General features: G+C 49.3%; 60 protein-coding genes (1 of these 60 running past the window's edge). 26 read left to right on the top strand and 34 right to left on the bottom strand.

What is annotated here, in order from left to right; all coding sequences use genetic code 11:
• Positions 1 to 410, top strand: partial view of a D-xylose utilization transcriptional activator XylR gene (xylR, locus tag CLR69_RS20410; protein ID WP_129709253.1) — the final stretch only. Its footprint begins 769 nt before the window's first position; 410 of the gene's 1179 nt are visible here — the last part of the coding sequence; its start codon lies beyond the left edge, outside the window; its stop codon occupies positions 408 to 410.
• A gap of 68 nt (positions 411 to 478) precedes the next feature.
• Here xylR and CLR69_RS20405 read toward each other — a convergent pair whose 3' ends face one another.
• Positions 479 to 1054, bottom strand: coding sequence for a DJ-1/PfpI family protein (locus CLR69_RS20405; protein WP_129713097.1), 576 nt, complete (start codon positions 1052 to 1054; stop codon positions 479 to 481).
• Positions 1055 to 1590: 536 nt separating this feature from the next.
• Here CLR69_RS20405 and argG point away from each other — a divergent pair.
• Positions 1591 to 2937 carry an argininosuccinate synthase gene (argG, locus tag CLR69_RS20400; RefSeq protein ID WP_129709247.1) on the top strand — a complete coding sequence of 449 codons (1347 nt, stop codon included), beginning with the start codon at positions 1591 to 1593 and terminating at the stop codon, positions 2935 to 2937.
• A gap of 265 nt (positions 2938 to 3202) precedes the next feature.
• Positions 3203 to 3856, top strand: a complete 654-nt coding sequence (locus CLR69_RS20395) for an acyl-homoserine-lactone synthase (RefSeq protein ID WP_129709244.1) — start codon at positions 3203 to 3205, stop codon at positions 3854 to 3856.
• Here the strand turns inward: CLR69_RS20395 and CLR69_RS20390 are convergent.
• The 3 genes from CLR69_RS20390 to CLR69_RS20380 all read right to left on the bottom strand — a co-directional run bounded on the left by CLR69_RS20390 (position 3834) and on the right by CLR69_RS20380 (position 6534).
• Complete coding sequence (locus tag CLR69_RS20390; RefSeq protein ID WP_129709240.1) at positions 3834 to 4571, bottom strand: helix-turn-helix transcriptional regulator; 738 nt, start codon at positions 4569 to 4571, stop codon at positions 3834 to 3836. The genes CLR69_RS20395 and CLR69_RS20390 overlap by 23 nt on opposite strands.
• A gap of 389 nt (positions 4572 to 4960) precedes the next feature.
• Positions 4961 to 6163 carry a pectinesterase PemB gene (pemB, locus tag CLR69_RS20385; RefSeq protein WP_129713098.1) on the bottom strand — a complete coding sequence of 401 codons (1203 nt, stop codon included), beginning with the start codon at positions 6161 to 6163 and terminating at the stop codon, positions 4961 to 4963.
• A gap of 29 nt (positions 6164 to 6192) precedes the next feature.
• The gene (locus CLR69_RS20380) at positions 6193 to 6534 is read right to left on the bottom strand and encodes a GlpM family protein (RefSeq protein WP_129709235.1); all 342 of its coding nucleotides are present in this window, start codon (positions 6532 to 6534) and stop codon (positions 6193 to 6195) included.
• A gap of 209 nt (positions 6535 to 6743) precedes the next feature.
• On the opposite strand from CLR69_RS20380, the gene CLR69_RS20375 reads away from it, so the two are divergent.
• The 13 genes from CLR69_RS20375 (at position 6744) to CLR69_RS20315 (ending at position 20868) form a co-directional block, all read left to right on the top strand.
• Positions 6744 to 7751 carry a 3-oxoacyl-[acyl-carrier-protein] synthase III C-terminal domain-containing protein gene (locus CLR69_RS20375; RefSeq protein WP_165346006.1) on the top strand — a complete coding sequence of 336 codons (1008 nt, stop codon included), beginning with the start codon at positions 6744 to 6746 and terminating at the stop codon, positions 7749 to 7751.
• Positions 7748 to 8776, top strand: a complete 1029-nt coding sequence (locus CLR69_RS20370; protein WP_129713100.1) for an NAD-dependent epimerase/dehydratase family protein — start codon at positions 7748 to 7750, stop codon at positions 8774 to 8776. Before CLR69_RS20375 ends, CLR69_RS20370 begins: the two co-directional genes overlap by 4 nt.
• The gene (locus CLR69_RS20365; protein ID WP_129713101.1) at positions 8769 to 9575 is read left to right on the top strand and encodes an MBL fold metallo-hydrolase; all 807 of its coding nucleotides are present in this window, start codon (positions 8769 to 8771) and stop codon (positions 9573 to 9575) included. Before CLR69_RS20370 ends, CLR69_RS20365 begins: the two co-directional genes overlap by 8 nt.
• Positions 9572 to 10858: a F390 synthetase-related protein gene (locus tag CLR69_RS20360; RefSeq protein ID WP_129713102.1), complete on the top strand. Its 1287-nt coding sequence runs from the start codon at positions 9572 to 9574 to the stop codon at positions 10856 to 10858. Before CLR69_RS20365 ends, CLR69_RS20360 begins: the two co-directional genes overlap by 4 nt.
• Positions 10858 to 11511, top strand: a complete 654-nt coding sequence (locus CLR69_RS20355; protein ID WP_422762877.1) for a phosphatase PAP2 family protein — start codon at positions 10858 to 10860, stop codon at positions 11509 to 11511. Before CLR69_RS20360 ends, CLR69_RS20355 begins: the two co-directional genes overlap by 1 nt.
• A 4-nt stretch (positions 11512 to 11515) precedes the next feature.
• Complete coding sequence (locus CLR69_RS20350) at positions 11516 to 12640, top strand: sterol desaturase family protein (RefSeq protein ID WP_129713104.1); 1125 nt, start codon at positions 11516 to 11518, stop codon at positions 12638 to 12640.
• Positions 12633 to 13772 carry a fatty acid desaturase family protein gene (locus CLR69_RS20345; RefSeq protein ID WP_129713105.1) on the top strand — a complete coding sequence of 380 codons (1140 nt, stop codon included), beginning with the start codon at positions 12633 to 12635 and terminating at the stop codon, positions 13770 to 13772. Before CLR69_RS20350 ends, CLR69_RS20345 begins: the two co-directional genes overlap by 8 nt.
• A complete protein-coding gene (locus tag CLR69_RS20340) occupies positions 13772 to 14863 on the top strand; it encodes an acyl-CoA desaturase (RefSeq protein ID WP_129713106.1) in 1092 nt (363 codons plus the stop codon). Before CLR69_RS20345 ends, CLR69_RS20340 begins: the two co-directional genes overlap by 1 nt.
• Before the next feature lie 66 nt (positions 14864 to 14929).
• Positions 14930 to 15859: a lysozyme inhibitor LprI family protein gene (locus tag CLR69_RS20335; RefSeq protein ID WP_129713107.1), complete on the top strand. Its 930-nt coding sequence runs from the start codon at positions 14930 to 14932 to the stop codon at positions 15857 to 15859.
• Between the two features lie 288 nt (positions 15860 to 16147).
• Positions 16148 to 17587 carry an aldehyde dehydrogenase gene (aldA, locus tag CLR69_RS20330; RefSeq protein ID WP_129713108.1) on the top strand — a complete coding sequence of 480 codons (1440 nt, stop codon included), beginning with the start codon at positions 16148 to 16150 and terminating at the stop codon, positions 17585 to 17587.
• A gap of 214 nt (positions 17588 to 17801) precedes the next feature.
• Positions 17802 to 18962, top strand: coding sequence for an FMN-dependent L-lactate dehydrogenase LldD (gene lldD, locus CLR69_RS20325; RefSeq protein WP_129713109.1), 1161 nt, complete (start codon positions 17802 to 17804; stop codon positions 18960 to 18962).
• 112 nt (positions 18963 to 19074) lie between these two features.
• Positions 19075 to 19575: a GrpB family protein gene (locus tag CLR69_RS20320; protein ID WP_129713110.1), complete on the top strand. Its 501-nt coding sequence runs from the start codon at positions 19075 to 19077 to the stop codon at positions 19573 to 19575.
• Between the two features lie 93 nt (positions 19576 to 19668).
• The gene (locus tag CLR69_RS20315) at positions 19669 to 20868 is read left to right on the top strand and encodes an AI-2E family transporter (protein WP_129713111.1); all 1200 of its coding nucleotides are present in this window, start codon (positions 19669 to 19671) and stop codon (positions 20866 to 20868) included.
• 49 nt (positions 20869 to 20917) lie between these two features.
• Here the strand turns inward: CLR69_RS20315 and CLR69_RS20310 are convergent, their stop codons facing one another.
• Together CLR69_RS20310 and CLR69_RS20305 are read right to left on the bottom strand one after the other, a co-directional pair.
• The gene (locus CLR69_RS20310) at positions 20918 to 21280 is read right to left on the bottom strand and encodes a DUF596 domain-containing protein (protein ID WP_129713112.1); all 363 of its coding nucleotides are present in this window, start codon (positions 21278 to 21280) and stop codon (positions 20918 to 20920) included.
• Between the two features lie 28 nt (positions 21281 to 21308).
• Positions 21309 to 21695 carry a hypothetical protein gene (locus CLR69_RS20305; RefSeq protein WP_197730599.1) on the bottom strand — a complete coding sequence of 129 codons (387 nt, stop codon included), beginning with the start codon at positions 21693 to 21695 and terminating at the stop codon, positions 21309 to 21311.
• 113 nt (positions 21696 to 21808) lie between these two features.
• On the opposite strand from CLR69_RS20305, the gene CLR69_RS20300 reads away from it, so the two are divergent.
• Positions 21809 to 22354 (top strand): hypothetical protein, encoded by a 546-nt coding sequence (locus tag CLR69_RS20300; protein WP_197730598.1) that lies wholly within the window; start codon positions 21809 to 21811, stop codon positions 22352 to 22354.
• 77 nt (positions 22355 to 22431) lie between these two features.
• Here CLR69_RS20300 and CLR69_RS23470 read toward each other — a convergent pair whose 3' ends face one another.
• The 3 genes from CLR69_RS23470 to CLR69_RS20285 are packed head-to-tail and all read right to left on the bottom strand — an operon-like array spanning position 22432 to position 23377.
• Entirely contained in the window at positions 22432 to 22752 is a 321-nt protein-coding gene (locus CLR69_RS23470; RefSeq protein WP_349977169.1) for a type II toxin-antitoxin system VapC family toxin, read from the bottom strand.
• A 23-nt stretch (positions 22753 to 22775) separates the two neighbouring features.
• Positions 22776 to 23159 (bottom strand): type II toxin-antitoxin system death-on-curing family toxin, encoded by a 384-nt coding sequence (locus CLR69_RS20290; protein ID WP_129709186.1) that lies wholly within the window; start codon positions 23157 to 23159, stop codon positions 22776 to 22778.
• Positions 23156 to 23377 (bottom strand): type II toxin-antitoxin system Phd/YefM family antitoxin, encoded by a 222-nt coding sequence (locus CLR69_RS20285; RefSeq protein ID WP_129713114.1) that lies wholly within the window; start codon positions 23375 to 23377, stop codon positions 23156 to 23158. Before CLR69_RS20285 ends, CLR69_RS20290 begins: the two co-directional genes overlap by 4 nt.
• Positions 23378 to 23458: 81 nt before the next feature.
• On the opposite strand from CLR69_RS20285, the gene tssD reads away from it, so the two are divergent.
• Positions 23459 to 23893 carry a type VI secretion system tube protein TssD gene (tssD, locus tag CLR69_RS20280; RefSeq protein ID WP_129713115.1) on the top strand — a complete coding sequence of 145 codons (435 nt, stop codon included), beginning with the start codon at positions 23459 to 23461 and terminating at the stop codon, positions 23891 to 23893.
• Positions 23894 to 24193: 300 nt separating this feature from the next.
• Here the strand turns inward: tssD and CLR69_RS20270 are convergent, their stop codons facing one another.
• From CLR69_RS20270 to ycjG, 11 genes are all read right to left on the bottom strand, one after another.
• On the bottom strand, positions 24194 to 24793 hold the full coding sequence (locus tag CLR69_RS20270; RefSeq protein ID WP_242451666.1) for a hypothetical protein: 600 nt from the start codon (positions 24791 to 24793) through the stop codon (positions 24194 to 24196).
• Positions 24794 to 25049: 256 nt separating this feature from the next.
• The gene (locus CLR69_RS20265) at positions 25050 to 25913 is read right to left on the bottom strand and encodes a YicC/YloC family endoribonuclease (RefSeq protein ID WP_107169060.1); all 864 of its coding nucleotides are present in this window, start codon (positions 25911 to 25913) and stop codon (positions 25050 to 25052) included.
• 98 nt (positions 25914 to 26011) lie between these two features.
• A complete protein-coding gene (locus CLR69_RS20260; protein ID WP_129709174.1) occupies positions 26012 to 26920 on the bottom strand; it encodes a LysR family transcriptional regulator in 909 nt (302 codons plus the stop codon).
• 204 nt (positions 26921 to 27124) lie between these two features.
• A complete protein-coding gene (locus CLR69_RS20255; protein ID WP_129713116.1) occupies positions 27125 to 28072 on the bottom strand; it encodes an isoaspartyl peptidase/L-asparaginase family protein in 948 nt (315 codons plus the stop codon).
• A gap of 59 nt (positions 28073 to 28131) precedes the next feature.
• A complete protein-coding gene (locus CLR69_RS20250; protein ID WP_129709168.1) occupies positions 28132 to 28953 on the bottom strand; it encodes a M55 family metallopeptidase in 822 nt (273 codons plus the stop codon).
• 2 nt (positions 28954 to 28955) lie between these two features.
• The gene (locus CLR69_RS20245; RefSeq protein WP_422762876.1) at positions 28956 to 30056 is read right to left on the bottom strand and encodes a DmpA family aminopeptidase; all 1101 of its coding nucleotides are present in this window, start codon (positions 30054 to 30056) and stop codon (positions 28956 to 28958) included.
• 8 nt (positions 30057 to 30064) lie between these two features.
• Positions 30065 to 30964 (bottom strand): ABC transporter permease subunit, encoded by a 900-nt coding sequence (locus CLR69_RS20240; protein WP_129713117.1) that lies wholly within the window; start codon positions 30962 to 30964, stop codon positions 30065 to 30067.
• 8 nt (positions 30965 to 30972) lie between these two features.
• Positions 30973 to 31893 carry an ABC transporter permease gene (locus tag CLR69_RS20235; RefSeq protein ID WP_129709163.1) on the bottom strand — a complete coding sequence of 307 codons (921 nt, stop codon included), beginning with the start codon at positions 31891 to 31893 and terminating at the stop codon, positions 30973 to 30975.
• 18 nt (positions 31894 to 31911) lie between these two features.
• Positions 31912 to 33453, bottom strand: a complete 1542-nt coding sequence (locus CLR69_RS20230) for a glutathione ABC transporter substrate-binding protein (RefSeq protein WP_129713118.1) — start codon at positions 33451 to 33453, stop codon at positions 31912 to 31914.
• 89 nt (positions 33454 to 33542) lie between these two features.
• On the bottom strand, positions 33543 to 35414 hold the full coding sequence (locus tag CLR69_RS20225) for an ABC transporter ATP-binding protein (protein WP_129709157.1): 1872 nt from the start codon (positions 35412 to 35414) through the stop codon (positions 33543 to 33545).
• Between the two features lie 44 nt (positions 35415 to 35458).
• The gene (gene ycjG, locus CLR69_RS20220; protein WP_197730602.1) at positions 35459 to 36424 is read right to left on the bottom strand and encodes an L-Ala-D/L-Glu epimerase; all 966 of its coding nucleotides are present in this window, start codon (positions 36422 to 36424) and stop codon (positions 35459 to 35461) included.
• A gap of 443 nt (positions 36425 to 36867) precedes the next feature.
• Between ycjG and rph the strand changes: the two genes are divergently transcribed.
• The gene (gene rph, locus CLR69_RS20215) at positions 36868 to 37584 is read left to right on the top strand and encodes a ribonuclease PH (RefSeq protein ID WP_129709151.1); all 717 of its coding nucleotides are present in this window, start codon (positions 36868 to 36870) and stop codon (positions 37582 to 37584) included.
• Positions 37585 to 37932: 348 nt separating this feature from the next.
• Positions 37933 to 38574, top strand: a complete 642-nt coding sequence (gene pyrE, locus CLR69_RS20210) for an orotate phosphoribosyltransferase (protein ID WP_129713119.1) — start codon at positions 37933 to 37935, stop codon at positions 38572 to 38574.
• A gap of 179 nt (positions 38575 to 38753) precedes the next feature.
• Here pyrE and slmA read toward each other — a convergent pair whose 3' ends face one another.
• From slmA to coaBC, 3 genes are all read right to left on the bottom strand, one after another.
• On the bottom strand, positions 38754 to 39350 hold the full coding sequence (slmA, locus tag CLR69_RS20205) for a nucleoid occlusion factor SlmA (RefSeq protein ID WP_005967978.1): 597 nt from the start codon (positions 39348 to 39350) through the stop codon (positions 38754 to 38756).
• Positions 39351 to 39476: 126 nt separating this feature from the next.
• A complete protein-coding gene (gene dut / locus CLR69_RS20200; RefSeq protein WP_010285710.1) occupies positions 39477 to 39935 on the bottom strand; it encodes a dUTP diphosphatase in 459 nt (152 codons plus the stop codon).
• On the bottom strand, positions 39913 to 41160 hold the full coding sequence (gene coaBC, locus CLR69_RS20195; RefSeq protein WP_422762875.1) for a bifunctional phosphopantothenoylcysteine decarboxylase/phosphopantothenate--cysteine ligase CoaBC: 1248 nt from the start codon (positions 41158 to 41160) through the stop codon (positions 39913 to 39915). Before coaBC ends, dut begins: the two co-directional genes overlap by 23 nt.
• A gap of 183 nt (positions 41161 to 41343) precedes the next feature.
• On the opposite strand from coaBC, the gene radC reads away from it, so the two are divergent.
• The 6 genes from radC to CLR69_RS20165 all read left to right on the top strand — a co-directional run bounded on the left by radC (position 41344) and on the right by CLR69_RS20165 (position 45344).
• Positions 41344 to 42009, top strand: coding sequence for a RadC family protein (gene radC, locus CLR69_RS20190; RefSeq protein ID WP_129709142.1), 666 nt, complete (start codon positions 41344 to 41346; stop codon positions 42007 to 42009).
• Positions 42010 to 42246: 237 nt separating this feature from the next.
• The gene (gene rpmB / locus CLR69_RS20185) at positions 42247 to 42483 is read left to right on the top strand and encodes a 50S ribosomal protein L28 (RefSeq protein ID WP_005967968.1); all 237 of its coding nucleotides are present in this window, start codon (positions 42247 to 42249) and stop codon (positions 42481 to 42483) included.
• A gap of 11 nt (positions 42484 to 42494) precedes the next feature.
• The gene (gene rpmG, locus CLR69_RS20180; RefSeq protein WP_002208990.1) at positions 42495 to 42662 is read left to right on the top strand and encodes a 50S ribosomal protein L33; all 168 of its coding nucleotides are present in this window, start codon (positions 42495 to 42497) and stop codon (positions 42660 to 42662) included.
• A 218-nt stretch (positions 42663 to 42880) separates the two neighbouring features.
• Positions 42881 to 43690: a bifunctional DNA-formamidopyrimidine glycosylase/DNA-(apurinic or apyrimidinic site) lyase gene (gene mutM / locus CLR69_RS20175; RefSeq protein WP_129709139.1), complete on the top strand. Its 810-nt coding sequence runs from the start codon at positions 42881 to 42883 to the stop codon at positions 43688 to 43690.
• A gap of 42 nt (positions 43691 to 43732) precedes the next feature.
• Positions 43733 to 44725, top strand: coding sequence for a glycosyltransferase family 9 protein (locus CLR69_RS20170; protein WP_129713121.1), 993 nt, complete (start codon positions 43733 to 43735; stop codon positions 44723 to 44725).
• A 193-nt stretch (positions 44726 to 44918) separates the two neighbouring features.
• Complete coding sequence (locus CLR69_RS20165) at positions 44919 to 45344, top strand: hypothetical protein (protein WP_129713122.1); 426 nt, start codon at positions 44919 to 44921, stop codon at positions 45342 to 45344.
• Positions 45345 to 45365: 21 nt separating this feature from the next.
• On the opposite strand, the gene coaD is transcribed toward CLR69_RS20165, so the two are convergent.
• The 11 genes from coaD to CLR69_RS20110 form a co-directional block, all read right to left on the bottom strand.
• The gene (gene coaD, locus CLR69_RS20160) at positions 45366 to 45842 is read right to left on the bottom strand and encodes a pantetheine-phosphate adenylyltransferase (RefSeq protein WP_129709130.1); all 477 of its coding nucleotides are present in this window, start codon (positions 45840 to 45842) and stop codon (positions 45366 to 45368) included.
• A 36-nt stretch (positions 45843 to 45878) separates the two neighbouring features.
• Positions 45879 to 47156 (bottom strand): lipid IV(A) 3-deoxy-D-manno-octulosonic acid transferase, encoded by a 1278-nt coding sequence (waaA, locus tag CLR69_RS20155; protein ID WP_129713123.1) that lies wholly within the window; start codon positions 47154 to 47156, stop codon positions 45879 to 45881.
• Positions 47157 to 47343: 187 nt separating this feature from the next.
• Positions 47344 to 48237 carry a glycosyltransferase family A protein gene (locus CLR69_RS20150; protein WP_129713124.1) on the bottom strand — a complete coding sequence of 298 codons (894 nt, stop codon included), beginning with the start codon at positions 48235 to 48237 and terminating at the stop codon, positions 47344 to 47346.
• Positions 48238 to 48273: 36 nt separating this feature from the next.
• Entirely contained in the window at positions 48274 to 49044 is a 771-nt protein-coding gene (locus CLR69_RS20145) for a glycosyltransferase family 2 protein (protein WP_129713125.1), read from the bottom strand.
• Between the two features lie 29 nt (positions 49045 to 49073).
• On the bottom strand, positions 49074 to 49964 hold the full coding sequence (locus CLR69_RS20140; protein WP_129713126.1) for a glycosyltransferase family protein: 891 nt from the start codon (positions 49962 to 49964) through the stop codon (positions 49074 to 49076).
• A 45-nt stretch (positions 49965 to 50009) separates the two neighbouring features.
• The gene (locus tag CLR69_RS20135) at positions 50010 to 50909 is read right to left on the bottom strand and encodes a glycosyltransferase family 2 protein (protein ID WP_129709117.1); all 900 of its coding nucleotides are present in this window, start codon (positions 50907 to 50909) and stop codon (positions 50010 to 50012) included.
• A 117-nt stretch (positions 50910 to 51026) separates the two neighbouring features.
• Positions 51027 to 51983 carry an O-fucosyltransferase family protein gene (locus CLR69_RS20130; RefSeq protein ID WP_129709114.1) on the bottom strand — a complete coding sequence of 319 codons (957 nt, stop codon included), beginning with the start codon at positions 51981 to 51983 and terminating at the stop codon, positions 51027 to 51029.
• A gap of 39 nt (positions 51984 to 52022) precedes the next feature.
• Complete coding sequence (waaO, locus tag CLR69_RS20125) at positions 52023 to 53042, bottom strand: lipopolysaccharide 3-alpha-galactosyltransferase (RefSeq protein WP_129709110.1); 1020 nt, start codon at positions 53040 to 53042, stop codon at positions 52023 to 52025.
• A gap of 73 nt (positions 53043 to 53115) precedes the next feature.
• Complete coding sequence (locus CLR69_RS20120; protein ID WP_129713127.1) at positions 53116 to 54240, bottom strand: glycosyltransferase family 4 protein; 1125 nt, start codon at positions 54238 to 54240, stop codon at positions 53116 to 53118.
• The gene (gene rfaQ, locus CLR69_RS20115; protein ID WP_129713128.1) at positions 54237 to 55307 is read right to left on the bottom strand and encodes a lipopolysaccharide core heptosyltransferase RfaQ; all 1071 of its coding nucleotides are present in this window, start codon (positions 55305 to 55307) and stop codon (positions 54237 to 54239) included. The genes CLR69_RS20120 and rfaQ overlap by 4 nt, the downstream gene beginning before the upstream one ends.
• Positions 55308 to 55521: 214 nt before the next feature.
• A complete protein-coding gene (locus tag CLR69_RS20110; protein ID WP_242451665.1) occupies positions 55522 to 56790 on the bottom strand; it encodes an O-antigen ligase family protein in 1269 nt (422 codons plus the stop codon).
• Positions 56791 to 56803 lie beyond the last annotated feature (13 nt).

The raw sequence follows: 56803 nt of genomic DNA, 5'->3' as shown, positions 1-56803 counted from the left end.
AGGGTGATTTGTCACTGCAACGTATTCTGGTGCCGCCGGTTCGAGTGGTCGAACGTCGTTCAACGGATTATCGTTCTGTGCACGATCCCGCTGTTATTCAGGCGATGCACTTTATCCGTTATCACGCCTGTAAAGGGATTAAGGTCGAGCAGGTGCTGGATGCTGTGGGGATTTCCCGCTCTAACCTGGAAAAACGCTTCAAAGATGAAGTAGGGCAGACGATCCACGGTGTGATTCACGCGGAAAAATTAGATCGGGCGCGCAATTTGCTGATTTCGACCTCGCTCTCGATTGGTGAGATCTCACTGATGTGTGGCTACCCTTCGCTGCCCTATTTTTATGCCGTCTTTAAGAAAGGGTATGACATTACGCCGAAAGAGTACCGCGAGCGCTACGGGGAAGGTTATTAGGGATTCATACAGGCAGGTTGCGCGGGAAGGCGCGACGGTGCGCGCCTTATCATTAGGCTGGTTAACGGTTACGCTGGCACGCGCCAGTAATCGTAATCAATGTGCTCAACCTGGAAGTTGGCATCTTCTTTTTTGCCAGTCAGGCGGGTGGCGATGGTAAAGGCAAAATCAAATGACACGCCCAGCCCCTTGCCGCTGATCAGATTGCCGTCTTCCACGACTTTGTTGTTAACATAAACGCCATCGGTCACGTCCTGCCATAAATCCCCAGAGCAGACATAGCGACGGCCTTTCAGCAGCTTGTTGCCGCCCAGCACGCGTGCGGCTGCGGAGCACAGTGGGCAGATTAACTTTCCTGCGTCGTCATGACGACGGATAAACTCGACAACCATTGGGTTTGCGGCCAGATTTACCGTTCCCTGTGGGCCACCGGGAATGATCACGGCATCAAACAGCGTGTCCTGGTTTCTTTCCAGCAGGGCATCGGCAAACATACGGATATTGTGATAACTGTGCAGTTCCAGTCTGTCATAGCATGACAGCATGGTGACTTTTATCTTCATACGGTGCATTACATCAATCACCATAATCGCTTCTGCTTCTTCAAACCCAGGAGCCAGCAGAACGGCGACGTTCTTAGACATAGCATCTCCAGCAATATGCAAGGGAAGGTGTTAACCGCAAGAGAATAGCAAAGAAATATCGTATAAATGAAACGATGTTTTATTAATGTCGAGTGGGTCGCGTAAACGATTTTTGCTGCTTAGCTTGAAGAGAAGATGGCGCTATACTTGCTAACTGGTCGTGAATTAGCCACGAATTTTTTTGCATGAAAGCATGACTCTTCTCTTCCTGTCCCGTCAAAAAGATGTTTAAATTATCACTCACTTATTTTGCATAAATATGCATTTGTGAGCGTGTCGATTATTGGTCATCGACCAGCCTGTTTGATGTGGGATGTCCACAGGGCTCGAACGCTCATGAATGTATGGCGTAACATAATGGTGTGGCGGCTAAGCTGATACCCTAAATAATTCGAGTTGCAGGCAGGCGGCAATCGCCCGAGTCCCCAGGAGCTTACACCGGTAAGTGACTGGGGTGAGTAAGAGAAGCCAACGCACATGCAGCTTGCAGTATAACGGGTATATCACCATAGATCTTTCGAGCAGGGATTACATATATGACAACGATTCTCAAGCATCTTCCGGTTGGTCAGCGTATTGGTATTGCATTCTCGGGTGGTCTGGATACCAGCGCTGCACTGCTTTGGATGCGTCAAAAGGGCGCGGTTCCTTATGCGTATACCGCAAATCTGGGGCAGCCAGACGAGGATGACTATGATGAAATCCCACGTCGAGCTATGGAATATGGCGCAGAAAATGCTCGCCTTATCGATTGCCGTAAGCAATTAGTCGCTGAAGGCATCGCTGCGATTCAGTGTGGCGCATTCCACAACACGACGGCGGGAGTGACCTATTTCAACACCACGCCTCTGGGCCGTGCTGTTACGGGTACGATGCTGGTTGCGGCGATGAAAGAAGACGGCGTCAACATCTGGGGTGACGGCAGCACCTATAAAGGCAACGATATTGAGCGTTTCTATCGCTACGGCCTTCTGACCAATGCTGAACTGAAGATTTATAAACCGTGGCTGGATACTGACTTTATTGATGAGCTGGGTGGTCGTCAGGAGATGTCTGAGTTTATGTCGCAGGCAGGGTTCGGCTATAAAATGTCAGCGGAGAAAGCCTATTCCACCGATTCCAACATTCTGGGTGCGACGCATGAAGCGAAGGATCTGGAATTCCTGAATTCCAGCGTCAAAATCGTTAACCCGATTATGGGCGTGAAATTCTGGGACGAGAACGTCAAAGTTCCTGCTGAAGAAGTGACCATTCGCTTTGAACGTGGCCACCCGGTTGCGCTGAACGGTAAGACCTTTACCGATGATGTCGAACTGATGTTGGAAGCGAACCGTATCGGTGGTCGTCACGGTCTGGGCATGAGCGATCAGATCGAAAACCGTATCATCGAAGCGAAAAGCCGTGGCATCTATGAAGCGCCGGGAATGGCACTGCTGCACATTGCCTATGAGCGTCTGGTTACCGGTATTCATAACGAAGACACCATCGAGCAATACCACGCGAATGGCCGTCAACTGGGTCGTTTCCTGTATCAGGGACGCTGGTTTGATTCCCAGGCGCTGATGCTGCGTGATTCTTCTCAACGTTGGATCGCTAGTGCTATCACCGGCGAAGTGACGCTGGAGCTGCGCCGTGGCAATGATTACTCCATCATGAATACCGTGTCTGACAATCTGACCTATAAACCAGAACGTCTGACTATGGAGAAAGGCGACTCGGTATTTTCACCTGATGACCGTATTGGTCAACTGACCATGCGCAATCTAGACATCACTGACACGCGTGAAAAACTGTTTAATTATGTTGAAACAGGTTTGCTCTCCTCTTCAGCCAGCACGGGCCTACCGCAAGTTGGGCAACTGCAGGATAAAGCAGAGAAATAGTGTGAAAATTGAGTAATATAAAAATCCGGAATCGTTTTACGCTTCCGGATTTTTTTATTTTTTATCATAGGCTTGTGTTTGATTTTTAATCAATGTTTTGTGTATGTGAACTCTTGCTGACAATGCGGGTTGCATCTGTACAACCGTCGTGGAAAGCGACAGAATACAATAACAATAAGCCTGGATTTTTGTTAAAAGGCAAAAGAATCTATTGGATGGTCTATCTGTTTTTTGATGTCTGCTGCAAATTTTTAATGGAGGAAAAATGTTAGAGATATTCGATGTAAGCTACACACTACTGTCGGAAAAAAAATCGGAAGAATTGTTTACACTTAGAAAAGAAACATTCAAGGACAGGCTGAATTGGGCAGTAAAATGTATTAATGGGATGGAGTTCGATCAGTATGATGATGATAATGCGACTTATCTTTTCGGCGTAGAGGATGACCAGGTTATTTGCAGTTCTCGGCTAATTGAAACGAAATATCCTAATATGATTACTGGAACATTTTTCCCCTATTTTGAAAAAATAGACATTCCAGAGGGAAAATATATTGAGTCGAGCCGATTTTTCGTAGATAAAGCGCGGTCAAAAACTATTCTAGGAAATTCTTATCCCGTAAGTACGATGTTCTTCTTGGCAACGGTGAATTATTCAAGGAGTAAAGGGTATGATGGTGTTTACACGATTGTCAGTCACCCTATGCTCACAATATTGAAGCGTTCTGGTTGGAAAATTTCGATTGTTGAACAGGGTATGTCAGAAAAGCAGGAAAGGGTTTATCTACTTTTCTTACCTGTCGATAATGAAAGCCAGGATGTGCTAGTTCGTCGTATAAATCACAACAAAGAATTTGTTGAAAGTAAGTTACGAGAGTGGCCACTGTCTTTCGTGCCTATGACTGAACCGGTCGGATGAGTTGTAGCTCGATGCCAAGTCTGATCGCATGTTTGGCATTTAATACGCCGAGTTTTTTCACAACATTGCCGATGTGAAATTTAACAGTGCCTGTTTTAATATCTAATATTAGTGCTATCTCTTGATAGGTTTTACCCATACTGGCCCAGTAAAGAATTTCATTTTCCCGTTGAGAAAAAATATCTTTATCATTTGATCTTTCATCTTCTTTGTTTCTAATCATCTCTCTGTAAAGAGAGATGGTTTCTGCATGAATATTCATCAACATCATTTGTAACTTATCTTTATTACTCTCGATGACATCATCGATGTTATTCACATTGGATTCATCAATCATGATTGATAGCATCACCAGATTGTTACTATGGTCATGAAGAACAAAAGTGTAACCGTTGGTGATGTTATGCTCTCTGGATAAGTTAAATATCTTTGACATCTTCAGTTGTGTACTGACAAGTAAATCTTCGTCCCAAGGGAAAGGGGTGATTTTATTAAGGGCCGTAATCACCACAGGATCAATGTGTTGATAATTGTTTGCTCGGTATATCTCTCGCCACTCATCATGGTGATTGGAAATGATCAAAATTTCTGTTGGCTTCTTTTTATTTAACACCATATAGGCATATTTGATGTCGCCGTAGTGGCTTAATGCTATATCGAATTGACTTTTTATTATCCTGCTTATAGTTTCATTGTTGTAGAATAATTGCGACATCTGATAACCTCTGCCAGAAAATTCAACATCCTGTAATGGAAAAAGTATATACCCATCCCTATACGTACATCCATAGTAACCTATACAGATAGCCTTAACTATACTTTAGTATAGCTTTTATTTGGGGTGAAAAAACATACAATCTTACGACTTTGTTAAGGGCGTAAAGCAAAAGAAATAAACATCGCTCAGGATAAGCGTGATGATTGGCTGACATCAGGGAATGCTAATTAAGCGAGATTTATCAGTAATATAATAAAAAAATAATTTTCTTTTCTATGGCCTGTATTGTTTTACAGGCCTATCAGGTTTCAATGACTTTAGTTATATCTGTGTGGTACTTTCATTCGTAGCATCTGTCTGCATATTATGTCCTACGCCACCGCACATTATTCCTCATCAATATTGTTGTATTCCCACAGCCGATTGAAATATATATCGTCCAGATTGCGGTCTGAATCCGTGTTACCTGCAAAGGGTCGTGCGGTGGTTGCGGCGGCTCCCCATGGTTGTTCTCTGTCGTAACTGACGTCAATCGTGCTGTCGCGGATCACTAACTGACCGTTTGCCGTCTGTCCTGGCTGATATCCCGTCTGCCTTGCTCCCTGATCCCAGGCTCGCCCCAGCTTGGCCTTTTTTTCCCCGCTGAAGCCTTTGTCACCCGTAAAGCGACATCCCACTGCCAAGAAGCCATACGGCACCCATGGCATGCTGTCAGGTGCGAAGACATGTATATCTTTTGCCCCGCGGCTGGAAATGGTATGAAAGTGGACGCGATCGAATACCGCAGTCGCCCGTCCGAAAACGTAATCAACATCACCCTCGATGTAGCTGTCTTTAATGTAGGCGCGGCTGTAGCGGTCTGTGACGTACTCATTCTGGAGGTTGCTGGTATTGACGAAAAACGTATCCTGACGCCCGATTAGGCGAACCCTTTCAAGCTGCATTTTGTCGCCGTCGGTGCGTAGCGCCACGGCCTGATGTGCACGGCTATCTACCGAATCGAGCAATGTATTGACCACTGTCAGGTTCTTCATCTGGAAATTGTCGCTCTGCGACCAGACCACGGCGGAACAAAGAGTATCAATCGTCGCGTTCTGCTTTGATGCACAGAGATCGTACATGTACCAGGTAGGATCGCCGGGCTGATATTCACCGCGTGGGTTCACTGTTTCCCGGTAAGTTGCTGGTGAAAACATCGAATCCAGTGCCAGTTGAATCACCACGTCATTCGGTTGTTCTCCCGCCCCAAATAGCGTGAGCGGTGGTGCATCGGCGGGGATGTAGACCGTGCCAGTATAGGTGCCTGGCAGTACTTTAATATCAATACGCGTTCGATCTTGCTGCGCCCGCAGCGCGGCGTTCACCGCCTGTTGGATATGGATGTGCGTAGCGCCATCCACCCCGACTTCTGGCCCAACAATCCAGGGTGTCACCAGATCGACCTCAATCGGCACGGGCTGCCAGACGTCAACATCAGGATGGTCATCGTGCCCACGCTGCGTGAAATAGTATGGGAGCGTAAAGCGATCCGCTTCCTGCGCAGAGAGCACAGGGCGAGAAACCGTACCGGGGTATGTCGTTTTTGTCATTGCGTAATCCTAAGGTAAGAAGTCAGACACTAATTCCCTTGATACCACGTCCAGATTTTGACCAGCAATGCTGCCGACACACTCCAGCACACGACCGCTGCGAGCAGCGCCTGTGGCAATTTCATCCATGCGGTAAAGTAATAAAGTGAGATGAGATAAACCAGATAGGGAATAACGGACCAGATGCCAAATAAGATAGTGGCACGTAGTGCGTCCAGCCCGCGCTCGGTGCCAACAATGTAATGTGCGATGAGGGCAAACGTGGGGAATAGCGGCACCAGTCCGGCAATATAATAGTTTCGGCTTTTCGCCAATACGCTGATGAGCAATACGATCAGCGCACCGATAACAGATTTGATAAACAATGACATAAGTATAACTTCTGGCTTAATTAAGCATCGTGAATGAACAGAGAATAGCGAAAAAGTATCGGGATGGAACAGTACGATCGCACAGCTTAAGATTTCAATTCGCGGTGATTTCGTTATTCTTAGCAGCAGAATGAATAAATACTACGCACGATAGCCTTATCGTACGCGAGTAAAATGCTAATGAATCTGGGAAAGGATTGATATTGAAGATGCAAAGTCACGCATTCACTAAGGGATTGGTTCCACTAAAGATTATTTCTACCGGCAGCGCGCTTCCTGCGCAGCGGGTGACCTCGGCTGAATTAGATGTGCGGCTCAATAAACCCGCCGGTTATGTCGAAAGCCGTTCAGGAATTATCTATCGCCACCATGCCGATAATCATGCGAGTCAGGCCGAACTCGGTGTGGAGGCGTTAAATGACGCGCTGGCTCGAGGCGTTATTTCACCTGCGTCAATCGATCTGCTGCTGTTTGCTTCCGCGATCCCGATTCAGGCGCTGCCTTATAGCGCCAGCCATGTATTAAAAGCATCGTCCCTGCCGAAAGGGACGGCCTGTTTTGATATTAATAGCAGCTGCGTCAGCTTTATTTCCGCGCTTCAGGTGGCGGCGGGGTTGTTAAATACCGGAGCCTATCGGCGCATTGCGATTGTCTCTACCGAACTCGCGTCGCGCGGTATTGACTGGGATGATGAAGAGTCGTCGTTGATTTTTGGTGATGGTGCCGCGTGCGCGATTGTCGAACGCGGTGATGGCAGCAGCGGGATTGCAGCATGTCTGCTGGAAACGTATCCGAAGGGCAATGAACTGTGCCAGATCCGGGCAGGCGGCACCTTGCGCAACCCGCGAGCGGGTATGGAACTGCATGATTTTCTGTTCCATATGCAGGGGAAACGGTTATTCAGGCAGGCTTCTGCCTTGATTGAGGGCTATTTGCAACGGCTGCTGGATGCCAGCGGTTTTACGCTAGATCAGATGGCGGCAGTGGTTCCGCATCAGGCCAGCCACCTGTCGCTGGAGCATATGCGTAAGCGGTTGGCGATCCCGACAGAAAGATTGATTGATATTTACCGCTATCACGGTAATCAGGTGGCGGCCTCGATTCCGACAGCGCTGCATCATGCCATCGTGACGCAACGCCTGCCTGAAGGCGAACCTGCGATGCTGGTCGGTACGGCCGCCGGGTTGACGCTGGGCGGAATGGTACTGATTCCATGAAGGTCTTCGTCACGGGCGCAACCAGTGGGTTGGGGCGTAACGCGGTGGAATGGCTGCTTCAGGCTGGGCATCAGGTGCTGGCCTGCGGGCGCGATCGCACGGTGGGGCAGCAGCTTGACCTGCTGGGTGCGCAGTTTGCCTGCATTGATTTGGTCGAAACGTCGGTAGAGCAGTATCGAACGCTGATGGCGGGCTGCGATGTGGTTTGGCACTGTGCGGCGAAATCATCGCCGTGGGGTCAATATGATGACTTCTATCAGAATAATACCGAGGTGACGGCGCGCTTGGCTGAGGCCGCTGGACAGTTGGGTATCCCACGTTTTGTTCACATCTCCACGCCCGCGATTTACTTTGACTACCAGCACCACCTGAATATTGACGAAAGCTACCGCGCGGCGCGCTTTGCCAATCACTATGCGCAGACCAAATTTCTGGCGGAAGAGCGCCTTCATGCGCTGACGCCGCGCTATCCGCAAACTACCTACGTGATTCTACGACCTCGTGGCCTGTTTGGCCCGCATGACCGCGTGATTCTACCGCGTATTCTGGAGCAGATCGCGGTAGGCGGTGGCGTGCTACGGCTCCCGCGCGGCGGTGCGGCGCTGCTGGATTTGACGTTTGTCGGCAACGTAGTGGAAGCAATGGCACTTGCCAGCCAGCGAACGGGGTTAGTTTCTGGCTCGGCGTATAACATTACCAATCATGAGCCCGCACGCCTTGCAGATATGCTTGAGCAACTGCTGGTCGGGCAGTTGGGGATGCATTATCGCGTCAGAGCGGTGCCGTACCTTCTGCTGCATGCGGTGGCCGGTGGAATGGAGTTGCTCTCGTGGTTTAGCCGGAAAGAGCCACTGCTGACGCGCTACAGTGCGGGAGCGGTGAATTTTGATATGACGCTCAGCGCGGAAAAAGCGCAGCAAGAGCTGGGCTATCAGCCGCGTTTTTCCCTCCAGCAAGGCATCGAATTAACCGGTAATTGGTTCAATATCCATCTTGCACAGCGGAGTTCTAACGGACATGGCTAATATTTCGACGTTTGAAGTAGGGTACTGCCTGCATCCGGGCTGCATGGCGTTGCGCGGTGCGGGGTGGAAGGTGTGCCGTTTTCCGGCGCGGGTCTGGATGCTGGAAAGTCAGGGCAAGCGCTGGCTGTGGGACACCGGTTATGCGCAGCATTTCACCGACGCCACGCGTTCAGGATTGTTTCAACTGTACCGCAGAATGACGCCGGTGCATTTTGAGACAAAAGAGGCGCTGATTCATCAGCTACACGCGCAGGGTATCCAACCTGCCGACATCGACGGCCTGATTATTTCCCATTTTCACGGTGACCATATCGCGGGGCTGCGGGATTTCCCCGCCGTGCCGTTTATCTGTTCGGCGCTCGGCTGGCAGCAGACGCGGAATCTACGCGGTTTCGCAGCCTTGAAGCGAGCATTCGTGCCCGCGCTGATCCCTGAGAATTTTGAGCAGGCGCTCCAGTTTGTCGAAAATTTCCCGCTTACCGATCTGCCTGCCGAGCTGGCACCCTTTACGCAAGGCTATGCGCTGCCCGGTAGCGATAAGGAAATCGTACTGGTGGCGCTGCCCGGCCATGCAGCCGGACACCTCGGTGCGTTTGTGCTGACCGAAAACGGCTGGGTGTTGCTGGCAAGTGATGCTGCCTGGTTGCCGCACAGCTATCGTGAAGGACGCGGGCCGTCGCGGTTGGCGAATTTGGTGATGGACGACCCAAAGGCCTATTACCAAACGTTAGACCAACTGCACCAGTTACATTTGAATGGGCAGGTCGAGATTCGGCTGTGTCACGAGGGTGACCTATGATCCCGCTGATGACGATCTGGCACTATTTACGCGCCAGACGCCTGCGTTTTACCACCCGTCAGGCGCTTGAACGCCATCAGCAGCGTCAGCTTTCTCGTTTTGCGCGACGAGTGATGGCGCGTAGCCCCTATTTTCGACCTTACTGCCATCTCCCGATCTCATCCTGGCCGATGATGGATAAAGCGGTAATGATGGCCGAGTTTGATCGGATGAATACCGCCGGGCTCAAGCGGGACGAACTTCTCGCATGCGCACGCCGCAGTGAGGACGACCGCGACTTTACGCCGAATGTAAACGGGTTCAGCGTCGGGCTGTCGTCCGGTACCTCTGGTCAGCGTGGCCTGTTTGTCGTTAGTCCGCACGAACAGCAGGTTTGGGCCGGAGGCATGCTGGCGAAAATGCTGCCGGATGGTTTACGCGCTGGTGAACGGGTGGCGCTGTTTCTGCGAGCGGATAACAACCTCTATCACAGCGTCGATAACCGTTGGCTCAGTCTGTCGTTTTACGATTTGTTCGCGCCGTTTGCTGAACATTTTTCGCGGCTGGAGGCATGGTCACCGTCGATTATCGTCGCCCCCGCACAGGTGCTACGCGAGCTGGCGTTGGCGGTACAGAGCGGTAAGCTGCGCCTGTCGGTCAAAAAGGTCATTTCCGTGGCCGAGGTGTTGGAACCGCAGGATAAGCAACTGTTGCAGCAGGTGTTCGGGCAGGTAGGGGAAGTGTATCAGGCGACGGAAGGCTTTCTGGCATCGACCTGTGAGCATGGCACGCTACACCTTAACGAAGAATTTATTCACATCGAGCCACAATGGATCGATGACGAACGCTTTACACCCGTCATTACCGATTTCACCCGCAGCACACAGCCGATTGTGCGCTATCGGCTGGATGATGTGTTGGTGAAGCAAAAAGCGCCCTGCGCGTGTGGTCGCGTGACGATGGCGATAGCCCGCATTGAAGGGCGCAGCGATGACAGCCTGCGATTGCCGGACAACTGCGGGGAACCGCAGACCGTCTTTGCGGATCTCTGTAGTCGAGTTATTGCCAATGCGTTGCCGCTACATGCCGACTATCGGTTGGTTCAGCAGGGAGACGCGACGCTGCATTTATCCGCCGCGTGCAGCCTGCCGGAACTGGAAGCCTGCCGAGACAGTCTGGCGCAGCAGTTTACGTTGCAGGGAATTGATACATCGCGGCTACGGTGGCAGTTAATCGCCGGTGAGATCGCACCAGAATTCACGCAAAAGCGCAGACGTATTACCCGCCAGAAGGAGGACGCATGATGCGATTTCCTCAAGGAACGATGCTATTACGGCTGAAAGCGCTGCTCTTTGGCTGGGGATCGGTTGGCGTGGTGTATCAACTGAGCGCGCAGTTTCAGGGGCAGGGAACGGTGTTACCGCCCTCGATTGTCGACGAATGGATTCCCTTTAGCCCCTCGGCTATCTGGCTGTATCTCTCCTTTTTCATCATCATTCCGCTGTCTTACTTATCCTGTCCGATGACACGTTTGGCTGGATTACGTCGGGCAACGCAGCTTACAGCGTTGATTGCAGGCATAGTGTATCTGACTTTTCCGACTACGATGACTTACCCACAGGTCGTCGGAGACGATCTCTCCGCCCGTCTGTTACAGCTTTTGCAACGTATCGATTCGCCGCAAAACTGCCTGCCGTCGCTGCATATTGCGCTGACGGTTCTGGCGGTGTGGGCGATGAGCGATAGCCAGCAGAAGGTGAAGACCGGCCTGTATCTTCTATGGGGAGCGGCGATTGCTTTTTCCATCCTGCAACTGCGTCGACACCTGTTCATCGATCTGGTGACTGGTGCGATGCTCGCAGGAATGGTCGGATGGGTCTTTTTGCGTAGTCGGGAGGCGGTAACGGCCATTTCCCCACGGGTTCCGTTGCCTAACGATAAGCGCCATCAGGAATGAAATCATGATCGATTTGGCATTACCGATAGTCTTCATGCTGGTTGTGGTGATTGGTGAAGCGCTGGCTTTACAGTGGATGCAGCGTGAGAAGGTGAACTGGCATGATGTCGTGTTCAACCTCAATTCAGGGCATATCATGCTGTGGCTCTTTCGCAGCGTGGAAATTTTTTGCTATGGCTATGTCGCGGCGAATTTCAGTTTTGGCTGGGTGGAAGCCTGGCCACCGATACTGATGTGGCTGTTCGCGATACTCGCCTGGGATTTCGGTTTTTATTGGCTACACCGCTTGCACCATACTTTTGGTGTGCTGTGGGCCGTGCATGTGGTTCATCATCAGGGTGAGCATTTCAATCTGTCGCTGGGCGTGCGTAACTCCTGGTATTCCTCGCTGACCTCAATTCCGTTCTTCCTGATTCTGGCGCTGCTCGGCGTTCCGCTGTACGTGTTCGTCACCGTTTCCATCCTGCATTACAGCGTCCAACTCTTTAACCATAATGCGATGACGCCCAAGCTGGGCTGGCTGGAAAAGGTGCTGGTGACACCCGCACATCACCGCGTACACCATGTAAACGATCGCGCTTACGCGGATAAGAACTTCGGCGGCACCTTCATTTTTTGGGACAAGCTGTTCGGCAGTTTTTGTCCACAACTGCCTGACACGCCTTTCCGTTACGGTGCAGGCAAAGAAACGCCATCGAAGAATCCGTTTTTGGCCAGTAATCTACCTTTTCTGTCGTATCTGAAACTGTCGGTACGCCGTACACGTCAGGCGACGTTTCACTGTACGCCGTTGGCGTTGCTTGTTGGGGCTATGCTGCTATTTGCGCTGGTGGTGGGCTACGTCTACCTGTATGGCTACGGTTATGATTCCGCCAACCTGTCGCAGGTGGCGCTCTTTCTGTTGCTGGTGGCCGGTGCGGTCGCGCTGGGCGGCATTTCCGAGGGGCGACGGTGGGGCATCTACGTTTGGCTACTGGTGGTACTGCTATTCCCTACCGTGTTTTTTGTCTATCTGGGTTGGGAAGCGCTTTACTGGAAAATAGCTATGCTGATGTTGGCACTACACGGGCTGGCGATGGCTGTCGGCTGGGGTCAGCGTCCGATCGTTGAAGGACATGAAAATGGCTAATGTGCTACCTGAGAAGCGGTATCCGGCGAAGGGTGAACACGCTTTTCATCGTGCACTACAGCGAGAAACGTCGGCCTATCTTCGTGCTAACCACGACCATCGCTTTGCCGATAGCGGCCAGTTCGTGAAGGCCGGATTACTCTTTTTATGCTGCATCGCCTGCTATGTGCTTTGCCTAGTGCAGCAGGCGGCATGGGCGTTCTTCCTGAGCTATTTTTCTTTCATCATGCTGTCGATGTTATTGAATATCATCGTTAATCATGATGCGTCCCATAATACTTTTTTCCGCAATCGAACATTGAACCGCCTGGTCGGGCGCATCGTGACGCTGCCATTAGGCATCGATCCTGACTACTGGCGCTGGCGTCATGTGGACTTCCACCATCTTTATCCGAACGTGGAACATTACGATCTGGATACGGAAGAGAATGGGATTTTCCGTCAAACGCCTTTTCAGCGCCACCATTCCTATATGCGTTATCAGCATCTTTACTGGCCGCTGGTGGCCGCCTTCTCGCTTCCCTATATCGCTTGGATCTTTGATTGGGCCGATCGCTTGGGTAAAACGCCAGTGAATGCTCGTTCAGTGCAGTCTGGCTATAGCGGTTGGTTGATTTTTATCGGCAGTAAAATCGCCCATATATTACTGGTGCTGGTTATTCCCATCATGGTGGGAACGGCGCACGGCATTAGTCCCGGTATCGTGCTGCTAAGCTATTTGCTTGGGCAAATGTTGGCATCCCTATTGGTGGTATTTTTACTGCTGGGGACGCACTGGGCTGAGGCTGAATTTTATGCCGTTGCGGATGCAGAGAGCATGCCTCAGGGCTGGTATCAGCACAACTTTGCGACTGCGTGTGACTGGCTGCCGACGCCGCGCTGGCTTGAGCACTGGACGGGAGGGCTGAATTTACATCTGACGCATCATCTTTTCCCTGGATGGCATCATCGCCATTACCCCGCGCTCGCTGCTATTTTACGGCGTGTTGCCGCCGAACATGGTATGAACTACCGCTGCATTACCTATCGTGAGCTACTGGCTAGCCAGAGTCGGTTTTTAAAATCGATGGGCGCAGGTCACGATCGGCGTACTGTTTCACATACCGCAGAACATAAATCAGAGGAAGAGTGATGCTTGCACCGTTGAAACCTCTACGCTATGAACAAGGTCGCGATCTGGCATTGCATCGGGCGCTGATGAAGGCGGCAAATGAGTATCTGGCAGAGACGGGCGATCACCGTTTTGCCAATGCGGGGTTTATCGGCAAGATGCTGTTTCTGGTGCTGCTGTGTCTGACGTTTTATGGTTTCAGCCTCCAGCAAACGACGCTGTTGGGTTTTGCTGGCTGCTACTTTGCCTTTATTTTTACCGCCATGTTTCTGGCGGTGAACGTGGTGCATGATGCCTCCCATAACGTCTTTTTCCGGCGGCCGTGGGCGAATCGTCTGCTCAATATTGTGGTGAGTATTCCGCTCGGCATGGATTCTGACTGCTGGCGAGTGCGGCATGTGATTTTTCATCATGCGCACGTGAATGTGCAGCACTACGATCTGGATATCGAAGAAAACGGCGTCTTGCGCCAATCACCCTACCATCGGTTTCGCTTCTTTATGCGCGCTCAGCGCTACTACTGGCCGATGGTGGCGTCGCTGACATTTCCCTGCATCATCTGGTTTTTTGACTGGCTCGATCGCGCGGGGAAAACGCAGGTGACGCGCAATATGACGCTTCAGGGCGTTAAGGGCTGGGGTGTGTTCCTGTTATCAAAAGTGCTACATGCTTTGTTAGCACTGGCGATCCCTTACTGGTTTTTGTCCCCATCCCCTATCAGCTTCAGCTCGCTGTTGCTGGTTTATCTGCTGAGCCAGATGTTGTCATCGCTGATTTTTGTCGTCCTGATTCTGGGGTCGCACTGGGCGAAAGGGACGTTCTATCAGGCGCCGGAAGATGGCCTATTCAGGCATGGTCGCTATCAGCATGTCTTTTCCACCACGGTAGATTGGACTACCCAGCCTGCATGGCTTGGCTACTGGCTGGGGCAGCTTAATATGCACCTGACCCACCATATTTTCCCCAACTGGAATCACCGGCACTATCCCGCGCTATCCAAAATTATTGCGGATGTTGCCCCGCGCCATGGCATTGAGTATCAGTGCATTACGCTAAAAGCGATTTTGGTTGAGCAGCAGCGCTTTCTTAAAAAGATGGGAAAGGGCAGCTAAAAATAGCCTGATATCCATTTTTATCAATATGTTAGATTTTTATCTGTATTCAAGGAGCGATACTTCATGCGTTATTTATCCCTAGCTGTTTCATCCCTGCTGTTCTTTTTCACCTCGTCCGTCTGGGCGATGGATTGCAGCAAGGCCAGTACCGACAGCGAGAAAATGATTTGCGCCAGCAGCCGCTTACAGCAGCTTGATGCCGTATTGAACAAGGCCTATCAGGGTTACGTGAAAAAGGCAGACAAAGTACAGGCGCGTCAGGAGCAGCGCGCCTGGCTGGCCGAACGCGATCGCTGTAAGGATGACGTTTGTCTGGGGAATGAGATGGTTTCCCGTATTCAGGATCTGTCCGGTAGTGAAAATATCTCCTTGATTACCCAGGCATCAGACCAGTGGGACTTCGTGCTCAGCGTGGCGACGTGCAATCTCGATTCCTCTTATTCAACCTGTGAAGGAACAGGTACGCTGGATATTTTTAAGAAAGGACGTGGCGAGCTGTTCCAGCGTATCGCAATGGAAAATATGTTCATCGAGCTGAACAAGAAAGGCGAAGTGACGGCAAATCTGATCGAGGTTTATGGCGAGAACAACAGCGGGTTGGTGATTGATGACGCTAACTTCGATCATCATGCGGATATCATGCTGCGTAACGGGAATAACGGGGCTTACGGCGGACCGTCTTACGATGTGTACCTGTTCGATGTGGAAAAGCAGCAGTTCACCCAGAATGCGCCGCTGACCGAATTAGCCAGTTCCAATCTTGGCCTGTTCGAGATCGATGAAAAAAGTAAGGCCATCACCACGTTTACCAAAAGCGGCTGCTGCTGGCACCAATGGTCAACCTACCAGATCGCTAACAATAACCCCGTCCTGATTGTTGAAACCACGGAAGCTTACTCCGAGGAGAAACAGGCGATGGTCGCTACCACTCGCGAGCTGGTGGGCGGTAAATGGAAAGTGACGGAAGAGATCGCGAAAATCGACGAACCGTAAGATTTCCCTGCTTGAGAGACGGCGCCGTTGTTGAATGCGGCGTCTGTCACTGCTTCGCCTATTCCCCTATTGCCGTTATTCCCCAGCGTTCTCCGATACTTTGCAAAAGTGTTACCTCAGGCGTGCTCATCATGACTTTTTTGCCACTTGCTAGACTGAGATGGCAGCCATGAAAAGGTAAATGCAGCGCCGATCGCGCAGCATGGCAAAACTTCACAAAAAAGACGTGTTTTGTTAACAACTCGTTTATGCGGTGTATTCTCTTACCCTACCTTGGAGACGTCTGACATGAGCACCCCCCAGAAACGTATGTACATCAACGGTGAGTTTGTTGAAAACAGAAGCGGGAAGTGGATTGACGTGGTAAACCCAGCTACCGAGCAGGTTATTTCACAGATCCCAGAAGGTTCCGCTGATGATGCAAAGAGAGCGATTGATGCAGCAGAAGCCGCACAGCCGGGCTGGGAAGCGTTGCCCGCAGTTGAACGTGGTGTTTGGCTACACAAAATAGCGGCCGGTATTCGCGAACGAGAAGCTGAACTGACTGACACCATCATTGCGGAAGGCGGTAAAACTCATGGTCTGGCGCAGACGGAGGTGCTGTTCACCGCCGACTATCTGGATTACATGGCAGAGTGGGCACGCCGCTATGAAGGTGAAATCATTCAGAGCGACCGGCCGAATGAAAATATCTTTGTCTTCCGTAAAGCGATTGGCGTCACGACCGGTATTCTGCCGTGGAACTTCCCCTTTTTCCTGATTGCACGTAAGGCCGCGCCTGCGCTGATCACTGGCAATACCATCGTCATCAAACCGAGCGAGATTACACCGAATAATGCGGTGATTTTCGCCGAAATCATTCACAAAATTGGCCTGCCGAAAGGCGTCATCAATTTTGTTACCGGCTACGGCCCGACGGTAGGGCAAGAACTGGCCGGTAACCCGAAAGTTGGCATGGTCAGTCTGACTGGCAGCGTGGCGGCGGGGATTGCTACCATGACGGCGGCGGCGCAAAACGTCACGAAGGTGTCGCTGGAGTTGGGCGGCAAAGCGCCAGCCATTGTGATGGATGACGCCGATCTCGATCTGGCAGTTAAAGCGATTGTCAGCTCTCGCGTCATCAACAGCGGGCAGGTGTGTAACTGTGCTGAGCGCGTTTACGTGCAAAAAGGTATTTACGACGAATTTATCTCGCGTATTAAAGCCGCGATGGAGCAGGTGACCTTCGGCAATACGGCGGAGAAAAAAGCGCTGGATATGGGGCCGCTAATTAGTGCGGCGGCGCTACAGCGTGTGGAAGATAAGGTGGCGAAAGCGGTGTCGCAGGGCGCGAAAGTGTTGCTTGGCGGCAAATCCGAAATCGGTACAGGCTATTTCTATCCGCCGACGCTATTGGTGAACGTGACGCAAGAGATGCCAATTATGCACGAAGAGGTGTTTGGCCCCGTGCTGCCAGTGGCGACCTTCGACACGTTGGAAGAGGCAATTACGATGGCGAACGACAGCGAATATGGCCTGACGTCATCGATCTATACTCAAAACATCAACACAGCGATGAAAGCGCTGAAAGGGCTGAAGTTCGGCGAAACCTACATCAACCGTGAAAACTTCGAGGCGATGCAGGGCTTCCATGCGGGCTGGCGTAAATCCGGCGTGGGTGGCGCGGACGGCAAGCACGGCTTGCAGGAATACCTGCAAACGCATGTCGCGTACCTTCAATTTCACTAAAAGCCGTTTCACTAAAGGCAACCTCACCAAAGGTAATGATGCTTGCTTAAGTGTGGGTTGAGGGGGAAACACGGCGATGAGGTTCCCGTAGGGACACCTCGCACCGTAGTGGCCCCCGGTATATCGTTCTTTAATCGATCGGCATTAGTTCTAGTGACGGTCATTCCACTTACCGTAACAGCGGCATAAACCAGAAGAAGGATGGGAAAGGACGATGATCATCTCTGCTTCAACGGACTATCGAGCAGCGGCGCAGCGTAGGCTGCCGCCGTTTCTTTTTCACTATATTGACGGCGGGGCGTATGGCGAGCACACGCTCAGGCGCAATACTGCCGATCTGGCGGATATCGCGCTGCGTCAGCGCATCCTGAAAAATATGTCCGACCTGAGTCTGGAAACGCAGTTGTTCGGTGAAAAACTGGCGATGCCAGTGGTGCTGGCTCCCGTGGGTCTGACCGGTATGTACGCCAGGCGTGGCGAGGTACAGGCGGCTCGTGCGGCGGCACAGAAGGGGATTCCGTTTACCCTATCCACGGTTTCAGTCTGCCCGATTGAGGAAGTGGCACCCGCCATCGATCGCCCAATGTGGTTCCAGCTCTACGTGTTAAAAGATCGTGGCTTTATGCGCAATGCGTTGGAGCGTGCGCAGGCTGCGGGGGTGAAGACGTTGGTGTTTACCGTGGATATGCCGACACCAGGTGCGCGCTATCGCGATGCGCATTCTGGCATGAGCGGGCCGAATGCGGCAGCGCGACGTATGTTACAGGCTGTGACTCATCCACAATGGTCGTGGGATGTCGGCCTGAACGGTAAGCCGCACGATTTGGGGAATGTCTCCGCCTACCGTGGCAAACCCACGACGCTGGAAGATTACATCGGCTGGCTGGCGGCGAACTTCGATCCCTCCATTTCCTGGCAGGATTTGGCGTGGATTCGAGAATTCTGGAAAGGGCCGATGATCATCAAAGGTATCCTCGACCCGGAAGATGCTAAGGACGCAGTGAGGTTCGGTGCAGACGGCATCGTCGTCTCGAATCACGGTGGTCGCCAACTGGATGGTGTGCTGTCAACGGCACATGCGTTGCCTGCCATCGCCGATGCGGTGAAAGGCGATATTACCATTCTGGCGGATTCTGGTATTCGTACCGGGCTGGACGTCGTGCGCATGATTGCGCTGGGCGCGGATGGCGTGATGCTCGGACGCGCGTTTGTCTACGCATTAGCCGCGGCGGGCGAGGCTGGCGTGGTTAACCTGCTGAGCCTGATCGAAAAAGAGATGCGTGTGGCGATGACGCTCACCGGTGCCAAATCCATTACTGACATTACCGCGGATTCGCTGGTGCAGGCTACCCAGCGGCGACTGGATAGTCTGTAAGCACGAGTCAGGCGGCGAGAGTGATCTTCTCGCCGCGTTTCCTGATGGCCTTTGAACCGTCCTCTGAACGTTGATAACCTGCACGCGATAAGACCGCGTTGGGGAAAAGTGAATGAGTGGACGAGCCATAATCGTGGTGGATTACGATCCACAGTGGGCGACGAATTACGCAACGGCGGCGAGGGCGCTAGCGCAGGCGCTCAGCGAGGTTGCGGTAAGCGTGCATCATATCGGCAGTACGGCTGTGCCGGGGTTACCCGCTAAACCGGTGATTGATATGCTGCTGGAAGTGGTTTCGCTGTCCGATTTGGACAGGCTGGATCACGTGATGGTCGATTTGGGCTATCGTCCGCGTGGCGAAAATGGCATGGCGGGACGTCGTTACTACACCAAGGGTGGCGACGCTCGAACTCATCACCTGCATGCCTTCGTCGTGGGGGACGCGCACATTCAGCGGCACCTGACTTTTCGTGATTATCTGCGGGCAAATCCTTCCGTGTGTGCGGAATACGCGGCAATAAAGCGTACTGCCGCACTGGTATGTGATAACGATGCTGCTGTGTATAGCCAGTTAAAAAATGACTTTATCGCCAGACATGACGTGAGTTTATAGCCACTTCCTCAGCACTATGCGCTTTTTCCTGTATTGCAAATACTCCACTTCGTTCTATATTTCGAGAGCAGATTGAACGAAGGGGAAATCGTTGTGAATATTAAAGGGCTTACGAAGGGATTCTTTATCCTTATCTTGTTTGTCGTCACGCTGGCGTTTTTTGACATACTGGCGCCATATTATTCCGCCATTCTATGGGCGGCAGTGTTGGCTATTATTTTCCATCCGCTGAAAAGTAAGATTCGGCAAAAATTAAACGATCGTAATGGTGTCGCCTCGCTGCTGACCGTCCTGATCATCTTCCTGATTGTTTTCATTCCATTGGGGATCATTGTTTCCTCGCTGGTGGTTGAAATTAACGGGGTTTACACCCGATTGCAGGATAGCAATACGCAATTCCCCGTCGTGCTGGCGGAGCTGCTTCAGCATCTGCCGAAGTGGGCGCGGCATTTCCTGGCTGAACACAATCTGGATAACGCTGCCAAAATACAGCAAGAGCTTTCTCAGGTAGCGCTGAAAGGCGGGCAATATCTGGCAGGCAGCGTGCTCTTGATCGGCAAAGGGACATTCACCTTCTTCATCGGTTTCGGGGTGATGCTCTACCTGCTCTTTTTCCTCTTGAAGGACGGTTCCTATCTGGTGAACCTGATTCTGGAATCGCTGCCGCTTTCCACCCATGTTAAACATCACCTGCTGGTGAAGTTTGCCGCCGTATCGCGGGCGACAGTGAAAGGCACTGTGGTTGTGGCGATTGTACAGGGCACACTGGGCGGCATTGCCTTCTCCATTGCAGGGATAGAAGGTAGCCTGCTGTGGGGCTCGCTGATGGCGTTCCTGTCACTGATCCCCGCCGTGGGTTCGGCGATTATCTGGGTGCCTGCCGCTATCTTCCTGTTCGCTACCGACATGCTCTGGCAGGCCATCTTCATTGTCGCGTTCTTTGTGCTGGTGATTGGGCTGGTGGACAACATTTTGCGTCCGCTGCTGGTGGGAAAAGACACCAAAATGCCGGATTACCTGATTCTGATCGCTACGCTGGGCGGTATGGAAATCTACGGTATCAACGGTTTTGTGATTGGTCCGCTGATTGCTGCGCTATTCATCGCCTGCTGGAACATCCTGTCCGGGCGCGACAATCAGGAAAATATTGAAGGCATCAGTGAAGATTTTATCGAAGAAGGGCGTCAGCATCCGAGTATGGCAAAACCCGAAGAGAGTGGGGTGCTAGAGGGCCAGGTAGGGGAAGGCCAGGCAGCGGAAGGTCAGGCCGTTGAACGTAAGACCACGGAATAAGTTCGATATCTGGTTGTGGGTAAGAAGGGTTGGCTTCGGCTGATTCCTCTTACGTCCAAATCTCTTGCCCCTCGGGCGTGATCCACACGACGCCTGCGGGGGCTTTGGCTAAGAACCACAGGCCAAATTCGTCTACGTCGTCAAATTCATCACTGGATTCGTCGGATGGGAAGGCGTTACGGAACTGATCGACCTGATACGTCGGTTCGCCTTGCAGATAATCCCCCTTACTGGCGAGCCTGATTTTTCCTGTGGTGATGAGGTGTTCTAATAGATTGAAAAACAGCGTCTGACGCTGTGCGTACGTTCTAGGGTTGCTCCGACATTCCACCGCAATATGTTGCCATATGGCACCCATCGACAGCCCGTATGCGCTGGTCGTGACCGCATCAAAAATGTCGTCGTCGTTCATCTTTTCCCTTTTTCAGAAGCCCACATTTCTAACGTGTTGGGTCATAGGCATTGACCTCATGGCTCCACGCAATAGCGCGATCGTCAACCGCGACGTACCATTCACAGTGCGTAAGGGCACCACGAATCTCGGATAAACACTGGCACCAGTGTTGTACGCCAATCAAGGTTGCTTCTTCATCGTTGTCGGGCAGTTTGGTGGAGCCGGAGAGCACGATCCCCTTCCTGAACACGTTACCCGTTTTCACATTGAGGGCAAAATCAAAGGATTCCCAGTTCAGTCCTACACCCGTCGTCAGATATTTCTCAATTTGGTCATTAACGGAATGGCGCTGGACGATCTCCTTCACGGCAGATATCTCTTTCTGGCTCAGGGATTTTTTACGTCGAGCGGTGTAATAGAGAGAAATTGCCACGTTGCCTCGTTCGTCGATAGTGTTTAAGGTGATGTAATACAGAATAAATTTTCGAATAAAAAACGACGGAAAATAATCAGGAAGTTCTGACTTTATAAAGGTAAGGGATGATTATGTTGGGGAAAATTCTCCTGATCGGGATAAGTGCGGTATTACTCAGCGGATGTTCGGCTGCAACGTATAGCAATAAGCTTCAGGACTATCAGGGAACGGATCGTGTTGGGATAACGTTTGATAACCGTAATCTTGACTATATTCGCGTTTATCCGACGACCGATAGATGTATTGATGTTGGCGCACATGAAAATGGCTATACCAATAATGCTTTTGGGTTCCAAACTAAGCTCAATAATAAAGCGCTCGGCTTCCCGGCTATTCCTGAAACGCCAACGATGATTCGTGAGTTTTGGGTCAGCGCGCAACACAATATTGCGGTCAGAATGATTGCTGCTAATGGTGGTTTTACTACCGTAACGTTTAAGCCTGTGGTCGGGAATTATTACTATGTTACTGGTAAATATGTTGATGCTTATTCGCCACGCCGCGTTGAAGTCTACGAAGTGTTTAAGACCGAAAAAGGTGACTACGACCGTAGGCTAGTCAACGATTTAATGCTGAAAAACTGTGGTCAATATGCATTGAAATCGCCGAATTTTTAATTATTGGCCAGACAGTGGCCCTGTTTGGTTGTCTCAATGCTCAATCGAGCCTTACGTCAGCTGTTTTCACTGGTGTGCTAACAGCATTCGATCACGTTGATATAGTCTGGACAAGACTTGATGATATTCCCATCGTTCGTTATCAATGCCAGACCTTCTATTCTCGCCTGAGAGACTAACATTCGGTCAAACGGGTCTTGGTGCATGTCGGGTAAGTCAGCAAGGTTATAGGCGTGGGTTGCCTGCATCGGAATCTCAAGGTAACCCGCTGATAATAAACCTTTCGTTATAGCCTCAGCATCAATGCTAAAGCTGGGTTTGTTCAACGCAGTTTTGATTGCTATCTCTTGTATGCTGATGGAGGAAAAGTAAAAACGGTTACTGTCATCGGAAAGAATGGCGATTTGTCGTAGCTGTGCAATTAGTCTGGAAGCTGCACTAGCGTTCTCAATTGCTGTGCCAGTTGGTCAACGTTTTTTGCACCTGTTGCGGCCTCTACCGTCAGATTTTCCAACGTATTGTCGTTATCGCGAACCAGCACGCCGTTACGGTATAAAAACGTCATCGTGACGAAGAATGCTGTTCGCTTATTGCCATCATTAAAAATATGGCCACGTGCCACAGCCACCCAGTAAGTGGCGGCCAGCTCGAAGATGTCTGTTATCCCTTCATAATGCGTGCGGTTCTGCACTCGGTAGATTATCGCTTCTGCTCGTCCCGGATCGGGCATTCCCGCTACGCCAGGTAAATGTCGCAATATCCGATCATGAAAGGCGATCACTTCTTGTGCGCTAACCCAGTTCATCGGTCAGTCAGCGCTTCGATAGTGTGGCCGTGGCGCTGCATGATGAGATCAAATTCGGCGTCTAACTTGGCATTTTGGTATGCCTCGAATTCCGCTTTGCTGATCACCACCGCGGAACTTCCATCCCGACGAGTAATTTCGACCGGTTCGCCGTGGGTTGCAGCATCTAATAATTCTGAAATGTTGGCTCTGGCTTGAGTAGAAGTGTAGGTTCGCATCGTGTCTCTCCTGATATGTACATCTAAAATGTACGCTTTAGCTGTGCATTACTCAACGAGAACGTTGTGGTTGGATTGTAGATGGCTTGCGTATGGTATGGATTTTCCGCTGATTGCCATCATTGCAGGGATCAGGTGCGCACAGGCGCTGAAATAGGCGCTGAGTTGGTGAATAACATTAGTCGGGAAGAGAATATTTCAATGCTTCCTGTAGAAATCAGAAAGCCAATTGATAAAGCCACGCCACTTTTCGCTCAGGCAATCAATGATAAGGAAAAACTGGAGTGCGTTTTTTCTTTCTATAGAATGGCTCAGTCTGGTGGGAATGAACTTTATTTTAAGATGAAACTTCGGGATGCACTTATCAGCAATATCCGTTTTTTCTATCCTAACTCACTGACTCATAATGAAGTTCAGCCACAGGAAAGTGTATCATTCAAATTTGCTTCTATTGAATGGGAGCATGTTATTGCGAGAACAAGTGCATACATGCTTTGGCAGAATGTAGCTTACTGATTATATTAAAGGCCGATTTATTTTCGGCCTGATTTTTTTGAACCATATTTAATATTAATAAATATGATTATGGCAATTGAAAGTAACATCAGTTTCATCCAATGCTCTGGAATAAATGAGACATAAAAAAACCATAATCCAATTGTTATAATAACTAAAACTTCAGTGACTATAAAATTCCTTATAATATATCTTAGCATATTTTTTAAACTCATTGTCTTATGACTCCATTAATTAAATTGATCATTTCTTCTTCGCTTTTTGAATTGATTGGAATATATGGTGAGAGAATTGGTTCTATTAAAAGTATAACATTTCTAATTTCTGTGAATAAAATAACGCATATAGTGCGGGATTAATATCCCGTAAATGACGGGCTGACATAGCCGCTTTCTGAACTTTGCCATAAAATGCTGTTACTGTTATAGCCCAATAAGATGTTTGATTAATTTTTTTGCGTAAGGATGCATTGAAATTAAGAGTAGTGCTAATAAATTTAGCTAATGCATATGATATTGATTCTTTTATCGCTCTGTTTGTGGAGAACTCAGACGTTACACCTAAGATTGCTTTGGCTATTGTTTTTTGTTTATTTTCATCAAAATCTTTCATTAAATTATCGATGTAAATTTTCACCATATCCAGAATAACATCATCTCTTTTAAATACTTCTTTTATAGCGCTAACCATTCTGGAATCTTCATACTGTAATTCTTGACAGACATCGTTATATTTCTCAAAGAGGCATGATGAATACCAACTTGTTCTTTCCATACCACTATATAGGTCAGTTGTTAAGCTTATTGAGTTGCTCTTTAATTTCTTCGTGATGTCACCTAAATGGGTTGCGAGAACCTTGTCAGATTCCATTTTGTATTTTAAATATTCTGATAATTGCACTACATATTCCTTTTAGTAGACTTTTTTCTCCTTTTATATGCAGGCAGTTTACCTGAGTAACTGGCAATATTTCAATATTTTTGCTTGTCTGATAATTTGCATCCTACTAATTATGGTATGGAAACATTGTTTTTTGAGAAAATACGATAATATATCCTTATATAAATAAAAATTAGTAGTTATAGATTGTGATGAAAAAGCCCGCGATATCGCAGGCTTATTGGTTTTTTGATGGAGGATGATTTTTCGTGAATCGTTATTCGATGTTTTGAATCTGTTCCCGCATCTGCTCGATCAGCACTTTCAACTCAATTGCTGAGGCGGTGACGTCGGCGTTGATGGATTTCGAGGCCAGCGTGTTCGATTCGCGATTGAATTCCTGCATCATGAAGTCGAGGCGGCGGCCGACGGCTTCTTCTTTCTTCAGGATTTTGTAGGTTTCTTTGACGTGAGCGTCGAGGCGGTCGAGTTCTTCGGCGACGTCAACGCGCTGCGCCATCAGCACCAGTTCCTGTTCCAGACGGTTATTTTCCAGCTGTACCTGCGCATCTTCCAGCTTGCTTTGCAGGCGCTCGCGCTGCCATAGCAAGATGTTCGGCATTTGGGCGCGTACTTTGACGACTTCGGCACTGACACCCGCCAGACGCTGTTCGATCAGTGCTTTCAGCGCGTTGCCTTCGCTTTCACGGGCGGCGATAAAGTCATCCAGTGCACCTTCCAGTGCTTTCAGCAGTTCGGCGCTGATGGCGTCCAGATCCTGCTCTTCTGCCGACATCACGCCGGGCCAGCGCAGAATATCGACTGGGTTGATTTCACCTTCGTCGCTCTGCATTTTGACCCAGTTGGCGGCGTTAACCAGCTGTTTCGCCAGTTTTTCGTTCAAAATCAGCGCGCTTTGCGCACTCGGATCGAGCTCAAAACGCAGGTTGCATTCGATTTTTCCACGGGTCAAACGGGCGCGGATACGCTCACGGGCGACGGGTTCGAGGCTGCGGAATTGTTCCGGTAAACGAAGATAGGTTTCCAGATAGCGCTGGTTAACGGAACGCAGTTCCCAGGCTGCGCTTCCCCAGTTGCCCTTGATTTCTCGGCGGGCGTAAGCGGTCATGCTGCGAATCATTGGTGCATACCTGTAAAGCAAATGATGCGAGGGATTATAGCGTTGAGTCCCGCGCAGGGGATAGGAAAAACCGTCCGTGGTGTGGCGTCTGTCGTGAATCAGGCGGCGTAAAGCAGAGTCTCGTGCTGTCTGGCGATGTCGCGACAGCGGTTTTTCATCATCTGTTTCAGTTGCAGCGTCGCCTGTGATTGTGGGTTGTCGCGGCGGCTGATCAGCGTGACTTCAAAAGGCAGCGGCTGGTCAATAGGGACGATTTTTAGCTGGTCGGCATAGCGGCAGGCGGTGAAGAGATCGACGATACCCGCGCCGCCGCCCGCCAGTACCATGTCGGCAATCACCGAGTAGGTTTTGATATAGAGTGAAGCCGCCGGTTTTAGTGCCTTGTCGCGCAGCGCACGGTGTACCACCTGACCGAGCGGGTCTTGGTGCTGCATCATTAGCAGATTGTTGTTGCACAACCATTCCAGCGAAACCGGACCATTTATCGGACTATTTTTGGGCAGCAGAGCAACCATCGTGGATTGGAACAGCGGTTCTGCCAGCAGTTCAGACGGCACCTGCTGACCAAAAATCAGTGCGAAATCGAGCTGGTTTTGCAGGATGTTCTGGCACAGCGTGCTGAAGTGTTCGGTCACCAGCTCGACGTTAACCGATGCGGCCTGCTTATGAAAATCCACCAGCGTCGGTGCGACGATCATCTGCCCGAACGCGTGTGCTGCACCCAGCCGTACGGAGTGGGCTTTGCTGGTTTTGATTTGTTCGGTGAGGGAACTGATGCTTTGCAGATGGCTGAAAAGTTCCTGCACTTTCGGTATCAGGCGCAGCCCTTCTTCGGTCGCGATCATTCCCTGCGTGCGACGTTCAAACAGGGAAAAACCAAGCTGCTGTTCCGCATGGTTTAGCACCCGGCTGACGTTGGGCTGTGAGACGTTGAGCAACCGGGCAGCACCGCTGATGGTGCCTGCCTGAACAATGGCCTGGAAGATTTCAATATGGCGTAATCGCATGAGTGCAGGCTCCGGCTGACGCTTTCTGATGAACGTCGTATGAGTAATAACCAAAAGGTCTGCAATTATTACGCCAGGTTATAAGGCCGTGATTGGTGGCTTTTAAGCGATCGATGAGAACAATTTGTGCACTATTTTGATGCCCAATAATGGTGCGATTGCACCGATATCGGGCGATCTGGTTCTGTTTCGGCTGCTGACTGCTTAACGATAGATATCGGCGACGGGTTCTTCTCCCACGTAGCCATAGCCGCGGTACATTCCTTCACTGTTGAACGGCAGGGCGATGTTGCCGGCTTTATCGACGGCAATCATCCCGCCGCTGCCGTCCATCCGCAGTAATTTTTCCATCACCACGCGGTCGCTGGCCTGTTGTAGCGTCAGTCCAGCGTACTCCATTAGCGCCGAGACATCATAAGCGGCGACGGCGCGCATAAAGACTTCACCCGTGCCAGTGCAGGAAACCGCGACCGTCTGGTTATTGGCGTAACAGCCTGCGCCGATGATTGGGCTATCGCCCACGCGCCCTGCCTGTTTGTTGGTCATACCGCCTGTCGAGGTTGCTGCGGCGAGATTCCCCGCGCTGTCGAGTGCGACTGCGCCGACGGTGCCGAACTTACGGTCGGGATCGATAGGGTCGTTCTGTCCGTCATGATCGAGGATGACGCGGCCTGAACCCGCCTGCGCGTTATGTAACTGCTGGCGGCGTTCGTCGGTGGAGAAAAATGCAGGCTCAACCCTTTCCAGCCCGTGCTGGTCTGCAAATGCTTCTGCGCCATCGGCGGTAAACATTACATGCGGACTGGCTTCGAGAACGGTACGTGCTGCCAGAATCGGGTTACGGATATGGCTAACGCAACTGACCGCACCCGCATCCAGCGAGCGTCCATCCATGATGCTGGCATCCAGTTCGTGGGTTTCCGCGTGGGTGAACACTGAACCGTGTCCGGCATTAAACAACGGGCACTCTTCCAGCCGCCGGACGGCTTCCGTTACGGCGTCCAGCGCACTGCCGTTTTCAGCCAGAATGCGTTGTCCGCTGGCAACAATCTCGGACAGTGCTGCCAGATAACGTTGCTCTTTTTCAGCGCTCATGGCCGAGCGGGTCAGCGCACCTGCGCCACCGTGGATCACAATCACGGGTTTCGTCATGCGATAAATTCTCTTTTCAGTCGGTTTACGCCTCTTTAAAAGAGGCGGATAGACCGGAATCAGTTTTGCGTTGTCGCCAGATAGGAAAACGCGCCCAGCAGGCTGGTGATTTCCCGCATGCTTTGCGCCGTATAACCTACGGTTATGGCATCCAAACGTTCAACGCTCGGCAGCAGACAGAATAGATCGGCCAGTACCGGTTTTGCCACCATCAGTTCAAGACGGTAGGGCGCCTGAATCCGTGAGTTCAATGTGCGGTGTGCTTTTTCCACTGCTGCCTTTGCTGCGTCACGAATCACCTGACGTGCCTGTTCGGTGCTGAGGGATTCCGCGGCGTGCTGTGAGATAGCGCGTTTGACGCAGGCATAGTCAGTAGCGGGGTAGTAGCGGGCAATCCAGCTTTGGAGCGTGTCGTCGCCGCTGACCAGCCAAAGCGGTGTCTTTTGCTCCACACCGGCGGCGGCGTAGATGTCGCTTTCGCCCATGATTTCACCGTTGATGCGTACGCGGTAGAAGGCGCGGCCGTTGATGGTGTGCGATAGCACGCCGAACTCGCCTGCGGCGCTGTGGTAGCCGATGAACATCAGGCCGTCGAACTGCTGCTGCTCCAACCCTTCGACCATCGAATAGCCGCGCGGTTTGCCTTGCACTAACCGGGCGCGTGCGTCGATGTTCTCCGCACGTAGGTTAACCATTGCCGCATGGCTGTCTGCGACCACCACTTCTGTCGCGCCACCTGCGAACGCGCCGTCGATGGCGGCGTTCACTTCCTGTTCCATCAGGCCGCGTGCCAGTTGGTATTCAGCGGTGCCGGGGCTGCATTGCTCCGGGCGCATCACGCCTGCGATCCCTTCGATATCAGCAGAGATAAAAATTTTCATAATCAGTTTCCTACGGGAGAATGTCCTACGGAAGAGAGAGCCGCGGCTAGTCTATCCAACGCCTGTGGTAGCGTCGGGCGATGATGGCCGCGAAAACCGGTAACGGCGTCAGCCTGAAGCATGGCGTCGAGCACCGCGTGTTCGGTCGCATCGGCGGCGGCGCTTAACAGCGGTTCAAGCTGCGCATCCTCCGGCGGTTGCGGTTGTGGATGGGTGGAGAACGCGACGGCGATGTCACCGGAACCATGTCCCCAGTAGCTGCCGAGTCGTCCCAACCCCGCACCTGCACGTTTGGCGATGCGCTTAAGCTGGCGAGCATCGAGCGGAGCATCCGTCGCCATGATAATGATGATCGAGCCAGCGTCCTGCTGCGGTGCGAGCCCCGGTATAAGGGGCGCGATGACGTCTCCCATCTGCACGCCGTCCAGCGTCAACGAGGAAAGCGTGCCGAAGTTTGCCAACACCAGTACACCGAGCGTGGCGTTTAATTCGGGAATCAGGCGTGATGCGGTGCCGATGCCGCCTTTTAGACTAAAGCAGCTCATGCCTCTTCCTGCACCGACGCTACCGCGTGCGAAGTTGTCCGTTGCGCTATCCAGCGCGTGCCGCGCCATGTGTTCCGTCACCGCGAGCGCTTGAATGTCATTCAGCCAGCCGTCGTTGCACTCCAACGCCAGCGGGTTAACCGTCGGCAGCGCGCGACCCAGTTCAGGATTGCGGGAAATCGCGTCGCGCACTAGCGTGGTAAATAACGTACCAGTTGCCAGCGTGTTGCTGAGCAGGATGGGCGTTTGCAGCAGCCCCAACTCCTCAATCTGCACCAGTCCGACAGGTTTGGCGAAGCCGTTCAGCACCGCCGCGCCGCAGGGCAGAGGCTGGGTGAACAGGTTCTCGCCCGGCGGGACAATCGCGGTCACGCCAGTTTGCACTTCCCCCGCCGCAAGCGTGCAGTGGCCGACGCGTACGCCTGCCACATCGCTAATGCTGTTATGTGGCCCGCTGGCCGAGCGTGGCGTACCCAACTGCCGCGTCGTTTTCCAGCGTTGTAGCACCAACGCCTGCTGTTGCTGGTGATAGTCTTTCATCTGGTGATCGCCGTGCATCGCCTTCCTCAGCTTTTCAGTTTGGGATCGAGCGTATCACGCAGCGCATCCCCGAGTAGGTTAAACGCCAGTACGGTGAAGAAAATCGCCAGACCGGGGAACACGCTAACGTGCCACGCGCCCGCCATCATCAGGCTACGGCTCATCGCCAGAATATTGCCCCATTCTGGCACACCCGGCTCTGGGCCAAGGCCGATGAAGCTCAGTCCCGCGGCGGTCAGGATGCTGGTGCCGATACGCATGGTGAAATAGACGATCACGTTAGGCAGCGTGCCGGGCAGGATGTGGCGCATCAGCACGATGCGATCTGGCGCACCAGCGCAGCGTACTGCTTCTACATAGGCCGCCTGTTTCAATGACAGCGTGGAGGCTCGCACGATGCGCGCGAAGACTGGCACGCTGAAAACCGCTACGGCGATAATCACGTTATTCAGACCGGGGCCGAGGATCGCGACGACCGCAATCGCCAGCAGCATGCCGGGGAAGGCGAACAGCACGTCGGAACCGCGCATGATCAGCGTATCAACCCAGCGGCCGTAGTACCCCGCCAGCAGGCCGAGTACGATGCCTACCAGCATTCCCAGCGTGACGGAGAAAATGCCGATATATAACGAGATGCGAGCACCGTAGATGATACGGCTCATCACATCGCGCCCGAGATCGTCGGTGCCCATCCAGTGTGCTGCCGAAGGCGGCGAAGCCAGCGCCATCCAGTCGGGCTCCATTGGGTTCCACGGTGCCAGCCATGGGGCGAAAATGGCGACCAGTACCAGCAGCAGAACGAAGCTGCTGGAAATTATCGCCATTGGGTTACGGATAAAGACCTGAACGAAATCGCGCCACGGCGAACGTATCGTTTCTTCATCAAGCGTGGCAACGGCCACGACGGGTTCGGAAGGGGGGTTCATCGTGTCTCCTAACGTAGGCGAATCGCCGGATTGACCACCGCGTACAGCAGGTCGACCAACAGGTTAATGACAATAAATTCAAACACGAACAGCATCACTAGCGCCTGAATGACTGGCTGATCCTGCGTCTTGATTGATTCAATCAGCAGCCAACCCAGTCCCGGCCAGCTAAATACGCTTTCGACCACGATGGAGCCACCGAGCAGGAAGCCGAATTGCAGCCCGAGCATGGTGATGACCGGAATCAGTGCGTTACGCATCACGTGTTTCCAGGTGACCAGCCGATTGCGCAGCCCCTTGGAGCGGGCGGTGCGTACGTAGTCTTCCTGTGCGACTTCCAGAAACGCGGAACGAGTAAAGCGTGCCATGACGGCGGCTACCGATGCTCCAAGCGTCAGCGCTGGCAGAATGATATCGCTGGGCTGATTAAAGCCGCTGACGGAAAAGACGCCGAACGGCATGGCCACAAACTGAATCAGCAACAGGCCGAGCCAGAACGGTGGCATAGAAATCCCGCCGACTGCGAAACTCATTAGCGCCCAGTCCTGCCATTTACCGCGCTTGAGCGCGGAAACCACGCCGATCAGCAGGCCAAGCAGTACTGACCAGACAAAGCCCGCCAGCGCCAGCCACATGGTGGGCATGAAACTCTTGCTGATGACGTCGATGACTGGCTGCTGGGTGCGGTACGTCACACCCAGATCGCCGCTGAACAGGCCGCCGAGCCAATGGACATATTGCTGCGGCAGCGGATCGTTCAACCCTAATTGCTGACGGGCGGCTTCCACCGCCTCAATGGTCGCGTCAGCACCGGCGTAAATACGTGCCGGGTCACCCGGCAGCAGTTTGATAAAACCGAACACTAACAGGGAGACCACCAGCAAAACCGGGATCATTTCCAGCAAACGTCGGACGATATAAGCAAACATGGCGTTCTCCCTGACCGATTACTTGAATTCAGCCTGATCGAAGATCAGCGAGCCATCAGCCAGCATGTACACGCCGTCGAGGTTCTTGGTTTTGCCGACCACGTTGTCCGGCGACCCCAGGAAGACTACTGGCGCATCCTGCCAAATCTGGCGCTGTGCATCAGCGTAAGCGGCGGCACGTTTGTCTGCATCGGCAGTCGCCAACCCAGCGGTAATCGCTTTATCCGTTACCGGATTGCTGTAGTAGGAGACGTTGTAAGCAACTGGAACCCAGGATTCAGTGGCGAACAGTGGACGCAGCGCCCAGTCAGCATCGCCTGTAGATGGCGACCAGCCGTTATAGAACAGGTCAAATTCGGCGTCTTTCGGATCTTTCACGCCAAACAGTTTGGCGTTACGCATCCCAGAATCCATCGGGGTAACGGTAACTTTGATACCAACCTGCTCTAACTGCTGTTTGAAGAACTGCGCGCTACGGATGTAGTCGGTGCGGTTCGTCGTCCACAGTTTCAGACTCAGGCCGTTGGCGTAGCCCGCTTCTTTCAGCAGTGCTTTGGCTTTCTCTGGGTTATAGGTGTAGTTCGGCGAGCTTTGGCGGGCGAAGAACTGCACGTCTGGCGCCATAGCGGAAGCGGCAGGAACGCCCATGCCTGCAAAGCCGACTTTCAGCCAGATATCGCGGTTGATGGCGTAGTTAAGTGCCTGACGCACGCGGATATCGTTCAACGGCGGACGCAGGTTGTTCATTGCCAGCCAGAACTGATAAATACTTGGGTCGCGCTGGATCGCCAGCTTGCTGTCGTTTTGTACGGTGCCGATCAGGTCGGAAGGCAGCGGATACACGGCATCTACCTGGCCGGATTTCAGTGACGCGACGCGAGTGGAATCTTCCGGCGTCGGGTAGAAGGTCACGCTGTCGACTTTCGGCCAGCCTTTCTGCCAGTAATTGTCGAATTTCACCAGCTTCACGTCTTTACCCTGCTGCCATTCGGTGAACTTGAACGGGCCAGTACCGACTGGATGCACACGTAGCTGTGCTTCATCTGGGTATTTCTTCAGTGCTTCCGGGCTGTGCATAACAGCAGACGGGTGCGCCAGCGTGTTCACAAAGGCACCGAAGGATTTATTCAGCTCAATTTTAACCTGCGTTGGTGACAGCACGGTGACGGTTTGCACCATGTTAAACAGGCTGTTGCGCTTTAAGCCTTTGCTCTGATCCGCTAAGCGATCGAGGTTGGCTTTAACGGCGTCGGCATTGAAGGGGGTGCCGTCCTGGAAGGTGATGCCTTCACGCAGCGTCACGACAAACTCAGTGGCGGTGTCATTGCTGGTATAGCCCGTCGCCAGACGCGGTACCAGCTTCATTTTGTTATCGAACTGGAACAGACGCTCGAAGATGCCGCTCTGAATGGAGTAGCTCAGCGTGTCCGAGGTATCGTGCGGGTCGAGCCCGGTGATATCGGCATAGATAGAAATACGAAGGTCTTGCGCCTGGGCAACAGCAGCCAGACACAGTGAGAGCCCGAGGGCAACGGCAGAGCGGCGAACGAATGGCTTCATGGTTATCTCTCCTGGTCAGCAATGAACGTGTGTTGTGTTTTATAAATGTGTCGTGTTTTGTCGCTATATTTTTGTAACTACGTCGTACTTCAGGCTGCCGATTCGTTGTCGGCGACCCAGTGCTGCGGCGCAACCTCGCGGTAGCGCGTTTTGGCGACGACCTCACCTGCTTTACGCAAGGGGGAGGGAATTTCGCTGTCGTCAAACTGGCGTGCGCCGCGACGGGTTGGATCGGCAATCGGAACCGAGGCCAACAGGCGGCGGGTGTACGGATGTTGCGGGTCGTTAAACACCGACTGGCGCGGACCGATCTCCACAATCTGGCCGAGGTACATCACCGCAACGCGGTTGGCGATGCGTTCGACCACGGCCATATCGTGCGAGATGAAAATCCACGACACGCCGGTTTTCTTCTGAAGATCCATCATCAGGTTGACGACCTGCGCTTGAATCGACACGTCGAGTGCCGAAACGGCTTCGTCAGCAATAATGACCTGCGGCTGTAGTGCCATCGCTCGGGCAATCGCGATGCGTTGACGCTGCCCGCCGGAAAATTCGTGTGGATAGCGGCGCGCGTGTTCAGGCAGCAGGCCGACGCTTTTTAGCAGCGCCTGTACCTGCGGTGTCGCCTCTTCCAGCGATTTCACCAGTCCGTGCAGCAGCAGCGGTTCGGCGATGGTGAAGCCGACCGTCAGGCGCGGGTTGAGCGAGGCGTAGGGGTCTTGAAACACCATCTGCATTTCCCGGCGTAGCGGTTGGAAATCACGCTCTTTCATCTGGGAAATTTCATTGCCTTGAAAATGAATGCTCTCGGCTTCGCTCTGTACCAGACGCAGCAGCGCGCGTCCGGTGGTGGACTTGCCGCAGCCACTTTCGCCGACGATAGCCAGCGTTTCACCCGGCCAGACGTTGAAATCGATCTGTTCTACCGCGTGAACGTGGTGGGTGATGGTGGATAAAATCCCGCTGCGCATGGGGTAATACACGCTCAGCCCGCGAATATCCAACAGCGGTTCTGCGTCATAACGCGCGGTGACCTGCTCACTCTCTTCTGGATCGGCTGCCTGTCCCAACAGTGGGAAGCGCTTCGGCCACAGGCTATCGCGCATGTCGCCCAGTTTCGGGACCGCGGCCAGCAGTGACTGGGTATAAGGATGTTGCGGTGCAGCGAAAATCTGTTCAACAGTGCCTTGCTCTACGATCTCGCCGCGATACATCACCACCACTCGGTCAGCGATTTCCGCGACCACGCCCATATCGTGGGTAATAAACAGGACTGACATATCGCTCTGCTGTTGCAGGTCACGCAGGATTTGCAGAATACGCGCCTGCACGGTGACATCCAGCGCGGTGGTGGGTTCATCGGCAATCAATAGCTGCGGATCGCAAGCCAGCGCTTGTGCAATCATCACACGCTGACGCATCCCGCCGGACAGCGAGTGCGGGTAGCTTTTCATCACGCGATCGACGTCAGCGATACGCACCTTGCGCAGTAGCTCACGGGCTTTTTTGTCCGCGCTGGCGGCATCACAGATTTTGTGGTCAAGCAGGGCTTCCGTGAGCTGATCGCCGACTTTCAGCACCGGATTGAGTGACGTCATCGGTTCCTGGAAAATCATGGCGAGATCGCGGCCACGCAGCTTACGGCGTGCTTCCGCTTTCATGCTCAACAGGTCATGCTGCTTGCCGTCGCGTGCGGTGAAACGGAGTGCGCCGCGTTCGATGTTGGCAGAGTCCGCCAGCAGCCCCATCACGGCGAGTGACGTCACAGACTTGCCCGAACCACTTTCGCCGACCACGGCGACCACTTCCCCTTTATTAACGGTAAAGGAAATGCCTTTTAGCGCTTGATGCGTACCGGAACGGCCGCTAAAGCTAACGCTCAGGTCGTCGATTTCCAATACAGGTCGAGGGGCGTTACCGGGTGCTGTGGCGGCACCCGCGTGCATGATATCCGTCATGGTCACTCCGGTTGAGGGTTTTAGGGTTGCTTCGGTTGAGTGCGTCATAGCCAGATTCGGCCAAGGTTATAGGTCAGATAAGGCGAGCTGTCGGCGGCCAGCCAGATCGGTCCGTCGAGATCGACATGCTCGGCATCTGCGGCAACCGGCAGCGCGGCTTCCATTGCCATCGATGAGCCCAGCGTGCAGCCAACCATAATGCGCAGGCCATGAAATTGAGCTTCACGTACCATTGCCAGTGCTTCGGTCAATCCGCCGCACTTGTCCAGCTTGATATTGATCATGTCGTAGCGACGACGCAGACCGACGATATCTCCGCTGTGGCGGCAGCTTTCATCTGCACAGATAGGAATAGGGTGGGCGAAACGCTGCAAGTCCTCGTCCTTACCGACAGGAAGCGGTTGCTCAATCATCGCGACCTGATAAGGCAGCAGGGCGGTGGACAGGCTATGTAAATCCAGCCCGCTCCAGCTTGCTCTTGCATCGATAATCAATCTGGCGTCGGGCGCGGCGGCACGAATAGCGGCGACTTTCTCCAGAATCAGTTCGCGATCCAGTTTGATTTTTAGCAGCAGTGCGCCGTGGGAAACGGCATTGGACGCGGCAGTGGCCATTTTCTCCACGCTGTCGAGCGCCAACGTTTGCGCACAGACCACAGACGTGGGGGGATGAATGCCAACGCGTTGCCACAGCGTCTGTTTTTCCAATGCGGTGTTGAGTCGCCACAGCGCGCAGTCCAGCGCATTTCTGGCTGCCCCCGGCGATAAATTCTGTTGGAGTTGTTCGATGGTGAGGCCGTTTTCTATCGCCTCACGGATCGTAGAGAGCTGGCGGCATACGCTGTCGGCGGACTCGCCATAATGCGCGGCTGGCGTACACTCGCCTTGTCCAATAAATCCTTTTTCTTCCAACGCAACGCGAATAACGGTAACCGCGTGACGCGTACCGTTCTCAGCCGCCATAGGACGGGCTAGTGGCAGATTGACAGTTTCAATTTGCATATGCCGCATCATGATTTTTCTCATTCACGCTCAAGGGATGAATGGACTATTTCATGATGCATCATCACTGACGAATACTTGTTTATGAGTAGGGTATAACCTGAGGTTATAGCATAAGGATAAGGTATGGCTGGTGAAGAATTAACCGACGAAGTTGCAAATTTATCGGTACTGGCGCAGGGTAAGATTAGGCAGCGCGCCACGAAGACCGTATATACCCGTCATACTTCAAGCTGCATGTGCGTTGGCTTCCCTTAAATACTCGGCCCGTCGTGGGCCTCGCCCTGAAGGGCCGCTGCAAACAGCGTTCAAATCTGCTCCCGACAGATTTGTCACCCCAGTCACTTACTTTTGTAAGCTCCTGGGGACTCGTGCGGTTGCCATCTTCCTGCAACTCGAATTATTTAGTGTATAATGCGCGCCAGTTTTCATTGACCCACCGGAGATGAGCCATGCGCCCAACAGGCCGAAGTGCACAGCAAGTACGCCCCCTGACATTCACCCGTCATTACACGAAACACGCCGAAGGTTCCGTTTTGGTCGAGTTTGGCGACACCAAAGTGTTATGCAATGCCACGGTAGAAGAGGGTGTTCCGCGCTTTCTGAAAGGCCAGGGGCAAGGGTGGGTCACTGCCGAATACGGTATGCTGCCACGTGCGACGCACAGTCGTAACGCGCGTGAAGCGGCTAAAGGCAAGCAGGGCGGACGCACGCTGGAGATTCAGCGCCTGATCGCACGTTCTCTGCGTGCAGCTATCGACCTGAAAGTGCTCGGTGAATACACCATTACGCTCGACTGCGATGTCTTGCAGGCAGACGGCGGCACGCGTACCGCGTCCATCACCGGTGCCTGCGTAGCGCTGACAGATGCGTTAAATCAGATGGTTGCCAGCGGTAAGCTGAAAAAGAACCCGATGAAAGGCATGGTTGCGGCAGTTTCCGTCGGCATAGTTAACGGCGAAGCGCTATGCGATTTGGAATACGTGGAAGATTCTGCTGCTGAAACCGACATGAATGTGGTCATGACTGAAGATGGTCGCATGGTTGAAGTGCAGGGAACGGCCGAAGGCGAACCGTTCAGCCACGAAGAATTGCTCACCCTGCTGGCGTTAGCCCGAGGGGGAATCGATACCATCGTTCAGGCGCAGAAAGCTGCCTTAGCTGATTGATTTTTAAAGCGACCAATTGGTCGCTTTTTTATACCCGTCATACTTCAAGCTGCATGTGCGTTGGCTTTGTTACTCGGCCAACTTATGGCCTCGCCCTAAAGGGCCGCCGCAAGCGGCGTTCAAATCAGCTAGACGCTGATTTGTCGCTCACCCCAGTCACTTACTGGTGTAAGCTCCTGGGGACTCACTGCGTCGCCGCGTTATGCGGCCCTATGGCCTCACCCCTTCGGGGTCAGCGCAAGCGCTGTTCAAAAACGCCTTGCCGTTTTTGTCCTGAAACTCGAATTATTTAGGGTATATATAAATGACCAACAACGTAATTAACCCGTAAGACGAGGAGATGCAGTAATGAAAGCCTACCAGCGCCAGTTTATTGAGTTTGCACTCAGCAAGCAGGTATTGAAGTTCGGCGAATTTACCCTGAAATCCGGGCGTATCAGTCCCTATTTCTTTAACGCCGGGCTGTTTAATACCGGGCGCGATCTGGCCTTGCTGGGGCGCTTTTATGCGGCAGCCTTGGTTGATTCCGGTGTGGAATTCGATCTGCTGTTTGGGCCCGCTTACAAAGGCATTCCGATCGCCACTACCGCAGCGGTAGCGCTGGCAGAACATCACGATCGCGACCTGCCTTACTGCTTTAACCGCAAAGAAGCCAAAGACCACGGCGAAGGCGGCAGTTTGGTCGGTAGCCCGTTGCAGGGCCGCGTGATGCTGGTGGATGACGTGATTACGGCGGGGACGGCGATTCGCGAATCGATGGCGATCATCGGTGCGCACGGCGCGACGCTGGCGGGTGTGATGATTGCTCTGGATCGTCAGGAACGCGGCCGTGCCGATCTGTCTGCGATTCAGGAGGTAGAGCGCGACTATCAGTGCAAGGTGATTTCGATTATTACGCTGAAGGAGTTGATCGCCTATCTGGCAGAAAAACCGGAGATGGCAGCGCATCTGGATGCGGTGAAAGCCTATCGTGAGCAGTACGGAATTTAATATTGTGAGTACCCGCCAGAGATGTCTGGCGGGTTCTTATACCCGTTATACTTCAAGTTGCATGTGTGTTGGCTGCGTTCAGTCACCCGAATCACTTACCTGAGTAAGCTCATCGGGATTCCCTCTCTTGCCGCCTTCCTGCAATTCGAATTATTTAGGGTATAAATTAAGGATGGCGTTTAGTTCAGCTGCGCGGCTAACAGTGGCCAGCGGGTGTCAAATTCTTGCGTCGGGCGATAGCGGAATTCTGAGCGAATAAAGCGCGACAGCATCCCTTCGCAAAACGCTAACAGCTGGCTGGCTAGCAGCGTTTCATCATGCTGGAAACCTTTTCCGTCGCGTAGCTTATGCTCGCGTAATACCTGACGTAGCTGCGACTCAATACGCTCAAACAGCTGGTTAATACGCCCCTGTAAGCGATCCTGTTCAAACATCAGCGCGTGACCCGTCATGATGCGAGTCAAACCTGGGTTCCGTTCCGCAAATCCTAAAATAAGCAGCAAAATCAGACGAAGACGATTAAACGTTTCTTTTTCGTCTTGCAGAATCAGGTTAATGCGGGTGGTCAGGCTATCCTCAATAAATTCAATCAGGCTATCAAACATCCGCGTTTTACTGGGGAAATGCCGGTAGAGCGCTGCTTCGGACACGCCGACGTTCGCAGCCAGTTTTGCCGTGGTGATACGTTGGCTACCGTCGCTGGATTCCAGCATCTGCGCCAGCGCCTGCAAAATTTCCTCGCGGCGATTCCTTTTCGTATTTTCTTTTTCTGCCATGTCTGAAAAGACCCTTGCTAAATATTTGACTGACAAGCACCCGGTAGCGCCACAGTCGCCATTTCCTTTTGGATAGAGCGCTGTGGCTTATATGAATTTTTTACACTACTGGGTGGCTAGAGCGCGTTAGCTACGGCCGGAATGGCCGAAGCCGCCTTCTCCACGTTCGCTGCCGACAAAATCCTCGACCAGATTGAATTCAGCCTGAACAACGGGCACAAAAACCATCTGTGCGATGCGTTCGCCCGGTTCAACCGTAAACGTTTGTTGTCCACGGTTCCAAACGGAAACCATCAACTGCCCTTGGTAGTCTGAATCAATCAGCCCAACCAGATTCCCCAGCACCACGCCATGCTTGTGACCCAATCCAGAGCGAGGAAGGATAACTGCCGCCAGTCCGGTATCGGCAATGTGAATCGCTAGCCCGGTTGGGATCAGGGTCGTTTCCCCTGCTTTGAGTTCAATTGCCTGATCCAGACAGGCACGCAGGTCGAGCCCGGCAGAACCCGGTGTGGCATAGGTTGGTAACGGAAATTGCTGCCCAACACGTGGGTCAACAATCTTAACGTCGATTTTTTTCATCATAACGGCTGATAATCTCGTCGATTAATTTTTGGCCGAGAAGACGCTTGTCGCACTGTGGCAACGGCGTGTCTCCATCTTGCCAAAAAAGGTGTAACGCATTGGTTTCACTGTTAAAACCATGCCCGGAAAGAGAGACGTTGTTCGCGCAAATCAGATCCAGTTTTTTACGCGCCAGTTTTTGCCGGGCGTATTCTTCCACATTCTGGGTTTCGGCAGCAAACCCGACAACATAAGGACGATTTTTCGTCATGGCTGCGACACCGGCGATAATATCTGGATTTTTGACCAGAGTGAGAGTCATTTCATCACCCTGCTGATTCTGTTTTTTAATCTTTTCGTCAGCGATGTGTTTGGCACGATAGTCTGCAACTGCAGCACAGCCGATCACAATGTGCTGCTGTGCCGCGTGTTCCATCACCGCGTGCTCCATCTCCAGCGCGCTACCGACATCAATACGCGTGACGCCTGGTGGTGTAGCAAGCGAGACGGGGCCGCTTACCAGTGTGACGTTAGCGCCACGAGCGGCAGCGGCCTGCGCGATAGCAAAACCCATTTTCCCGGAGCTGTGGTTAGTGATGAAGCGAACTGGGTCCAGCGCTTCTCTCGTCGGCCCAGCGGTGACCAGAATGTTCAGATGTTGCAGATCGTTGATGGCAGAAAAATGACGTTGCGCTAGCCCAACAATGTTCATCGGGTCGATCATACGGCCCTGCCCAACATCGCCACATGCCTGACTGCCACTATCCGGCCCCCAGATTGGTAAACCCCGAGCAACCAGCGTACGCAGATTGTCCTGCGTGGGCTCTGCGCGATACATCTGCTGATTCATCGCAGGGACAACGGCGATAGGGGCAGATGTTGCGAGGCAAATGGTGGTCAGCAAGTCGTTCGCCATGCCAGCGGCGACTCGAGCGATCAGGTCGGCGGTGGCTGGGGCAAGAATGACTAAATCAGCCCATTTCCCTAACTCGATGTGACCCATTGAGGCTTCTGCTGCTGGGTCGAGCAGGTCGTCTGAGACGGGATAACCAGAGACGGCTTGTAGCGTCAGTGGGGTGATGAAAGCTTTGGCGGCAGATGTCATGACAACCCGTACGTCGGCTCCGCTATCGCGCAGGCGCCGCACCAGTTCCGGGCACTTATATGCCGCGATACCGCCGCTGATACCTAGCACGATTCGTTTGCCGGAGAGTGCATTCAGGCTGGAAAATTCCGTCATCATCATGGTCCGATTGAAAGTCAGAAGAGGCGCTATTTTACCATAACCTTGAGGACAGATAGGAATCTTAAGGTCGTTGCTGCGGTTTCCCTAAGAAGATTGCGAAGCGCTTCGCAGCCTTTTATCGCAGATATCGTCCTGTTTTTGCGGGCGTGACATGATGCCGTCAAGTGGTACAGGGAGAGTGAGATGGGGTGGGAAAAGGGATTGGCACCGCGTGAAAAACTGGTGCGTTTAGGGGCCGAATCACTGACGGATGTCGAATTGCTGGCGATTTTTTTACGTACCGGGCTGCCTGGTGTGCATGTAATGCAGTTGGCAGAGGACTTGTTGACGCAGTTTGGCTCGTTATATCAGCTGATGACGGCCGATCAGTCCGCATTTCATAGCGCTAAAGGGGTGGGAATATCGAAATATACGCAAATTAAAGCGATCGCAGAGCTATCGCGGCGGCTATTTTTCTCTCGTCTGGCGAAAGAAGATGCAATGTTGAATCCTCAGGCGACAGGCCAATATTTGCAGCTACTGCTGTCCCGACGTGAGCGCGAGGTCTTTTTAGTCCTGTTTTTAGACAACCAGCACCACGTTATTCGCCATCAGGAGATGTTTGTTGGTACGATTAACAGCGTGGAAGTACACCCGCGTGAAATTGTGCGTGAAGCGCTAAAGGCTAATGCCGCCGCGCTGATTTTGGCGCATAATCACCCGTCGGGAAAAGCGGAGCCGAGTCAGGCTGACCGTGCGATAACCGAACAGATTGTCAAAGCGTGTCTGTTAATGGAGATCCGCGTGCTCGATCATTTAGTCATTGGGCATGGCGAATTCGTTTCTTTTGCCGAGCGCGGCTGGATTTGACAGATATTTCCGCGATCCAATGGGATCTTTAGCTGTTCGGGACTTGAGCACTTACGCTTCAGAGCGTATACTACGCCACCTTTGAGAATCTTGGGTGTGGCGTTAAGAGCCTATCTCAGCAGGTTTATCCTGATGACAGAGTCTTTTCAGTGAAGTTGCTGAGATGGGCTCTAAAGCCTGACGAGGCGGCCAAACCCTATACGAAGCTCGAGCTGATTTGATTTTTGGAGAATAGACATGTCCCGAGTCTGCCAAGTTACTGGCAAGCGTCCGGTGGCCGGGAACAACCGTTCCCACGCACTGAATGCGACCAAACGCCGTTTTCTGCCGAACCTGCATTCACACCGTTTTTGGGTTGAAGGCGAGAAGCGCTTTGTAACACTGCGTGTATCTGCTAAAGGTATGCGTGTTATTGATAAGAAGGGTATTGAGACGGTTTTGGCCGATCTGCGTGCCCGTGGTGAAAAGTATTAAGGAACTGAATCATGGCTAAGGGTGTTCGCGAGAAGATCAAGCTTGTTTCTTCTGCTGGTACTGGTCACTTCTATACCACTACGAAGAACAAACGTACTAAGCCGGAAAAATTGGAACTGAAGAAATTCGATCCAGTTGTCCGTCAGCACGTTCTGTACAAAGAAGCTAAAATTAAGTAATTTTTGCTCTTTTATGAAAAACCCAGCCAAGGCTGGGTTTTTTTTGGCAATTTTCAGTTAGGCACCTGTCGATTTGTTGTAACTGATTTGCTTTAATCGCTGTGGGTAAATGCGTCAGCGATAGCGTTGTTTTCCGTCGCATCCCCTTGCTGTGCGGGCTGTCACTGATGGTATCCTGCTGTTTATGCTAATTTAGCCATCTTTATCAGGGGACGTACATGCCCGAATTACCAGAGGTTGAAACCAGTCGTCGGGGGATTTCACCGTATCTTGTTGGTCACACTATCCTTTATGCTGAAGTGAGGAACTCGCGTCTACGCTGGCCAGTATCAACTGAAATTCTTTCACTGAGCGATGAGCCGGTGCTAAGCGTGCGTCGGCGTGCCAAATATCTGTTGATTGAACTCACGCGTGGCTGGATTATTGTACATCTTGGCATGTCTGGTAGCCTGAGGGTGCTGCCAGAATATAGTGAGCCGGAAAAGCACGATCATGTCGATTTGGTGATGGACAGCGGTAAGGTGCTACGTTACACCGATCCCCGACGCTTTGGTGCCTGGCTGTGGACGGAAAATCCTGAAACCAGTTCGGTATTGGCGCATCTGGGACCGGAGCCGTTAGAGGCGGAATTCTCCGCGGATTATCTCTATCAGGCGTCACGTGGTAAAAAAACAGCGATCAAGCAGTGGATTATGGATAACAAAGTGGTGGTTGGCGTAGGTAATATTTACGCGAGCGAATCGCTGTTTGCTGCTGGCATCCACCCTGACAGAGCGGCCGGATCGTTAAATGAAAACGATGCAGCCATACTGGTGAGCGTGATTAAACAGGTGCTACAGCTTTCGATTGAGCAGGGGGGCACAACGCTGCGTGACTTTTTGCAATCAGACGGCAAACCCGGCTATTTCGCGCAAGAGTTACGCGTCTATGGGCGTAACGGTGAACCTTGCCGGACATGTGGAACGCCGATAGAAACAGCAAAACATGGACAGCGCAGCACGTTTTTCTGTCGTCGTTGTCAGAAGTGAAGGTAAAACATTAACCTTTAACATATAGAAAGATAAATAGATATGCAGCGTATCTTGGTGATGAGAATTGATTTCCTTGGCGATATGGTCTGCACCACAGCATTGATCCGTTCGTTAAGAACACAGTGGCCAATAGCGGAGATACATGTATTGGCAAATCAGTATAATTCTGCTGTTTTGGCAGGAAATCCTGATGTTACTGATGTGTATCACTATATCTACAGTAAAAATAGGCATAGGAACCCACGTAGTGGGTTATTTTTTTCACTAATAGATAAATTTTCACTCATCATGCGCCTTAGGCGCTTGAAGTTCGATCTCATGATCATTCCTAATGGTGGTATGAATAAAAACTCTATTCAATTTTCCCGTTGGCTGAATATTAAAGATAAGCGTTGGCACACCAAAGAAACAGAATTTGATGATCGAAATATCGGACATATTACGCAGCGGCCTATAATACATGAAGTTATTTCCGGGTATCAGTTGGTACCAGAATTGGGTATGCCTGATATAAAAAAAATGAATTTATATTTATACCCGAATAGCGAATTAAAGATGAAGTGGGAGAGAATAATAAAAAATAAGAGTAAATACAATGTTGGGTTTTTTATATCTAACAAATGTTTTTCTCGACAATGGCCAAGAAATAATTGGTTTCAGCTAGCGGGAGAGTTGGGTGATGATTTTAATATAAAAATATTTTGTAGTCCAGATGATGTATTTGAAAACGATGCATTAGAGCTTTCACCTTCCTGTTATATAAGACCTAAGACAGTACCCGATCTTATTGCAGCGATGAGTCACCTTGATATAGTCGTTTCCGCTGATAGTGCTCCGGTTCATTTTGGGGCTGCGTTGCAAATACCTGTTGTTAGTCTATTCGAAGCAAGGCCAGAGAAATATTTACGCTGGTATCCTATAGGTGTAAAAAATATAGTTTTATATCGAGGGGATAGGGTTGATTCGATCTATGTTGATGATGTTAAAAATGCTATTTTGACATTGGGCTGTAGTTTTAAAAACTCTCATTAAAGAGATTAAATAATGTAGGGGAATGTATCTTTATTGAGTTTACATAATGTATTGTATTGATTTATTTTTTTTCAGGCAATCGCTATGAGTGACGTGTGATTTTTTATACATTAGCTTTTGGGCGAGAGGAGTACCATTTACAAAGCCAATTTTTATATTTAGAGTTTATTGGCATGCTGTGAGAAATATAGATATGTTAGGTTACGCAGTACATAAGGAATCGAGTCAGTGGAACTCAGGTGTCGTGGGATTACCTAAAGGCCTGGGAAATAAGATGCAGGATGCTTCGATTATTATGGATAACCTGCATGAGTATGGTGTTAAACAGCATACGTTGGAGCAGGTCGCGATCTCTGTTGTATTAGAAAATATAGACCATTTATCCCCATCTACCGATTATTTTATTCATTATTATGCTAATAAAAATGCCTGGGAACCGCTTTATTGTGAATTAGATACTCTGAAGAAAAATAGTGGGGATATTAACTTACTGAAAGCGTGGTTTGAAAAAATTAGTGTTTTTCCTGCAGCAGAAGTAATGAAAGAAGGCCTTTTCTATAGGTCATTTTACAAATGGAAGAATAGCCTAAAAAAACGAACCGGATATAGGAAAAAATAAAATCCACATAGTAAATATCAACTATATTTTATCTATTAATGCCTTAAGTGTTGAGGTGGGTAGGAAATGTGACACATCACCGCCGTGACGTGCGACTTCCTTGACCAGAGAGGATGAAATAAACGACCATTCTTCTGATGGCATCAAGAAGACGCTTTCGAGTGTTGGCATCAGGTGGTGATTCATTTTTGCGAGCTGGAGTTCATATTCGAAATCGGCAACGGCTCGCAAACCGCGCACAAGAATATTGGCTTTTTGCTGCTGTGCGAAGTGCGCCATAAGATCGCTGAAGCCGACGACTTCAACGTTTGATAGATGTTGCGTGGCATCGTTTGCCAGCGCGACACGTTCATCCAATGTGAAGAGCGTTTTTTTGCTCGGGCTGGCAGCGATGGCGAGTACCACATGATCGAACATACGTGATGCTCGTGTCAGCAGATCTAAATGACCATTAGTTAATGGATCGAACGTTCCAGGGTAAATCGCTTTGGTTGTCATCACATCAGCCCTTTATTCACAACTTCAATAGCTGCTTCACTGTGTTCGCTGGGGTAAATAAGGTTCCAGTAGCGTTAGCAGCATCTGCAGTGCACCCTGGTTTTGGTGTAATACTTCTACGGCGTGTCGACCATAGTAGAGGCGGTAGTCTTCGTCAGCGAGGAGTTTTCCCACTTCTCTTCCAAGTGAGTCAGCATCGGTCACGGTAATCAGTCCATCAGCCTGATCGAGTTTGTTGCAGATGTCTTTGAAATTGAAAGTATGTGGTCCCATCAATACCGGAATCGCATGGGCTGCTGCTTCTAACGGATTATGCCCGCCTCGTTCAACCAAGCTTCCACCAACAAAAGCCAGGTCAGCGATGCCGTACAACAGCATCAGCTCGCCCATGGTATCCCCAATAACCACCTGAGTGTTTGCAGAAGGCTGTTCACCGCTGCTGCGCAGTGTGTAGGTGAATCTCTGATTTTCTGCTAACGCCTGTGTGGTGGAGAAACGTTCCGGGTGGCGAGGAACAAGAATCAGTAATAAATCGGGATAGGTGGCAAGGAGTTGTCGGTGAGCGGCCAGAACGATCGCTTCTTCGCCTTCATGCGTACTGGTGGCTATCCACACTGGGCGATGTGGCGCCCATTGCCGACGTAATGTAATGGCTCGCGCTGCCAACTCTGGCGTTACGGAGATATCAAATTTGAGGCTACCGGTTACTTTCAGGCTTGAGCGCTTTAGGCCAAGATCGATAAATCGATTACCATCTTCCTGATTTTGTGCCGCGACGAGGGTAATGCGCTGCAAGATATGGCGCATGAGCTTGCCGATCTTCTTGTAACCAGCCGCGGAGCGTTCTGACAGCCGAGCATTCGCAATGACCAGCGGAATTTCACGTTTATGCAGCTCCGCGATCAGGTTTGGCCAGAGTTCCGTTTCCATAATGATGACGATTTTTGGACGAACCTGATCAAAAAAGCGTTTCAGGGCACAGGGTAAATCATAAGGTAGATAAACGTGATAGACGGTGTCACCAAAAGCCGATCGTACGCGCTCGGAACCGGTCGGCGTCATGGTTGTTACTGTGATCGGCAGATTAGGATAACGATGGCGCAATGCTCTAACCAGAGGGATGGCGGCCAGCGTTTCACCCACTGAGACCGAATGCAGCATGATACCGTCTGGTTTGACCTTCTCTGCACAAAAACCGTAGCGTTCACCCCAGCGCCGACGATAGGCAGGTGCCTTGCGGCCACGAAGCCACAGACGAACCCAAATCAGCGGCTGGATGAGGTACAGGATGATGGTGTAGAGAGTTTGTAACATAAGATCTACTATTATCGGTTATCGCTGGGGGGATTTTATCGGTTTTGGATTGAAATGACTATGTTCAAGATATCGCTACGCTAACGGCAGCGAGATCATCAAAAAGCTCAAAAATGAGTTCCATTACACAACGATGATATTACAATCATTATCATATGAGAATGAAACTCATTAGCGAAAGTGTGCTTTATTTTGAAAGTGAGCTAAAAAGATAGCGGAACCACCATAAAGGTCGCCACCATTTTTTTTCTGGAGGAAGTGTTTGTGGAATGAGGTTGTTCTGGTATTTAATTTCCCAAGTATAATTAAGAAATATACGGCTATGTCCGTACTCTGCTCCGAATAGTGAGCATTCCTGTTTTTTACGCAGATCGACAGGTGTATTCGCAGTTAAATCTCGATTCAATGAATGATAGCTTTTTTTTCTATCTACATTTCTTTCAAAACAACGGATGTTTTTTGGCAAATAACGCTGCTTTGAGCCATGGTACTTGTGAAATTTTACGAAACGAAAATCTTCGGAACCGTAATTACCAGCGAATTCCTCGTCATATCCCCAAAACCGCATAAATCTGGCACGAGACATAAAGAAAGTATTTGAATGTCCATGGTAATAATCACCGATATTATACGTCTTGCCGCGATCGATAAAACCATTTTCTCGGCATTCGTGATAAATCTTGTAGAAATTTCTACCGGGGTTTTTATGATTTATAAGGTAACGGAATGTATTTTCCGGCAATTCTTGGTCGAGGTCGAGGATGATTATTTTGTCTGATTTTGCGTAGATCACGCCAAGATTACGTGCACCTGCTTGATTCCAGCGGATATCTTCTTTTATACGTAACCAAGTGATATTAAGCTGATATTTTCCTGTATCGTATTCAATCGGTGAACCATCATCGACAATAACAAACTCAACAGCTTCTCGGATATCTAAAGGAAGTTTTTCATACTCCATTAATAAAGAGAAAACAGATTGTGGATCATTTTGATTACAATAAAAGTGAGTGATGTAACTCAGTTTTATGTGTTGTTTATCAAGTGGGTGGCGCTGAGTAGCCGAGTAGCTAACGTCCATTTTATTTACCTAATTTATTATTTAAATAAGTTTGAGCTAATGATTTTCATTATTATTTAGTGACCATAACTCGGTGTATTTGTTAAAGGTATACTGAGCATTGACAAATGCGAGTAATAATCCTTGCTTCCCATCTAAAAATCCTGCTCTGAATAGCCATGTCTTTAAAAATGAGAATATGGTGTGAATAAATATTGAAATATAGCTGCAAGACTTACCTTTTATATAACGTTCTTTTGCCCATGCAGAAGCATAACGTAACTGTTTTTGTTGGAATACGGAGAAGTCACGACAGGTTAAATGTTTAAGATCACCAGATAAATATTGAACAGGGGCATCACCATAATCCAATGACTCATGTACGCTGTTATCATTATACTGATAGCGATGATTCGCGTAGAGTCGTAGCACTTTATCGGGGTACCAGCCGCTATGTTTCATAAAGCGGCCAAGAAAGAGATTTTTTCGTGCGCAAGAGTAGACTATTTTATCATCCAGATTGGATTTGGATAACACGTCTTCAATTGATTGGCGTAGTTCAGGGGTAACTCTTTCATCGGCATCAATAAAGAAGATATAGTCTCCACTGGCATAGCTCTGTGCTCGTTGCCTTTGTTTGCCATACCCTTGCCAGTCATCGTGTTGATACACTTTTGCGCCGTATCGGTGCGCTATTTCTACCGTATTATCTGTACTTCCAGAATCGACAACAATGATTTCATCTGCCCAATTAACAGATTGCAGACACTCTTCTATTAGTTCGGATTCGTTTTTTGTGATTATTCCAATAGATAAGCGCTTTCTCAATTTTTATTCCTTATGGAGATATTTTATAGTTATAGTCTATGAGTAGGACGGTGGTTTCTTATATCAAAGATAGATCTGGGATGACGTTTTCTAAGCACAAACATAACTAAATTGTACGTTGTAACAAAATTATTCTTCATTCTTATGAAATCACGTAGAGTGACCCAGAGGGTACTGATGGGGCCTTTTTTTTGATAGGCTATCCGGGAAAAAATTTTAAAATAGAATAATTCCATTTTCCTGAATTCACTCATTGATTGATTAGGGTCTAAGAGTGCGAAAGAGTGGTGTATTTTATTTTTGCAGCAAACAGATATGTTTGATAATGATTCCATTTCGTTTAATCTTTTAAAAAAATCACTATCTATTCCATAGAATCCCAATCTTTCCTCGAAAACAGAATTCCAATTTTTTATAATCGTCTCTGTAAAATTACTGGATAACGTAATACCAGACATAACGGTTTCTATTTTTTGATTTATAGAACATTCGGTGACTATTTTTTCGCCATCATATAATCTGTATGGATGCGTTTGAGCTACTATTTCATTTATGTTTGAAAAGATCAGCGGTATTATAATGTCTGTTTTTTTTCCATGAAATATTTTTGCAAAAAAATCTTCGGGAAGCGTTGAATCTTGATCTAATATTGTAATGTAATCATAGTTTTTTTCATTAATAAAAAGATTATATATCTTAGAGAGTGATACATTTCTTTTATCTTGGAAAATATCAACATTTATACCCGATTTCGAACAAAAAGAGAAAAATTTATTTATATCTTCTTCTTCTAAATAATTTGGGCCGTTATTCCATATTTTTAACGTGAGATTAATGTTGTGAAGTTTGTTGATTAAAATACTTTGTAATGTCTCTGATTCAAGAAGATATGTATTGTATAAAATAACAACAGCAGTCATGTTCATTTTCACAACATCCAATATATTAGATTTATAATTAGTCTCTTATATTTTAAATGTAACCGTAGGTTCTTTTTCTTTATCGATATTATATTTAGATCTTGGATGGTGTCTAGTCAATGCACAGGTAACTATTTTCAACATGCTTTTGTAAGTACAGCGCGATTTTATAGAAAACTTTATAGCATGGAAAATATTTTTTACCGTATTGGTTTTTTTCTGTTTATGTATTCTTCTTAAAATTAATGCGAGTCCATGCTCTAATTTGGCCGTTTCTTTCATCTTTCTATAATTGGTACCGTAACCGGAAAGGTTATGAGTTATTCTTCCTATGCACTTTCCTTTTATAAAACTGAAATTGTTTAGATTAAATAAAAAACTGTGATCAGCTAAATAAAACGCATATGATTCATCGAATATAAATCCATGCTTTTTAATGACTTTTTCATATAATGAGCGTGAAATAGTAATTCCTGAACCACAGGTTAACATATTATTAGCATTAAATTCACCTGAGGGGATTGTCTTTAGAGAGTCGCTGTAGACGGGGGAATCGAGTTGGTTGTTGTTGTTCTCCAGATATATTTCTGGGCAAATTAACTCGTACTCCGTATTTTCTACGATATTAGAGAAAAACTCTGGAGATATCTTTGTGTCTTGATCCAAGATAGTCAAAAAATCAAAAAAATCTCTTTTTGAAATTAAATTATATATCTTGCTGAGAGACACGTTTCTTATGTCTTGATAAACTGTTGTTGATATTTTTTCTAACCTACATTCAGATATATAATTATCTACATCATCACTTTTTAAAAGGCTTGGGCCGTTGTTCCATATAGTAATGTGGAGGTCAATATCTTTGTGGTTCGAATTAAAAATTGCTTTTATGGTTTGCGAATCCATAATTGCTGAATTATATAAAACAACAATCGCATTTATCAACATGTTAACTCTTTTAATATTAATGATTAAGTAAGGGATATGTGCTTTCAATCAAAATAAATATTATTAATAAATATTGATATGATGTACTAACATGAGCGATCTGAAAAATAAAGGTTTTTAATTGTTAAGGTCGAGTTTTTTATCAAGAAATAATCCTTCCCCAGGAAGGTTATATAAATACCTATCTTTAGGTAAATACCCATCCCTACAAAATTTAGTAATTGCGGAGATTGACGTAAATGTCGACATGTCTGTACCGATAAATATATTGCTGCGTGCTGCAATTTCGAAATCAATAATCGATGCTTCTAATGCATTTTTAGGAGTTAATTCATTATTAACTGCCGAGTTTTTCTCTTTTAATGTAAATCCAAACTCATCTCTTGCTAAGTTTTCGATATCTTTGAATGAGCAAGTTAAAGCACTTTTGTCATAGGTAATATAAATTGTTTTTAGAGAGGGTAAGGTTTTTTTTATTTTTTTAAATATATGATTACAGCGTTCCAGTGGTGTCGAGTTAACGCTATTTGGTTTTTTCTCCCATGAGTCTTCAATGTCTAACGGCCAATCACTCTCTATTCGCAATTGGCAAACTGCATCATATGGGAGGGCGTGAGCAGTAAAATAGTCTATCTTTTTTTCCATATACGCAGATGGAATGAAATACTTAAAAAAGTCGATAACGATGTTTCTGTTTTTATAGTCATGATTATTCAAAAATTCATTGACAATCGATTCGCCTTTGAAAAATAACTTGTCAGGGTTGTGTTTCTCTCCTGTGTACCGAGAAGTGGTATAGTTATTTATTTTTATTTTATATTTCGAAAAAAATACATTTGCTGATTTCTCATCGAAAACGGTAAATAAATCGATATCCCTGTGGAAAAATTTATACGTATAAGAGAAATAAAATTTATCTTTCAGGTTTTTATTTCTTTTTTTAGCGATAAAATTAATGAAGTAAGGCAGCGCTATAGGCGCATTTTTTTCTATAGCTTCGATTAATAAGGCAAGGAAAATCATTTTTTGATTGTTCAATCCACCACCAGTTCTTTTTAGAAACAATGTCTTCATTATTTATATTCCTGATTTTATAATTTGATACGGTGGCGATTATTTTGATAGTGATTTTCTATAAAAATATTTAAGATAGCTAAAGATACCTGATAAAATAAAATTATTATGAAACTGATGTTTAGCACAGTATCTCATGTTGCTTGTAGTCGTTGCTTGCAGTAATGGCGACTTATTCCACGGTGATGCTCTTTTTGCCTCGAGGAAATACTTCGTGCAAGCGTAATTTTCTGCCCATTTATGCCAAGGTTTTGTCGGTCCGATATAATGAATCATAACCGTCTCATCCTTTATAGGATTGACTGGTTTAGGTTCGTTAAGCTCATAATTAATGCTATATTGTGTATTGTATTTTTTATCAAGCCATATTGTTTTATCTATGAGTAATATATTTAAAATATCTTGGTCAAGATAAGATATTTTTAACTTTACTTCCTCATTGGCAAGAAGAGACATTGCCTGTGAACTAATGTCATTTTTTTGCCATTGTGCGAGGTTGATATATAAGAATCCAGCATTAAAATATCCGGCATTGATTCCTGGTTCATCAAGTGCTTTTGCTCGTTTTTCCCACCAAACCTTATCTTCTTCTGCGACTACTGCCGCGATGCTATTTTTGAATTCGATGCTTAGCAGGTCACGTAACGAACCTTTGCAAACAATGTCAGCATCTATATAAAGAAGGGTTTCAACTTCTGGGTAAAGTAAATCGGCAATGACAAAGCGAAAATAGGTAGCATAAGACCAGTTTTTGGTACTAGGCAGCGATTTAAGTTCATCACAATTTACAATATAAATATCAATATTTGCATTATATTGAACACTGAGACTCTGAAACTTTGTCTCTTCATCATCACTTAATGAGTCGGTGAATATATGAAATGAAAATTTGATGTCAGGGTTATTGAATAAAATTGATGCTGCTGAAATGGCACAGCCAAACATAAAGTTTTTATCAATACCGTAAGCGATATTTAGCGTATCGGATTCTGAATTTTCCGCTAAGGGGCGAGTGAATGAAACTTTTCTTTTTATAACACCTTGCGATGAAAAATACATAATGAACTCGATTTTTACTCTTAAAATAAGTGAGGTCAACGCATCAATTTTGTCGGCAATATGTTGCGTGGATTTAATGGTTTTTTGCGCCGGTAATTAACTGTGCCGCCTTTTCTGGCAGGCTATAAATATCTTCTGTATCGGCAAAATGGCGGGCATTTTCTGCCCACTGTTTAAGCGTCTCTGGCTGACTGAGCACGTGTGATAACGCGTGATTCAGTGCTGTCTGGCTAAATGGTTCTGATATGACTTGTCCGGCCCGCGAGCGCTCAATATAAAAAGCATAACCACATGCATCGGTAACGAGTATCGGTAGCCCTGCTGCGATAGCCTCAAGCAAGACGATGCCCGCAGCTTCCTGATGGGCTGGATGCAGCAATAAGTCTGCTGCTGCCATAAAATCAGGAATATCATCTCGGCCAGAGAAGAAACGTATTTGTTTACCAATACCGAGTTGTTCAGCCTGCTGCTGAAACGGTTTTGGATCGTCCTGGCCGACAACGAGCAGTGTTACACGTTGACGCAATTCCTGTGGCAAGCTGGCGATAGCGGTCAGACTGCGGCCAACCCCTTTACGTTTGAAGTCGGAACCTACCTGTAACAGAACGAATCCGTTTTCATCTAGCTTATGGTGCTGGCGAAATTGAGTGCGCGTATCTGGGGAGCGTGTGCTGTATTTTCTATCCTGCGAAATACCCGGTGGCAGCATAAAAAAACGTTCATCTTGTGTGCCGTAATGCTTCTGAAAATGAGCGATTTGCCGTGGTGTCAGCATCAGCATGCGCGTGTGGCTGTTTTTGTCGAACACATCCCGTTCCAGTGCTGCATAGCCACGGTAGCGGGGCGTTAGTCGATAAAAGAAGCTTTTTTCCTGAACCGCCTTTTCTGCCGTACATCCTTCTGCGGCATAGTAGAAGTCCAGCCCTGGCATTTTGCTAAACCCGACAACGCGATCGACAGGATATTGTTGCAAATGGCGTTGTACCCAGTCGGAAAAACGGCGATGTCGAGTGTGGTTGCCAAGCCCTGATATGGGCACGAGAACGATGTCGAATCCTTCCGGTTTGTCGCCTTGCCACTCGCTGGTGTAAACGCGAATGTTGTGGCCTAGTTTTTGGCAGGTTTGTGCGATGCTCAGAAAATCACGTTGTAGCCCACCGAAAGGAAAGTATTTATAGACGCAGAATGCGATTTTCATTTGGTATTCTCTTCCTGCGTCTCTTGAAGCATGTGTTCTGATGCCTGTATTACCGCTTGTGCAGGAATACAGGATAAATATTTGACCGTCTGATCGTAACTCTGTTTTGCTGGCATCTGTTGATATTCACCTGCCCAAATCTGCTTATAGCGCTCACACCACGGGCGCCATAATTTGTAGTCTGTTGGGCCAAATAAGCACACCAGTGGCGTATTCAATGCAGCAGCCATATGCATTGGGGCAGAATCCACACCGATATATAACACGGCATTGTCAATTAATGCTGCCAGTTCCAGAAAACTCGTTTTGCCCGCAAATGACATCTCAGGTTTGTGGATGCACTGCGAATAGATATCGCGTACGACAGTTAAATCATCTTCTGATGGGCCGCAGGTGAGTATGACTTCCAGATTTTTTTCTTTAAGATGGTCAATGACCTGAGCGAATTTGTCATTGTCCCAGTATTTGTAATATTGGCGAGTCGTGGGTTGAATAACGACATAGCGTTGCGTTAAAAGTGTAGGGTGTTGGTTAACGATACTTTGGACGTCTTCCTCACGATAATACAGTGATAATGTAGAACATGTATTTGACGCTGGCAGCTTGAGCGGGGTGAGGAGATAAAGATTTTGCTCAACAATATGCGCCCCCATTGGTGGAACGCAGGTGCTGAAAAATGAACGCCAAATCTTTCCTTTCAGGTTATTGCCCCGATCGAGAGCAATACTGTGACATCCTAATGATTTTACCAACAGGGCAATGGGCCACTGGTCAGCCAGATTGACGATCAAATCGTAATTGTTTCTCTTAAGTACTTTCTGTATTGCCGCAAAATCTTTGATCTTTTCCGATAACGTTGCTGTTTTTCTTTTGAGCCCATAAAGCTGATGTATTTCTGGGTTTGCAGAGAGAATCGGCATCGTATCCTGATACAGTAATACGTCGATTTTAGCGTCAGGATAATTTGCTTTTAGCGTGCTGATGAGCGGAGTAGTCAGCAGCATATCGCCATGATACCTAAGTTTCACCACAAGAATTCGGTGATAAGAGATAATGCGTTGACTCACTCGTTTTCCTTCATACAATCAAAAGGTTATTATTTACAGGCACGCTACCGCTCTGGCTCGACAGCTACCAGTTAACTGAAATAATCCAAAATTTCACGGCGATTTGCGGTGCGCAAATTTATCTCGCGATGTTGCTACAACACACATTGTGCTAAACCCCGTATGGTACTAGAACCCACATCCCTCTCACAGGGGTAAATACTATTGCCACACGCTAATTATAACAGGACTCATTCTTTAGCCATTTCCCGGTCAGCGTTGTACCGAGGCAAAACGCCATCAGCCATGCAATAAGCATGTCTCGTGAATAGAGAATGACATCGCTAAGTCCATACATCAGCAGGGCAAAAAGCAGCGCGGCAGAGAGGTGGCTGCGCAGAACAAAAAATGAAAAATAGAATATTGATACGTAGAACAATATTAGCAATATTGCTCCTGGCAGTCCCTTAAGGGAAAACATATCAATCACTTCGTTGTGTAGATGGACATTCAAATACTCAACCGCGCCAGCTAAGCTCGGGTTTTGTTCAGCTTGTGCAATAATTCGCTCTGCACGCTGTTCGGCCGATTGTCCGAGCCACGATTCTTCTCCTGCTTCAACGCCGGATTGGTACATTGCGATTCGTGCACCAACCGATGTTCTGCTGTTATTCATGCTGTAGCTGTGTATGTCGTTGATCAAATCGTTGACGCGCTGATGAATTGTTTCTTGGAAAAGGAATAAACACAGGAGAATAGTTGCCGATGAGCCGATGAATGCTTTTATGAATAAACGCTTATTGTGCCTGACTTCGGACAATAAAATGGTCGCACCAACAATAGGGTAGACGAATATGGCAGCCCGCGTTTCTGTCAGAAAAATAGCGATAGTGACTAACAGAAAATGCCCCAGATAAAGGTAATACTTATAAGCCGAATCGAGCTTAAGCAGCGCCTGTGCGCTTAACGCGCCAATGAAGGTGAGAAAATAGGCTGCGCTGGTTGCGGTGCCAAATACCAGCCCAATACGATGCATTCCACTGAACAACGACTGATAAAATGCATAACCCAGTGTGAACATACAGATTGCGATGATGTAGAAGAGCGACTGCTTTTGCTTTTTGGGCGTGATGTGTAGGGCCGTCAGCAAGATGAATGCACCCAGAATCCCGGCATGCGCGGATGTTCTGTAGGCGTTATACACATAAGGGAAAAGGCTATCGGGTTGGTGATAGTGGTGATACCAAATGAGATTGGTTAAGCCGATAGCCAGCAGGCAAAGCGGAATCAACAACAACCGCTTCGCGGCTATTATTGCTCTTAAATGTGTGACCACATAGAAAACAGATAGCAAACTCGTGAGATAAAAAATCCATCCGGCAAAGATGCTACTAAACGGCATAATGGCTAATGTGAGTAAACAGCCAGGGAAGATCGCGTTAAGTGCGATAGCTGAACTGATGCTGGGCGTTTTTCCCAGTTCGTACCTTAATTCATTGAGCATGTATTTGTTCACA

Origin of the sequence: Pectobacterium zantedeschiae (genome assembly GCF_004137795.1) — a bacterium.
Classification (GTDB): domain Bacteria; phylum Pseudomonadota; class Gammaproteobacteria; order Enterobacterales; family Enterobacteriaceae; genus Pectobacterium; species Pectobacterium zantedeschiae.
The sequence above is the reverse complement of the archived record's forward strand: the minus strand, read 5'-3'. Positions and strand labels throughout refer to the sequence as shown.

Coding starts and splice junctions, on each gene's coding strand:
- CLR69_RS20405 (WP_129713097.1), bottom strand. CDS start 1,054: ATGTCTAAGAACGTCGCCGTTCTGCTGGCTCCTGGGTTTGAAGAAGCA.
- argG (WP_129709247.1), top strand. CDS start 1,591: ATGACAACGATTCTCAAGCATCTTCCGGTTGGTCAGCGTATTGGTATT.
- CLR69_RS20395 (WP_129709244.1), top strand. CDS start 3,203: ATGTTAGAGATATTCGATGTAAGCTACACACTACTGTCGGAAAAAAAA.
- CLR69_RS20390 (WP_129709240.1), bottom strand. CDS start 4,571: ATGTCGCAATTATTCTACAACAATGAAACTATAAGCAGGATAATAAAA.
- pemB (WP_129713098.1), bottom strand. CDS start 6,163: ATGACAAAAACGACATACCCCGGTACGGTTTCTCGCCCTGTGCTCTCT.
- CLR69_RS20380 (WP_129709235.1), bottom strand. CDS start 6,534: ATGTCATTGTTTATCAAATCTGTTATCGGTGCGCTGATCGTATTGCTC.
- CLR69_RS20375 (WP_165346006.1), top strand. CDS start 6,744: ATGCAAAGTCACGCATTCACTAAGGGATTGGTTCCACTAAAGATTATT.
- CLR69_RS20370 (WP_129713100.1), top strand. CDS start 7,748: ATGAAGGTCTTCGTCACGGGCGCAACCAGTGGGTTGGGGCGTAACGCG.
- CLR69_RS20365 (WP_129713101.1), top strand. CDS start 8,769: ATGGCTAATATTTCGACGTTTGAAGTAGGGTACTGCCTGCATCCGGGC.
- CLR69_RS20360 (WP_129713102.1), top strand. CDS start 9,572: ATGATCCCGCTGATGACGATCTGGCACTATTTACGCGCCAGACGCCTG.
- CLR69_RS20355 (WP_422762877.1), top strand. CDS start 10,858: ATGCGATTTCCTCAAGGAACGATGCTATTACGGCTGAAAGCGCTGCTC.
- CLR69_RS20350 (WP_129713104.1), top strand. CDS start 11,516: ATGATCGATTTGGCATTACCGATAGTCTTCATGCTGGTTGTGGTGATT.
- CLR69_RS20345 (WP_129713105.1), top strand. CDS start 12,633: ATGGCTAATGTGCTACCTGAGAAGCGGTATCCGGCGAAGGGTGAACAC.
- CLR69_RS20340 (WP_129713106.1), top strand. CDS start 13,772: ATGCTTGCACCGTTGAAACCTCTACGCTATGAACAAGGTCGCGATCTG.
- CLR69_RS20335 (WP_129713107.1), top strand. CDS start 14,930: ATGCGTTATTTATCCCTAGCTGTTTCATCCCTGCTGTTCTTTTTCACC.
- aldA (WP_129713108.1), top strand. CDS start 16,148: ATGAGCACCCCCCAGAAACGTATGTACATCAACGGTGAGTTTGTTGAA.
- lldD (WP_129713109.1), top strand. CDS start 17,802: ATGATCATCTCTGCTTCAACGGACTATCGAGCAGCGGCGCAGCGTAGG.
- CLR69_RS20320 (WP_129713110.1), top strand. CDS start 19,075: ATGAGTGGACGAGCCATAATCGTGGTGGATTACGATCCACAGTGGGCG.
- CLR69_RS20310 (WP_129713112.1), bottom strand. CDS start 21,280: ATGAACGACGACGACATTTTTGATGCGGTCACGACCAGCGCATACGGG.
- CLR69_RS20300 (WP_197730598.1), top strand. CDS start 21,809: ATGTTGGGGAAAATTCTCCTGATCGGGATAAGTGCGGTATTACTCAGC.
- CLR69_RS20290 (WP_129709186.1), bottom strand. CDS start 23,159: ATGAACTGGGTTAGCGCACAAGAAGTGATCGCCTTTCATGATCGGATA.
- CLR69_RS20285 (WP_129713114.1), bottom strand. CDS start 23,377: ATGCGAACCTACACTTCTACTCAAGCCAGAGCCAACATTTCAGAATTA.
- tssD (WP_129713115.1), top strand. CDS start 23,459: ATGGCTTGCGTATGGTATGGATTTTCCGCTGATTGCCATCATTGCAGG.
- CLR69_RS20265 (WP_107169060.1), bottom strand. CDS start 25,913: ATGATTCGCAGCATGACCGCTTACGCCCGCCGAGAAATCAAGGGCAAC.
- CLR69_RS20260 (WP_129709174.1), bottom strand. CDS start 26,920: ATGCGATTACGCCATATTGAAATCTTCCAGGCCATTGTTCAGGCAGGC.
- CLR69_RS20255 (WP_129713116.1), bottom strand. CDS start 28,072: ATGACGAAACCCGTGATTGTGATCCACGGTGGCGCAGGTGCGCTGACC.
- CLR69_RS20250 (WP_129709168.1), bottom strand. CDS start 28,953: ATGAAAATTTTTATCTCTGCTGATATCGAAGGGATCGCAGGCGTGATG.
- CLR69_RS20245 (WP_422762876.1), bottom strand. CDS start 30,056: ATGCACGGCGATCACCAGATGAAAGACTATCACCAGCAACAGCAGGCG.
- CLR69_RS20240 (WP_129713117.1), bottom strand. CDS start 30,964: ATGAACCCCCCTTCCGAACCCGTCGTGGCCGTTGCCACGCTTGATGAA.
- CLR69_RS20235 (WP_129709163.1), bottom strand. CDS start 31,893: ATGTTTGCTTATATCGTCCGACGTTTGCTGGAAATGATCCCGGTTTTG.
- CLR69_RS20230 (WP_129713118.1), bottom strand. CDS start 33,453: ATGAAGCCATTCGTTCGCCGCTCTGCCGTTGCCCTCGGGCTCTCACTG.
- CLR69_RS20225 (WP_129709157.1), bottom strand. CDS start 35,414: ATGACGGATATCATGCACGCGGGTGCCGCCACAGCACCCGGTAACGCC.
- ycjG (WP_197730602.1), bottom strand. CDS start 36,424: ATGCGGCATATGCAAATTGAAACTGTCAATCTGCCACTAGCCCGTCCT.
- rph (WP_129709151.1), top strand. CDS start 36,868: ATGCGCCCAACAGGCCGAAGTGCACAGCAAGTACGCCCCCTGACATTC.
- pyrE (WP_129713119.1), top strand. CDS start 37,933: ATGAAAGCCTACCAGCGCCAGTTTATTGAGTTTGCACTCAGCAAGCAG.
- slmA (WP_005967978.1), bottom strand. CDS start 39,350: ATGGCAGAAAAAGAAAATACGAAAAGGAATCGCCGCGAGGAAATTTTG.
- dut (WP_010285710.1), bottom strand. CDS start 39,935: ATGATGAAAAAAATCGACGTTAAGATTGTTGACCCACGTGTTGGGCAG.
- coaBC (WP_422762875.1), bottom strand. CDS start 41,160: ATGATGATGACGGAATTTTCCAGCCTGAATGCACTCTCCGGCAAACGA.
- radC (WP_129709142.1), top strand. CDS start 41,344: ATGGGGTGGGAAAAGGGATTGGCACCGCGTGAAAAACTGGTGCGTTTA.
- rpmB (WP_005967968.1), top strand. CDS start 42,247: ATGTCCCGAGTCTGCCAAGTTACTGGCAAGCGTCCGGTGGCCGGGAAC.
- rpmG (WP_002208990.1), top strand. CDS start 42,495: ATGGCTAAGGGTGTTCGCGAGAAGATCAAGCTTGTTTCTTCTGCTGGT.
- mutM (WP_129709139.1), top strand. CDS start 42,881: ATGCCCGAATTACCAGAGGTTGAAACCAGTCGTCGGGGGATTTCACCG.
- CLR69_RS20170 (WP_129713121.1), top strand. CDS start 43,733: ATGCAGCGTATCTTGGTGATGAGAATTGATTTCCTTGGCGATATGGTC.
- CLR69_RS20165 (WP_129713122.1), top strand. CDS start 44,919: ATGTTAGGTTACGCAGTACATAAGGAATCGAGTCAGTGGAACTCAGGT.
- coaD (WP_129709130.1), bottom strand. CDS start 45,842: ATGACAACCAAAGCGATTTACCCTGGAACGTTCGATCCATTAACTAAT.
- waaA (WP_129713123.1), bottom strand. CDS start 47,156: ATGTTACAAACTCTCTACACCATCATCCTGTACCTCATCCAGCCGCTG.
- CLR69_RS20150 (WP_129713124.1), bottom strand. CDS start 48,237: ATGGACGTTAGCTACTCGGCTACTCAGCGCCACCCACTTGATAAACAA.
- CLR69_RS20140 (WP_129713126.1), bottom strand. CDS start 49,964: ATGACTGCTGTTGTTATTTTATACAATACATATCTTCTTGAATCAGAG.
- CLR69_RS20135 (WP_129709117.1), bottom strand. CDS start 50,909: ATGTTGATAAATGCGATTGTTGTTTTATATAATTCAGCAATTATGGAT.
- CLR69_RS20130 (WP_129709114.1), bottom strand. CDS start 51,983: ATGAAGACATTGTTTCTAAAAAGAACTGGTGGTGGATTGAACAATCAA.
- waaO (WP_129709110.1), bottom strand. CDS start 53,042: ATGTATTTTTCATCGCAAGGTGTTATAAAAAGAAAAGTTTCATTCACT.
- CLR69_RS20120 (WP_129713127.1), bottom strand. CDS start 54,240: ATGAAAATCGCATTCTGCGTCTATAAATACTTTCCTTTCGGTGGGCTA.
- CLR69_RS20110 (WP_242451665.1), bottom strand. CDS start 56,790: ATGCTCAATGAATTAAGGTACGAACTGGGAAAAACGCCCAGCATCAGT.